Source organism: Alcanivorax sp. DSM 26293 (genome assembly GCF_900107995.1).
Lineage (GTDB): Bacteria > Pseudomonadota > Gammaproteobacteria > Pseudomonadales > Alcanivoracaceae > Alcanivorax.
On record NZ_FNUM01000005.1, the window covers coordinates 203,472 to 259,703 of the forward strand.

The 56,232-nt window shown below is 60.0% G+C and carries 54 protein-coding genes (1 of these 54 cut by a window edge); 16 read left to right on the forward strand and 38 right to left on the reverse strand.

Annotation, left to right across the window (positions count from 1 at the left end; genetic code table 11):
* Window positions 1–443: 443 nt before the first annotated feature.
* The 12 genes from C4S63_RS10880 to C4S63_RS10935 all read right to left on the reverse strand — a co-directional run bounded on the left by C4S63_RS10880 (window position 444) and on the right by C4S63_RS10935 (window position 11,417).
* Complete coding sequence (locus C4S63_RS10880; RefSeq protein WP_082810780.1) at window positions 444–746, reverse strand: hypothetical protein; 303 nt, start codon at window positions 744–746, stop codon at window positions 444–446.
* Between the two features lie 206 nt (window positions 747–952).
* Window positions 953–1,222, reverse strand: a complete 270-nt coding sequence (locus tag C4S63_RS10885) for a DUF493 domain-containing protein (protein WP_062815962.1) — start codon at window positions 1,220–1,222, stop codon at window positions 953–955.
* 3 nt (window positions 1,223–1,225) lie between these two features.
* The gene (locus tag C4S63_RS10890) at window positions 1,226–2,098 is read right to left on the reverse strand and encodes a D-amino acid aminotransferase (protein WP_103917566.1); all 873 of its coding nucleotides are present in this window, start codon (window positions 2,096–2,098) and stop codon (window positions 1,226–1,228) included.
* 69 nt (window positions 2,099–2,167) lie between these two features.
* Window positions 2,168–3,328, reverse strand: coding sequence for a D-alanyl-D-alanine carboxypeptidase family protein (locus C4S63_RS10895; RefSeq protein WP_062815964.1), 1,161 nt, complete (start codon window positions 3,326–3,328; stop codon window positions 2,168–2,170).
* A 188-nt stretch (window positions 3,329–3,516) separates the two neighbouring features.
* Entirely contained in the window at window positions 3,517–4,404 is an 888-nt protein-coding gene (locus C4S63_RS10900) for a septal ring lytic transglycosylase RlpA family protein (RefSeq protein ID WP_063509622.1), read from the reverse strand.
* Complete coding sequence (mltB, locus tag C4S63_RS10905; RefSeq protein ID WP_234999992.1) at window positions 4,404–5,447, reverse strand: lytic murein transglycosylase B; 1,044 nt, start codon at window positions 5,445–5,447, stop codon at window positions 4,404–4,406. Before mltB ends, C4S63_RS10900 begins: the two co-directional genes overlap by 1 nt.
* A gap of 158 nt (window positions 5,448–5,605) precedes the next feature.
* Window positions 5,606–6,751, reverse strand: a complete 1,146-nt coding sequence (gene rodA, locus C4S63_RS10910; protein ID WP_062815967.1) for a rod shape-determining protein RodA — start codon at window positions 6,749–6,751, stop codon at window positions 5,606–5,608.
* Window positions 6,748–8,634 (reverse strand): penicillin-binding protein 2, encoded by a 1,887-nt coding sequence (gene mrdA, locus C4S63_RS10915; protein WP_062815968.1) that lies wholly within the window; start codon window positions 8,632–8,634, stop codon window positions 6,748–6,750. The genes rodA and mrdA overlap by 4 nt, the downstream gene beginning before the upstream one ends.
* A 27-nt stretch (window positions 8,635–8,661) precedes the next feature.
* Complete coding sequence (rlmH, locus tag C4S63_RS10920; protein ID WP_103917568.1) at window positions 8,662–9,132, reverse strand: 23S rRNA (pseudouridine(1915)-N(3))-methyltransferase RlmH; 471 nt, start codon at window positions 9,130–9,132, stop codon at window positions 8,662–8,664.
* Window positions 9,132–9,488 (reverse strand): ribosome silencing factor, encoded by a 357-nt coding sequence (gene rsfS / locus C4S63_RS10925; RefSeq protein WP_062815970.1) that lies wholly within the window; start codon window positions 9,486–9,488, stop codon window positions 9,132–9,134. The genes rlmH and rsfS overlap by 1 nt, the downstream gene beginning before the upstream one ends.
* Window positions 9,478–10,161 carry a nicotinate-nucleotide adenylyltransferase gene (nadD, locus tag C4S63_RS10930; RefSeq protein ID WP_103917569.1) on the reverse strand — a complete coding sequence of 228 codons (684 nt, stop codon included), beginning with the start codon at window positions 10,159–10,161 and terminating at the stop codon, window positions 9,478–9,480. Before nadD ends, rsfS begins: the two co-directional genes overlap by 11 nt.
* Window positions 10,161–11,417 (reverse strand): glutamate-5-semialdehyde dehydrogenase, encoded by a 1,257-nt coding sequence (locus tag C4S63_RS10935; protein ID WP_062815972.1) that lies wholly within the window; start codon window positions 11,415–11,417, stop codon window positions 10,161–10,163. The genes nadD and C4S63_RS10935 overlap by 1 nt, the downstream gene beginning before the upstream one ends.
* A gap of 229 nt (window positions 11,418–11,646) precedes the next feature.
* Here C4S63_RS10935 and C4S63_RS10940 point away from each other — a divergent pair, with 229 nt between their 5' ends.
* Window positions 11,647–12,936 (forward strand): alpha/beta fold hydrolase, encoded by a 1,290-nt coding sequence (locus C4S63_RS10940; RefSeq protein WP_103917570.1) that lies wholly within the window; start codon window positions 11,647–11,649, stop codon window positions 12,934–12,936.
* A gap of 148 nt (window positions 12,937–13,084) precedes the next feature.
* On the opposite strand, the gene C4S63_RS10945 is transcribed toward C4S63_RS10940, so the two are convergent.
* From C4S63_RS10945 to leuS, 4 genes are all read right to left on the reverse strand, one after another.
* Window positions 13,085–13,939, reverse strand: coding sequence for a class I SAM-dependent methyltransferase (locus C4S63_RS10945; protein WP_103917571.1), 855 nt, complete (start codon window positions 13,937–13,939; stop codon window positions 13,085–13,087).
* Window positions 13,940–14,360: 421 nt separating this feature from the next.
* Window positions 14,361–15,362 carry a DNA polymerase III subunit delta gene (gene holA / locus C4S63_RS10950; RefSeq protein WP_103917572.1) on the reverse strand — a complete coding sequence of 334 codons (1,002 nt, stop codon included), beginning with the start codon at window positions 15,360–15,362 and terminating at the stop codon, window positions 14,361–14,363.
* Complete coding sequence (lptE, locus tag C4S63_RS10955; RefSeq protein WP_103917573.1) at window positions 15,362–15,871, reverse strand: LPS assembly lipoprotein LptE; 510 nt, start codon at window positions 15,869–15,871, stop codon at window positions 15,362–15,364. The genes holA and lptE overlap by 1 nt, the downstream gene beginning before the upstream one ends.
* A 9-nt stretch (window positions 15,872–15,880) precedes the next feature.
* On the reverse strand, window positions 15,881–18,316 hold the full coding sequence (leuS, locus tag C4S63_RS10960) for a leucine--tRNA ligase (protein ID WP_103917574.1): 2,436 nt from the start codon (window positions 18,314–18,316) through the stop codon (window positions 15,881–15,883).
* Between the two features lie 138 nt (window positions 18,317–18,454).
* Here leuS and C4S63_RS10965 point away from each other — a divergent pair, with 138 nt between their 5' ends.
* Window positions 18,455–19,069, forward strand: a complete 615-nt coding sequence (locus C4S63_RS10965; protein WP_062817473.1) for a YdcF family protein — start codon at window positions 18,455–18,457, stop codon at window positions 19,067–19,069.
* 133 nt (window positions 19,070–19,202) lie between these two features.
* Here C4S63_RS10965 and C4S63_RS10970 read toward each other — a convergent pair whose 3' ends face one another.
* The 6 genes from C4S63_RS10970 to lnt all read right to left on the reverse strand — a co-directional run bounded on the left by C4S63_RS10970 (window position 19,203) and on the right by lnt (window position 26,881).
* On the reverse strand, window positions 19,203–20,954 hold the full coding sequence (locus C4S63_RS10970; protein ID WP_103917575.1) for a SulP family inorganic anion transporter: 1,752 nt from the start codon (window positions 20,952–20,954) through the stop codon (window positions 19,203–19,205).
* Between the two features lie 2 nt (window positions 20,955–20,956).
* The gene (locus C4S63_RS10975; RefSeq protein WP_063508510.1) at window positions 20,957–21,385 is read right to left on the reverse strand and encodes a TIGR01244 family sulfur transferase; all 429 of its coding nucleotides are present in this window, start codon (window positions 21,383–21,385) and stop codon (window positions 20,957–20,959) included.
* A gap of 37 nt (window positions 21,386–21,422) precedes the next feature.
* On the reverse strand, window positions 21,423–23,171 hold the full coding sequence (locus C4S63_RS10980) for a SulP family inorganic anion transporter (RefSeq protein ID WP_103917576.1): 1,749 nt from the start codon (window positions 23,169–23,171) through the stop codon (window positions 21,423–21,425).
* A 26-nt stretch (window positions 23,172–23,197) separates the two neighbouring features.
* Entirely contained in the window at window positions 23,198–24,421 is a 1,224-nt protein-coding gene (locus C4S63_RS10985) for an FAD/NAD(P)-binding oxidoreductase (protein WP_234999993.1), read from the reverse strand.
* Window positions 24,422–24,433: 12 nt separating this feature from the next.
* Window positions 24,434–25,300: an MBL fold metallo-hydrolase gene (locus tag C4S63_RS10990; protein ID WP_103917578.1), complete on the reverse strand. Its 867-nt coding sequence runs from the start codon at window positions 25,298–25,300 to the stop codon at window positions 24,434–24,436.
* A 93-nt stretch (window positions 25,301–25,393) separates the two neighbouring features.
* Entirely contained in the window at window positions 25,394–26,881 is a 1,488-nt protein-coding gene (lnt, locus tag C4S63_RS10995; protein ID WP_103917579.1) for an apolipoprotein N-acyltransferase, read from the reverse strand.
* Between the two features lie 256 nt (window positions 26,882–27,137).
* Here lnt and C4S63_RS11000 point away from each other — a divergent pair, with 256 nt between their 5' ends.
* The gene (locus C4S63_RS11000; protein WP_234999994.1) at window positions 27,138–28,445 is read left to right on the forward strand and encodes a hypothetical protein; all 1,308 of its coding nucleotides are present in this window, start codon (window positions 27,138–27,140) and stop codon (window positions 28,443–28,445) included.
* Window positions 28,446–28,862: 417 nt separating this feature from the next.
* On the opposite strand, the gene C4S63_RS11005 is transcribed toward C4S63_RS11000, so the two are convergent.
* The 4 genes from C4S63_RS11005 to C4S63_RS11020 are packed head-to-tail and all read right to left on the reverse strand — an operon-like array spanning window position 28,863 to window position 32,574.
* Entirely contained in the window at window positions 28,863–30,242 is a 1,380-nt protein-coding gene (locus C4S63_RS11005; RefSeq protein ID WP_200819539.1) for a rhomboid family intramembrane serine protease, read from the reverse strand.
* On the reverse strand, window positions 30,214–31,095 hold the full coding sequence (locus tag C4S63_RS11010) for an HlyC/CorC family transporter (protein ID WP_062817465.1): 882 nt from the start codon (window positions 31,093–31,095) through the stop codon (window positions 30,214–30,216). Before C4S63_RS11010 ends, C4S63_RS11005 begins: the two co-directional genes overlap by 29 nt.
* Window positions 31,095–31,598, reverse strand: a complete 504-nt coding sequence (ybeY, locus tag C4S63_RS11015; RefSeq protein ID WP_062817464.1) for an rRNA maturation RNase YbeY — start codon at window positions 31,596–31,598, stop codon at window positions 31,095–31,097. Before ybeY ends, C4S63_RS11010 begins: the two co-directional genes overlap by 1 nt.
* Entirely contained in the window at window positions 31,570–32,574 is a 1,005-nt protein-coding gene (locus tag C4S63_RS11020; RefSeq protein WP_062817463.1) for a PhoH family protein, read from the reverse strand. The genes ybeY and C4S63_RS11020 overlap by 29 nt, the downstream gene beginning before the upstream one ends.
* A gap of 295 nt (window positions 32,575–32,869) precedes the next feature.
* On the opposite strand from C4S63_RS11020, the gene C4S63_RS11025 reads away from it, so the two are divergent.
* The 3 genes from C4S63_RS11025 (at window position 32,870) to C4S63_RS11035 (ending at window position 36,238) form a co-directional block, all read left to right on the forward strand.
* Window positions 32,870–34,870 (forward strand): hypothetical protein, encoded by a 2,001-nt coding sequence (locus C4S63_RS11025; protein ID WP_103917581.1) that lies wholly within the window; start codon window positions 32,870–32,872, stop codon window positions 34,868–34,870.
* A gap of 127 nt (window positions 34,871–34,997) precedes the next feature.
* Entirely contained in the window at window positions 34,998–35,552 is a 555-nt protein-coding gene (locus C4S63_RS11030; RefSeq protein ID WP_062817461.1) for an RNA polymerase sigma factor, read from the forward strand.
* Window positions 35,537–36,238 carry an anti-sigma factor domain-containing protein gene (locus C4S63_RS11035; RefSeq protein WP_200819540.1) on the forward strand — a complete coding sequence of 234 codons (702 nt, stop codon included), beginning with the start codon at window positions 35,537–35,539 and terminating at the stop codon, window positions 36,236–36,238. Before C4S63_RS11030 ends, C4S63_RS11035 begins: the two co-directional genes overlap by 16 nt.
* Window positions 36,239–36,262: 24 nt before the next feature.
* On the opposite strand, the gene miaB is transcribed toward C4S63_RS11035, so the two are convergent.
* Window positions 36,263–37,600, reverse strand: coding sequence for a tRNA (N6-isopentenyl adenosine(37)-C2)-methylthiotransferase MiaB (gene miaB / locus C4S63_RS11040; RefSeq protein WP_062817459.1), 1,338 nt, complete (start codon window positions 37,598–37,600; stop codon window positions 36,263–36,265).
* A 94-nt stretch (window positions 37,601–37,694) separates the two neighbouring features.
* On the opposite strand from miaB, the gene C4S63_RS11045 reads away from it, so the two are divergent.
* The 5 genes from C4S63_RS11045 (at window position 37,695) to C4S63_RS11065 (ending at window position 41,719) form a co-directional block, all read left to right on the forward strand.
* Entirely contained in the window at window positions 37,695–38,273 is a 579-nt protein-coding gene (locus tag C4S63_RS11045; protein ID WP_160052758.1) for an SCO family protein, read from the forward strand.
* Window positions 38,254–38,700: a copper chaperone PCu(A)C gene (locus tag C4S63_RS11050; protein WP_103917583.1), complete on the forward strand. Its 447-nt coding sequence runs from the start codon at window positions 38,254–38,256 to the stop codon at window positions 38,698–38,700. The genes C4S63_RS11045 and C4S63_RS11050 overlap by 20 nt, the downstream gene beginning before the upstream one ends.
* An 83-nt stretch (window positions 38,701–38,783) precedes the next feature.
* Window positions 38,784–40,016, forward strand: coding sequence for a hypothetical protein (locus C4S63_RS11055; RefSeq protein ID WP_103917584.1), 1,233 nt, complete (start codon window positions 38,784–38,786; stop codon window positions 40,014–40,016).
* Window positions 40,017–40,028: 12 nt separating this feature from the next.
* Window positions 40,029–40,436 carry a hypothetical protein gene (locus tag C4S63_RS11060; protein WP_234999995.1) on the forward strand — a complete coding sequence of 136 codons (408 nt, stop codon included), beginning with the start codon at window positions 40,029–40,031 and terminating at the stop codon, window positions 40,434–40,436.
* Window positions 40,437–40,780: 344 nt separating this feature from the next.
* On the forward strand, window positions 40,781–41,719 hold the full coding sequence (locus C4S63_RS11065; RefSeq protein ID WP_063509447.1) for an endonuclease/exonuclease/phosphatase family protein: 939 nt from the start codon (window positions 40,781–40,783) through the stop codon (window positions 41,717–41,719).
* Window positions 41,720–41,867: 148 nt separating this feature from the next.
* On the opposite strand, the gene C4S63_RS11070 is transcribed toward C4S63_RS11065, so the two are convergent.
* The 3 genes from C4S63_RS11070 to C4S63_RS11080 all read right to left on the reverse strand — a co-directional run bounded on the left by C4S63_RS11070 (window position 41,868) and on the right by C4S63_RS11080 (window position 44,434).
* Entirely contained in the window at window positions 41,868–42,569 is a 702-nt protein-coding gene (locus C4S63_RS11070) for a TorF family putative porin (protein WP_103917586.1), read from the reverse strand.
* Window positions 42,570–42,786: 217 nt separating this feature from the next.
* Window positions 42,787–43,257, reverse strand: coding sequence for a hypothetical protein (locus C4S63_RS11075; RefSeq protein ID WP_063509445.1), 471 nt, complete (start codon window positions 43,255–43,257; stop codon window positions 42,787–42,789).
* 130 nt (window positions 43,258–43,387) lie between these two features.
* On the reverse strand, window positions 43,388–44,434 hold the full coding sequence (locus C4S63_RS11080) for a M14 family zinc carboxypeptidase (RefSeq protein WP_082810903.1): 1,047 nt from the start codon (window positions 44,432–44,434) through the stop codon (window positions 43,388–43,390).
* A 467-nt stretch (window positions 44,435–44,901) separates the two neighbouring features.
* Here C4S63_RS11080 and C4S63_RS11085 point away from each other — a divergent pair, with 467 nt between their 5' ends.
* Window positions 44,902–45,618, forward strand: coding sequence for a YiiX/YebB-like N1pC/P60 family cysteine hydrolase (locus tag C4S63_RS11085; RefSeq protein WP_103917587.1), 717 nt, complete (start codon window positions 44,902–44,904; stop codon window positions 45,616–45,618).
* Here C4S63_RS11085 and C4S63_RS11090 read toward each other — a convergent pair.
* Window positions 45,518–45,979, reverse strand: coding sequence for an isoprenylcysteine carboxylmethyltransferase family protein (locus tag C4S63_RS11090; protein WP_234999996.1), 462 nt, complete (start codon window positions 45,977–45,979; stop codon window positions 45,518–45,520). The two genes, C4S63_RS11085 and C4S63_RS11090, sit on opposite strands and share 101 nt — an antisense overlap.
* Window positions 45,980–46,299: 320 nt before the next feature.
* On the opposite strand from C4S63_RS11090, the gene C4S63_RS11095 reads away from it, so the two are divergent.
* A complete protein-coding gene (locus C4S63_RS11095) occupies window positions 46,300–47,763 on the forward strand; it encodes a PhoH family protein (RefSeq protein ID WP_082810901.1) in 1,464 nt (487 codons plus the stop codon).
* 57 nt (window positions 47,764–47,820) lie between these two features.
* On the opposite strand, the gene C4S63_RS11100 is transcribed toward C4S63_RS11095, so the two are convergent.
* Window positions 47,821–48,831 (reverse strand): hypothetical protein, encoded by a 1,011-nt coding sequence (locus C4S63_RS11100; RefSeq protein ID WP_103917588.1) that lies wholly within the window; start codon window positions 48,829–48,831, stop codon window positions 47,821–47,823.
* A 142-nt stretch (window positions 48,832–48,973) separates the two neighbouring features.
* On the opposite strand from C4S63_RS11100, the gene C4S63_RS11105 reads away from it, so the two are divergent.
* A complete protein-coding gene (locus C4S63_RS11105) occupies window positions 48,974–49,657 on the forward strand; it encodes an OmpW family protein (protein WP_062817449.1) in 684 nt (227 codons plus the stop codon).
* Between the two features lie 117 nt (window positions 49,658–49,774).
* Here the strand turns inward: C4S63_RS11105 and glpE are convergent, their stop codons facing one another.
* Together glpE and rhlB are read right to left on the reverse strand one after the other, a co-directional pair.
* Window positions 49,775–50,095 carry a thiosulfate sulfurtransferase GlpE gene (glpE, locus tag C4S63_RS11110; protein WP_103917589.1) on the reverse strand — a complete coding sequence of 107 codons (321 nt, stop codon included), beginning with the start codon at window positions 50,093–50,095 and terminating at the stop codon, window positions 49,775–49,777.
* A complete protein-coding gene (gene rhlB / locus C4S63_RS11115; RefSeq protein ID WP_062817447.1) occupies window positions 50,070–51,326 on the reverse strand; it encodes an ATP-dependent RNA helicase RhlB in 1,257 nt (418 codons plus the stop codon). Before rhlB ends, glpE begins: the two co-directional genes overlap by 26 nt.
* A 144-nt stretch (window positions 51,327–51,470) precedes the next feature.
* Here rhlB and C4S63_RS11120 point away from each other — a divergent pair, with 144 nt between their 5' ends.
* On the forward strand, window positions 51,471–51,731 hold the full coding sequence (locus C4S63_RS11120; RefSeq protein ID WP_062817446.1) for a DUF1145 domain-containing protein: 261 nt from the start codon (window positions 51,471–51,473) through the stop codon (window positions 51,729–51,731).
* On the opposite strand, the gene C4S63_RS11125 is transcribed toward C4S63_RS11120, so the two are convergent.
* The 4 genes from C4S63_RS11125 to C4S63_RS11140 form a co-directional block, all read right to left on the reverse strand.
* Entirely contained in the window at window positions 51,728–52,312 is a 585-nt protein-coding gene (locus tag C4S63_RS11125; protein ID WP_103917590.1) for a DUF938 domain-containing protein, read from the reverse strand. The genes C4S63_RS11120 and C4S63_RS11125 overlap by 4 nt on opposite strands.
* On the reverse strand, window positions 52,312–53,151 hold the full coding sequence (locus C4S63_RS11130; protein WP_062817444.1) for an SDR family oxidoreductase: 840 nt from the start codon (window positions 53,149–53,151) through the stop codon (window positions 52,312–52,314). The genes C4S63_RS11125 and C4S63_RS11130 overlap by 1 nt, the downstream gene beginning before the upstream one ends.
* A 318-nt stretch (window positions 53,152–53,469) precedes the next feature.
* Entirely contained in the window at window positions 53,470–54,210 is a 741-nt protein-coding gene (locus tag C4S63_RS11135; protein ID WP_103917591.1) for a lysophospholipid acyltransferase family protein, read from the reverse strand.
* Window positions 54,211–54,285: 75 nt separating this feature from the next.
* The gene (locus tag C4S63_RS11140; protein WP_063508718.1) at window positions 54,286–55,011 is read right to left on the reverse strand and encodes an START domain-containing protein; all 726 of its coding nucleotides are present in this window, start codon (window positions 55,009–55,011) and stop codon (window positions 54,286–54,288) included.
* Between the two features lie 363 nt (window positions 55,012–55,374).
* Between C4S63_RS11140 and C4S63_RS11145 the strand changes: the two genes are divergently transcribed.
* Window positions 55,375–56,232 carry the 5' portion of an exo-alpha-sialidase gene (locus C4S63_RS11145; protein WP_234999997.1) on the forward strand. 342 nt of this gene lie beyond the right edge of the window, so 858 of the gene's 1,200 nt are visible here — the first part of the coding sequence; it begins with the start codon at window positions 55,375–55,377; the stop codon falls past the right edge of the window.

The following is a 56,232-nucleotide window of genomic DNA, read 5'->3' on the forward strand; positions in this document are numbered from 1 at the left end:
ACAAGCTACAAGCTACAAGCTACAAGCTACAAGCTACAAGCTACAAGCTACGCTCGGTTGGATAGGGAAAGGTTAGAAAGTTCCCGGTACCTTGGCGTTTCTACGAAGCCGCTGTAGGAGTACCTCTTGAGGTGCGAACCGCGCTTGCGCGGAAATCGACCGTAGGGCGATCAGGAATATCAAGGCTCGACAGGTCTCCGCAGAAACCATGGTGGATAGCCGTTGAGCTCTGCCGCCTCGCTACGCTCGGTTCGTCCCTCAAGAGGAACTCCTACAGACAGGCCCTCAGCCAGGCAGCGCGGAGTCCTGTGGGAATTCATGAGGTACAGGAGCTTCTTCGCGCTGCAGCTTGTCGCTTGCCGTCAACATAAAAAAAGCCCGGCAAAGCCGGGCTTAAGGCAGACCCCGTTTGGGGTAACAACAATCGAACCAGAATAACTAGCCTAGATCAGGCGATTCCCTGTCCTCTGGTTTACCAGATGCAGATTCAGTTCCTGAACGCTGATGCCGTACTCGATACCGTCCTGGTCGTCATCGCGAAGTTTGATGGTTTCAAAGGCGTCGAAATGTACGGGGGTGCCGTGGACGCTTTGCTGGATATGCGGGCTGCGCGGCATGGCGGGAACAATGTCCGCAGAATGGGGCATATTGACGGAATGAACCGTTTGGGACGTGGGGCTCGGCAGATCAACAGCGACCAAAATCAGCAAGCAACTGCACAGACACAATAAGGTCAGCGTTTTCATTTTTGTGATCCCGTTACATTCTTCTTATAGGAGGGACCATACGGGCACGCGGGTACCAAACCAATGGTGGCTTGGTGAGGCTTGCGTGTCGGGCTGTGACCAAGGGTTAAATTGTGTAATGGCGCCGGTGAAACACACAGGGAATGACAGCTTTCGCAACCCGGTCCGGGATTTTGCTGCCAACCCTGCGTTTGGGGAGAGTGATGTCAGAGCGACATCTTCACGTGCGGGCACTCATTGAGCGCTTTGTAGATGGCTTCCACCTGCTCGCGATTGCGCATGGTCACCTGGGCAGTGAAGGAAACAAAATTGCCTTTGCTACTGGGCTTGCGCGCCAGGTGGTTGTCAGCATCGAAGTCCTCAAGGTGTGTTTCAAGGATCTCGATTAATACGGTTTCCAGGGGTGAGTCCGCCAGGCCCATGACCTTCAGTTGCATATCGTGGGGAAACTCCCAGAGGTGTTCCTGAATCGCCATGGCTTACTCCTGGTCCAGGCCGCACAGGCGGCGTTTGAAATCGATATAGTGCCGGGCCAGTGTTTTCCACATGGCGCCGGGTTTGCCGTTGCCTACCACAGCCTCATTCAATTGCGTGATCGGCACCACTTCCCGGGTGGAGCTGGTAATCCAGATCTCTTCTGCCTGTCGCAACTGGGCTTCGGTGATTTCTGTTTCCGCAAAGGGCAGGCTGTGTCGGGCGCATAATTCTACTACCAGATCGCGGGTGATGCCGCCCAGAATGGCATGATTTTTTGGCGGAGTGAGGATGGTGCCGTCGAGCACGATGAAGACGTTGCTGGCGGAGCCCTCGGTCACGAAGCCATCCCGCAGCAGAATGGTTTCCATGGCTCCGCTGGTGGCTGCCTGTTGCCGCAACAGACTGTTGGGCAGCAGGGAAATGGATTTGATGTCGCAGCGGGACCAGCGGATATCGTCCCGGGTGATGGCCTTGCCTCCCGTGGCGGTGTCCGGGCTATCGGCGGCGGGAACGGCGATGGGACTGGTCATCATGAACACGGTGGGAGACACCGGTGGCGTGGGGAAGGCGTGGTCGCGCCGGGGAGCGGCGCCACGGGTAACCTGAAGGTAGACGGAAAGGTTGCCGCCGCCATTGCGTGCGATCAGTTCTTCGCACAGCGCCTGCCACTGTGTGGGCGAGAAGGGGTTGCGGATTTCCACTTCACGCAGGGACCGTTCCAGCCGTTGCAGATGCTCCTCGAAGCGGAACAATAAGCTGTTAAAGGCCGGAATCACTTCATAGATGCCGTCCGCAAACAGAAAACCCCGATCCATTGGAGAGATCCGAGCCTCTTCTGGCGCCATGAAGGCGCCATTGAGATAGACCTGGGACATGTCGTTTCCTCTGACAGTCTGACGCCTGGCGCCGCCAGCGGGGTGTCAGGCGTCGAGCATCAGGCGTGCTTAAAACAGCCCCTTGAAGAACAGCAGAACATGATGCCAGAGCTTGGTAAAGATGCCGGCCTCTTCAATGTTTTCCAGGGCAACCAGGGGCTTTTCCATCAGCACGTCGTTGTTCTGACGAACGGTCACGGTGCCGTATTGCTGACCCTGCACGATAGGGGCTTTCAATTGCGGGTTCACCGTCATTTCCGCTTTCAGGCTTTCATGGCTGTCACGGGGAATGGTCAACACCAGATCTTCAGCCAGGCCCAGGCGCAGCTGTTTGCTCTCGCCCATCCAGACATCCACGGTATCGAGAATATCCCCGGCGCTGTAGGCCTTGTAGGTCTCGAAGAAACGGAACCCGTAAGTGAGTAGTTTCTGGGACTCGCGCGCGCGGGCAGATTCCGAGTCGGTGCCCATGACCACGGTAATCAAGCGCATGCCGTCTTTCTCTGCGGAGGATACCAGACAGTAACCGGCTTCTTCGGTATGGCCGGTTTTCAGACCGTCCACGCTGGGATCGCGCCACAACAGCAGGTTACGGTTCTGCTGGGTGATGCCGTTGTAGGTGTATTCCTTCTCCGCGTAAATGTCGTAGTGTTCGGGAAAGTCGCGGGTAATAGCGCGGGCCAGAATGGCCATGTCACGGGCGGTGGTGTAATGGTTTTCAGCCGGCCAGCCGGTGGAATTGACGAAGTGGCTGTCTTTCATGCCCAGGCGACGAGCGTGTTGATTCATCAGGTCGGCAAAGGCGTCTTCCGAGCCGGCAATGAATTCCGCCATTGCCACGCTGGCATCGTTGCCGGACTGGATGATGATGCCACGCAGCAGGTCGCCAACGGGTACCCGGGTGCCTTCGCGGACAAACATCCGTGAGCCGCCCATTTTCCAGGCCTGTACGCTGATCGGGGCCATATCCTGTTCGGAGATATTGCCTTTCTGCAATTCTGCCTCGGCGATGTATGCCGTCATCATCTTGGTCAGGCTGGCGGGAGGGAGCCGCTGATCCGCATTGTGCTCGACGATTATGTTGCCGCTGGCCGCATCCATCAGCAGGTAGCCACGGGCATCAACCTGCGGAGCCCGAGGGACCGTGCTGGCCTGGGCCTGCAGGGACATCAGGGTGCCGAGAAGGGCAACGATGATAAAAAAGGTAGAGCGAAACGACTGGGGGCGCATGGATTTCCTGCCTGTTGTGTCCTTGTCAGCCTGAAAATTCAGGGGTCTGTGAGTCGAAGGGGGAAGCCCTGAGCGTCTTTGACAGAGAAAAGGGCAAAAATTCCCCGACATCACGGGATGGCTGCATTCTAGATGAGCGCAACCGAGCTGTTAACCGGAGGAACGGCTTAGTTTGCCCAAACTGCCTGTCAGGGCGTAATGGGCACCGGCCGTTCGAACCCGGCGTCGGCCATGGTTTGACGCACCTGTTGGCGTTGTTGGTCGTCCGTATAGGGGCCGATCCAGACGCGATGCAGCGCCTTGCCCGAGCGGATTTCGCTGCTCAGGCCCAGCTGTTCCCGCAGGCTCTGTTGCATGCGTTCTGCGGCAGCACGGTCCTGAAAGGCCCCGGCCTGAAGAAACAGTCTTGGTTCGCTGCCGGTGTTCGGGGGCGGGCTGTCCACGGCGGCACGCACCGCCGTGGGTATTTTGCTTGCGGGCAGGGAGGGATCCGGGGTTGCACTGATGGTTTCCACTCTGACCCGGCCGGTGCCGGCCTGTTCAATCCCCAGCCGCACGGCGGCGGCCCAGGACAGATCAATGATGCGGTCCTCATGGAAGGGGCCGCGATCGTTGATTCGAACTACCAGGCTCTTGCCATTATCCAGATTGGTGACGCGGGCATAAGTGGGCAGGGGCAGGCTGCGATGGGCGGCGGTGAAGCGGTACATATCGAAGGATTCGCCGCTGGAGGTACGGTGGCCATGGAATTTCTGACCGTACCAGGACGCCAGCCCCTCGGCTTGGTAGCCTTCGGCGCTGGGGAGCACCCGGTAGGTCTTGCCCCAGACACTGTAGGTATCCGGGTTGCCATAGCGGCTGCGGGGCTCGCTCTTGGGCACCGGTTCAGGCAGTTGTGAGACGTCCCGCCGTTCCTTCGGTGGCGTATCCTGGTCCATGCTGTAGCGGTCTGACCCCGGTGCTCCGTTTTTGACAGTATCGTCGGGGACGCTATTGCCGGAGGAAGAAGGGCCCGGGGTGGTGGCGCAGGCGCCCAGCAGCGTGCAGGTGGCCAGCGCCCATGCCAGTCGCATCATTAGTGGGTCTCCAGGGCTGCAGCGATCTCTCGAGACAGTTGTAGCACGGCCATGGCGTAGAGGCGACTGTGGTTGTAGCGGGTAATGACGTAGAAATTATCGGTGGCCAGCCAGAACTCGGTGCCTTGCAGGCCTTCCAGGTCCAGCAGGGCGACACGGGTGTCTCCCGGCAGATCAAAGCAGTATTCGCTCTTTACGCCGCCGCCTTCGCAGCTGATTGGCGACACCTGCGCCTGGCGGGCCTGATCCAGGGTGAAAGATGGCTTGTAGCCTTTTTTCGCCAGCGGTTGATAGCCACTGCCTTCCACACGAGCGCGGGCCGCCACCGGCAGGCCCGGCTGCCAGCGATGCTCATGGAAGTAGTTGGCCACGGAACCGATGGCATCCACCGGGTTGTTCACCAGGTCGGTGACGCCATCGTTGTCAAAGTCGACGGCATAGGCCTGGTAGCTGGTGGGGATAAACTGGCCATAACCCATGGCGCCGGCGTAGGAGCCGGTGATGACGTTGGCATCGATATGGGCCTTTTGCTCCAGCTCAAACAGGGCTTTGAGCTGCTTGCGGAAGAAGCTGGCCCGCGGCGGGTAGTCAAATCCCAGGGTGGCCAGGGCGTCCACCACCCGGTAGGAGCCCATATACTGCCCGTAACGGGTTTCCACGCCGATGATGGCCAGGATGATTTCCTGGGGAACCCCATAGGTCTGTTCGGCCCGGGCCAGGGTATCGGCGTGTTCGCGGTAAAATTCCACCGCTTTCTGCACCCGGCTCTCCTGCAGGAAGATTTTCTGGTAAGTCGCCCAGGTGTGGGTTTTTTCCGCCGGACGGGCAATGGACTCCAGAATTTTCGGCTGGCATTCGGCACTGCCGAGCACTTGGCGAATACGGGCCTCATCACCGCCTTCGGCCACCAGCTCACGAATCATGGTTTTGGCCAGATCCCGCTGCAGGTAATCATTGTTTTGCGGGCAGGTATGCTCAGCCAGGCTCGGCAGGGATGTACAGAGCAGTGCTGTGGCCAGAATGGCTTGATAGGAACGACGCAAAGGGTGATCTCCTGTTTTCGTTATATCCATTGACCGCGTTGTGGCGGTTTTGTGCCCGGCTGGATGAAAAAGGCGAGTTACGAGTTGCGAGTTGGGAAGAGCGAAGAGCAACACCGTTTTTTTCAGGGTTTTCGCTTCTCGCAACTCGCTCCTCGCTTCTAATAACTCATCAGTCGCCGATGGGTGTGAATCGACATGAGCATGCCAAAGCTGGCCAGCAAGGTAACGATAGAGGTGCCGCCGTAGCTGATCAGGGGTAACGGTACCCCCACCACGGGTAAGAGTCCGGACACCATGCCGATGTTCACAAAAATATAAATAAAAAATGTCATCGTCAGGCTGGAAGCAAACAGGCGGGAAAAGGTGTCCTGTGCCTGCCAACTGATAAAGAAACCCCGTCCCACAATCACCAGATAAACCATCAGCAACAGGGTGACGCCCACCAGACCGAACTCTTCGCTCAGGACGGCCAGGATGAAGTCGGTGGAGGATTCCGGCAGAAAATCCAGACGGGACTGGGTGCCGTCCAGCCAGCCCTTGCCATCTACGCCGCCGGAACCGATGGCGGTTTTCGACTGGATAATGTTCCAGCCGGTACCCCGCGGGTCGGCTTCCGGGTTCAGGAAGGTATCCACCCGGTTGCGCTGGTAATCGTGCATGACAAAGAAGTACATCAGCGGCGCGGCGGTGACCACCAGCAGTACGGCCACGGCGATCAATCGCCAGGACAGCCCGGCCATGAACAGCACCACCAGCCCGCTGGCGGCAATCAGGATGGCGGTACCCAGATCCGGCTGCATGCCGATCAGGGCGGCGGGGATTCCCAGCAATGCCAGGGCAACCAGTACATCCATGAGCTTGGGTGGCAGGGTGCGTTCACTGAAGTACCAGGCGACCATGGCGGGCACCGCCAGTTTCATGGCTTCAGCGGGCTGGAAGCGGCCGATGCCGGGAATGCTGAGCCAACGCTGGGCGCCTTTGGCTTCCGTGCCGGCCACCAGTACCAACACCAGCAGAAACAGGCCGGCGGTATAAAGAAACGGGGCCCAGAACCGGTAACTGCGCGGAGGAATCTGGGCCAGCAGGAACAGTGCGGTGAGTCCGGCGCCAAAACGGATGCACTGGCGCACGACCATCTCCATGCTTTCGTCGCCGGCACTGTAAAGGACAGCCAGGCCACCAAGCATCAATACCATCAAGCCCGCCAGCAAGGGGGCATCCAGGTGCAGTCGCATGGCCAGCCCCGGAGACAGTGTGGCTCCGGTCTGGCCCGGCATCTGACGGATATATTCGCGCTGGCTCATGGCGTAACCTCGGTGGGAACGGGCAGGAATTCCTGGAATACCGGCGGTACGTCCAGTTGGCCATTGTCATCCAGTAACCAGGCATCCATAACCTGGCGGGCCACCGGGCCTGCCACGGAACCGCCATGGCGGCCGTTTTCGATCAACACCGCCACGGCGATGGCGGGTGTTTCTGCCGGCGCAAAAGAGACCATCAGTGCATGGTCGAGCATTCGCTCTGCCAGCTCTTCTTCGTTGTAGGTCTCATCCTGGCCCACCGAAAAGACCTGGGCGGTACCGGACTTGGCAGCGATGGGATACTGGGCATCCACCGCCATCACCCGAGCGGTTCCTTTGGGGCCGGTCACGGCCACCATGGCCTCGGTCATTTTCTCCCAGTCGCTTTCATTCTTGAGGACGATATCGTCACGCTCCACCGGGTGTGTTTCTCCACCCAGGGTGGGGACTATCTGCTTCCCGTGGGAGGCCGTAATCGCTGTGGCAGTGGCCAGTTGCAGTGGGGTGGCCAGCACAAAGCCCTGGCCAATGCTGGCGTTGATGGTGTCGCCATGGAACCAGGCGCTGTTGCGGTAGGCGCGCTTCCACTCCTTGGAGGGCATGACGCCGCGGGATTCGTTGTAAAGGTCGATGCCTGTGGGCTGGCCCAGCGAGAACTTGGTCATGTACTCATGCATGCGGGCGATGCCCAGCTTGAAACCCATATCGTAGAAATAGGTATCGCAGGATTGTACGACGGCCTTGTGCATATCCACTCGGCCATGGCCCCAACGTTTCCAGTCCCGGTAGCGATGGGGGTTGTTTTCCAGTTGATAGTAGCCCGGGTCGGAGATGGTGCGCTGCCAGTTGGTGACGCCGGCGTCGAGCCCGGCCAGACCCAGCATGGGTTTGATGGTTGAACCGGGGGGATAGCGGCCCTGCAGGGCCCGGTTGAACAACGGGTTGTCCGGGTCGCTCTGATAGGCCGAGTAATCCTTGTGGGAAATACCGGTGACGAACAGATTGGGGTCAAAGCCGGGCTTGCTGACAAAGGCCAGGACACTGCCATCGCGGGGATCAATTGCCACCACGGCCCCACGGCGGTCGCCCAGGGCTTTGTTGGCGGCTTCCTGAACACGCATGGAAATTCGCAGGCGCATGTCTTCGCCGGGAATCGGGGGCTGTTCCTCAAGCACGCGCAGAATCCGTCCCCGGGCGTTGGTTTCTACCTGACGATAGCCCACCTGACCATGCAGACGATCTTCGTAAAAACGCTCAACCCCGCTGCGGCCATAGAAATGGGTGCCGGCATAATCGCGCTGCTCGTTCAGCGTCATGGCTTCCAGGTCCTGGCTGTTGATGCGGTTCACGTAGCCAATCACGTGGGACAGGGCATCGCCGTGGGGATAATGGCGAATCGGGTTGGCGGAGATACGAATGCCGGGCAACCGATGTTGGTTGACTGCCAACCGGGCGATTTCCTCTTCCGTGAGTCGAGCGCGCATGGGAATGGGTTCCCAGGGGCGTCTGGCGGTCTGCCTGCGTTTGTGGAACCGCTCCAGATCACTGTCGTCAAGCGCCACCATGGTGCCCAGATCTTCGATCAGCGCATCCAGATCCGTGGCCTGCTCGATGACAATTTCCAGGGAAAAATCCGGTCTGTTTTCCGCCAGGATGACGCCGTCACGGTCGGTGATCAGACCGCGAGGCGGTGAAACAGCAATCACCTGCACCCGGTTTTTATCGCTGAGAGTGGTATAGCGGCTGTGCTGGATGACCTGCAGCCAGATCATCCGGCTGATCAGGATCAGCGTCAGCAACAACACCAGAAAGACAGCCACGACCAGACGCACGCTGAAGATGCGCTGTTCATGGTGGTGGTCTTTCAGTGTTAATGGTCGGCGCATGGTGGCGTCTGCGTCAGGGGGCAAAGGTCAGCGATGATAGGGGTGCCCGGTAAGCAGCGTCCAGCCCCGGTAAAGCTGCTCGGCCAGCAGAACCCGCACCAGCGGGTGGGGCAGGGTCAGGGTCGACAGGCTCCAGCGCTCGTGGGCACTGGCGGACAGTTGTGGGCAGAGTCCATCCGGCCCCCCTACCAAAAGGACCAGATCCTGGCCCAGATCTTTCAGTTCACCCAGTTTACGGCTGAGTGCAGGGGTGTCCAGCGCTCGCCCGTTAACCTCCAGCGCCACGATCTTGGCACCCGGATATTTTTCCAGGCGTTTGCGGATGGCGTCGGCTTCGTTGCGTATCTGGTTGGCGGTGTCTCCCTTGGTCCGTTTGGGCAGGGGGATTTCCTCCAGTTCCAGACGCATGTCCGGAGGCATGCGTTTCTGGTACTCGGCAAAGCCCTCGGTGACCCAGGCGGGCATGCGGGTACCCACCGCCAGCAGGAACAGTCGCATTATTCTTTGGTTTCGCGGTCCGGGTGATGCTGGGGATTACGCCACAGACGTTCCAGGTCGTAGAACTCGCGGGTGGCGGGCAGCATCAGATGCACGATCACGTCGCCCAGATCCACCAGTATCCACTCGCCGGTGTCCTGGCCTTCGCTGCCCAGGGGCTCGTGGCCGGCGTTCTTGGCCGCTTCCACCACGTTGTCGGCCAGAGCCTTCACATGGCGGTTGGAGGTACCGCTGGCAATGACCATGTTATCGGCCACACTGGTGATTTCACGCACGTCCAGCTGGGTAATGTTCTGGGCTTTGACTTCTTCCAGTGCGTCAATAACCAGTTGCAATAGCGGGGTGTCAGCGCTCATGAGGCCTCGTGTCTGATTCGGGGGAGGAGGATTTGGCCACATTATACAGATGGTGGCGATGAATATGGTCAACAACTGCCGGGTCCAGGGCCGGGCAGTCGCCTTTTTCCGTCAGCGCCTGACGAATGGCGGTGGCGGACACGTCCAGAAACGGCCTCTGTAGCATCAATCTCAGGCCAAAGGCTTGTCCTGCCAGACTGTCCGCGTCGGCTTCCGGGAAAGCGGCCTGGACCCGGTCGTCCGCCAGCGGGCTGTCCGGGCGGGGCACCACGGCCAGGTGACAGAGGGCGGCGTAGTCCTGCCAGTGATGCCAGTGGTGCAGATTGGCGAAACTGTCGGCGCCGATCATGAATACCAGCGGTCGCTCACCGATCTGTTTGCGATAGTGTTGCAGGGTCAGGAGGCTGTAGCTGGGACCGGATTGCTTTAATTCCCAGTCGTCCGGAATCAGCTGTGGGTGGCCTTGGCAGGCCAGTTTCAGCATGGCCAGACGCTGCTCACCATTGGCCAGGGGCTGGGGCCGGTGGGGCGGCACTGAGTTGGGAAGCAGATGCACAGGGGCTTCGCCAAGCACCCGGGACACCGACCGGGCCGCACTGATGTGGGCCCGGTGGACGGGGTCGAAGGTGCCGCCGAACAGCACCAGTGGTGTGGTGTCGTGAGCGGGGCGCACTACTGGCGGATGTGTCCGTCGCCCAGCACCACCCACTTCTGGCTGGTCAGGCCTTCCAGTCCCACCGGTCCACGGGCATGAATCTTGTCCGTGGAGATACCGATTTCCGCACCCAGACCGTATTCAAAGCCATCGGCGAACCGGGTGGAGGCGTTCACCATCACCGAGCTGGAATCCACCTCGGTGAGGAATTGCCGGGCCCGCGTGTAGTTTTCCGTCACGATGGCTTCGGTGTGACCGGAGCTGTAGCGGTTGATATGGGCGATCGCCTCGTCCAGGTCCCGGACCAGCTTCACCGCCAGGATCGGCGCCAGGTACTCTTCACCCCAATCGGTCTCGGTCGCTTCCAGCATGCCGTCCACCAGGCTGCGAGCCTGCTCGCACCCCCGCAACTCGACACCGGCATCGCGGTATTTGGCCGCCAGCTCGGGCAGGACCTGCTGGGCGATGGCATTGGCCACCAGCAGGGTCTCGGTGGTGTTGCAGGTGCCGTAGCGCTGGGTTTTGGCGTTGTAGGCCACCTTGATGGCCTTGGCGATGTCCGCCTGGTCATCAATGTAGGTATGGCAGTTGCCGTCCAGGTGCTTGATCACCGGTACCCGCGCGTCGTTGCTGATACGCTCGATCAGGCCCTTGCCGCCACGGGGGACGATGACATCCACGTACTCGGGGTGGCTAATCAGTTCTCCCACCGCCGCCCGGTCGGTGGTTTCCACCACCTGCACGGCGGTGTCCGGCAGGCCCGCTTCGCGCAGACCCACGCGGATGCACTCGGCGATGGCCTGATTGGCATGGATGGCTTCGGAGCCGCCACGCAGGATGGCCGCATTGCCGGATTTCAGGCACAGGGCCGCCGCATCAATGGTCACGTTGGGGCGTGACTCGTAAATAATGCCGATGACCCCCAGCGGAACGCGCATCTTGCCCACCTGGATACCCGACGGGCGATAGGCCAGATCGGTGATCACGCCGACCGGATCGGCCAGACCGATAATCTGTTCCAGGCCCTCCACCATGGCGTCGAAACGGGCCGGGGTGAGTTCCAGACGGTCGAGCAGGGCGGCATCCAGGCCGTTATTGCGGCCGTTGTCCAGATCCTGCTGGTTGGCGTGCAGCACGGCATTGCGGTGGCTGCGCAAGGCGCTGGCGATGGCGGCCAGGGCCTTGTCCTTGTCTCCGGAGCTGGCGCGGGCCATGGCCCGTGAAGCCGCGCGGGCCTGCTCGCCAAGGCGTTGCATATATTGCTGGATATCCATAGTTCTCAAAGCTGAAAAAAGTGGTCAAGAGCGGCATTATAACGACAACCGGTCCTTTACGCTTGCACACAAATGGTGAAGAATTGAAAACCTTTGCTACACAAGTAGGCCTAAATTATTGATTTTGTGGTACGAATGTACCGTTTGTGTGGCGTAACACGGACTGCCTCATCCTGCCGGGTAAGGGTAGCCGATACAACAAGAAAAACTTGAACGGAGCCAGAGACTTATGGCCATTCGCTACCAGGAATACACCCGCTCCGCCATTAAAGCTGCCCCGTTTCAACTCTGGGTGGGCCAGTGGCGTATTGATTACCTGGCGTTCTCGCATCCGGATAATGCCCACAAACCGCCGTTGCTGGTGGTGGGCGGCGCCTTCCAGAACTTCACTTCCTACAAGTACTGTGTTGAGCGTATCTACCAGGATTTCCCGGTGGTGCTGGTGGATCTGCCCTCTCTGGGCAATAACACCCAGATTGCCCCGGATTTGAGCATGGAGGATCTGGCGGACCTGCTGTACGAATTCACCTGCCAGTCCCGCCTCGAGAAAGTCCACCTGATGGGCCTGTCGTTGGGGTCCGCCGTTGCCAGCACCTTTGCCTACAAGTACCCCCGGGCCACCGAGAAGCTGATTGTGGCGGGTATTGTTACCCGTCCGCGCAAGAGCTGGCGCATGCTGGTGGAAGAATCCGTGCGTGTCCTGGAACAGGGACGCATGGATGAATTCAGCCAGGCGGTGGTGCTCTACCTGGTCAACTACGACAAGATGAAGGAAACCGGCATTACGCCCACGGCCCGCAAGCTGTTCTACCGGCAGATGAAGCAGCTATCCGACAATGAGCGGGAGCGCTACAAGATCAACGGGCGGCGTCTGTTGTCTGTGGAAGGGCTGTTGGGGTATCCGGAATGCGACACCCTGGTGACTACCGGCGAGTTCGACAGCTTTACCCTGCCCTGGGAAAACGCCTCTTTTGCCGAAAAGTGTCCCAATGCCCAGTTCACGCTGATCAAGGGGGCGGATCACCTGCCGCAGCTGGAAAAGCGGGAAGTGTCTCTGGACCTGTTTTCTACTTTCTTGCGGGGCGAGTCACTGGAACGGGTCCAAGGCATCCGCCGTTTCGGCAAGGGGGAATACCAGCGTATCGAGCGCCGTCGTGCCGAGCGGCTGGTGCCGTGCAACAACCACGGCTATGTGACCAGCGAATCCCGGGTGGGCGACCGCTTCCGCTTCAACAAGCCGGTACAGGTGGTGGACATCAATTTCTTTGGTTGTCTGATCAAACTGAGCGAGCCCGGTTTTTCCATCGCCGATCACGCCCGTGACTGCACGCTCTACATGGAAAGCCCGGAGCTGAAACTGGAGCTGCTGGTGTTTGATTACGACGACGCCGGTTACCTGCGCTGCCTGTTCAAGCACGGCAATATCCAGGCCGCAGAGCGATTCACCGAGCTGCTGAAAAACAGCGAGTATTTCCTGCACCAGGACAGCGAAGGGAATGTGCATCGCATTTATGGATGAAAGAAGCAATTAAACGTTAATAATGAATAATTAATAACGCGCGCCTAATTCTTTCTTGGCTGAAACAGAGAAGCCGCGCCCAGAGACTGGGTGCGGCTTCTTTTTTAGGTCCTGATTTTTTTAGTTATTAATTATTCATTATTAACTATTAATTCTTCCCCACGGTTGCTTCCATGATTCTGACCATGGGATTCCCCCGCGTTTTCGGAATCGGTAGCTTGCCGTAGTAGTCCGCCGGGTTGTGGATGGTGAGGTTGTGAAAGCCAAGGGAATGAAAGTGATCCACGGCTTCCATGTCGGAGTGGAAGTGGAACCCTACCTGGCTGCGGGACACAGTGCCCAGCATGCCACCCAGCACCTTGAGTGTGCGGTAGAAGGGCATGCCCTTGTAGAGCGGGTAATTGTCGGTGAGATAAGTGCCCCGAGGAAAAACGGTGAGGGCGCTGGCCAGCTTGCGCCAGAAGTCGGAAATCACCTCCAGCGGGAAGTAGTTGACCAACCCTTCGGTAATCACCACCACAGGTTTGCTCTGGTCCAGTTGGCCCAGCACATGATCCAGACTCAGTTCTCCGTCTTCCGCGAAGATATTGATCGGCTGCACGCGATGACGCTCGCTCAGAACACCGTGCTCTTTCAGTAGTTGCTGCTTGCGCCGGGCCATATCCGGCAGATCCGTTTCGATATAGGTGAGCTGCGGGTATTGCTGGCAGAAACGGTGGCCACGGGGTGACAGGCCACAGGCGATCTCCACCACCTGCGTTACCCCGTCGTTGATCAATTGATGAAGCCGATGATCAATCAGATGGTGACGCTGCAGCAGAAAGGTGCGGATGTTGCCGCCGACCACATGGCGACCCACGTACTCGAAGGGGGCCAGGGCGCCATAAAGAAAGGCGCCGCCGCGGGTGCGAAAGAAGGGGGCGGAGATGCCGTCACGGGTCCATACATGGCCGGTGTACAGGGCGGTAAAGCTGATGGATGAAGTATCCCGGGGTTCACTCATTGTTGTTCTGGCTGGTTGTGGCTGAGGCCTGACAGGCTAGCAGAATTCCGCCATTGAGTGATGGCAATTTGTGCCAAATTGGTGGCAAGCTACAAGCTACGCTGGTGGGATAAGGAAAGACTGGAAAGTTCCTCGTAGTCCGCAATTTCTACGAAGCCGCTGTAGGAGTACCTCTTGAGGTGCGAACCGCGCTTGCGCGGAAATCGCCCGCAGGGCGATCAGAAATCTCAGAGCTCGACAGCTTCCAGAAAGAACGGCGGATAGATTTTGGCCTCTCTTGCTTCGCTACGCTCGGTTCGTCCCTCAAGAGGAACTCCTACAGATAGAGGCCCTCAGCCTGGCAGCGCGGAGTCCTGTGGGAATTCATGAGGCACAGGGCCTTCTTCGCGTTGCAGCTTGAAGCTTGTCGCTTGCAGCTACCTTACCGTTCCATGCTACGCGGTAGCGGATGCCCTGCAAGTCGCAGCGCCAGGGAGGTGATGTACTGCCAGGGATCGCCTTTGGCCATGCCTTTCACGCACTGGTCGGCGCGAATGGCGCTGGCCTGGGCGGCCTTCAGGTGTTGCGGGTTCAGGCGCTGGGCCTGGGCCTGCATGGCCCTGACTCTCTGGGGGGGCAGTCGGGGGGGCGGGCCGCCGCTGAGCATGCCGTCGAGAATGCGAATGTCGCGGCTCAGGGCCCATAGCAATACCGGGGGTTCAACGCCCTCCGCACGCAGGGTCTGGATGATATGCAGCACGCGCTGGGCGTTCCCCTGGGCAGTGGCTTCCGTGAGATCGAAGGGCGAGTAGCGACTGGAGTCGCCCACCGCCTGTTGCACGTCTTCCGGACCTACCCGGCCGTCTTCCACCAGCAGGGTAAGCTTGTCCACTTCCTGGGCGGCGGCCAGCAGGTTGCCTTCGCTGCGTTCGATCAACAGGGCCAGGGCATCCTCCGTTGCGCTGAGTCCGCGGCTGGCCAGACGGTCCTGCAGCCAGTTGCGCAGGCCAGCGCCTTCCACCGGCCAGACTTCAATCACTGCGCCCACTTCGTCCAGGGCTTTCACCCAGGCGCTGTTCCAGTCCTTGCGGCGATCCAGTTTTGAGCAGCGGATCAGCAGCAGGGTGTCATCGCCGGGGCTGGCCAGAACATCGCGGAGAATCTGGCTGCCGGCCTTGTCCGGTCGCTTGTCGTTGAGCACCAGTTCCAGAATCCGGCGGCCACCGAACAGGCTCATGCTCTGGGATTCGTTGAGCAGGGCATTCCAGTCGATGCCGGTGTCGGAAGAGAAACGGTGACGCTCGTCAAAACCCTGATCCCGGGCGGCGCGGCGCAGGTCGTCAAGCAGCTCGCCCTGTTGCAGCGGCTCATCGCCGGCCACCAGGTAAGCGGGCAGTAACCGGTCGGCCAGATGTTTGCCAAGCTGCTCCGGGCGCAGGCGCATCAGTAGGTCTCCCAGCCCTCGGAGGCGGCGGCAATCTGGTTGATCAGCCGATAAGCCATATCCAGAAACAGGTCGTCACGGACCAGTTGCTCCTCGTCGGAGGAGGCAGTGGCGTTTTCCGGATACCAGGGCAGGTTGCGCAGGGTCATCATGCGCGTGGGGGTGGTCAGCAGGGCACCACTCTTGCGGTCCTTGATATGCCAGCGCAGGGTGTAGCGAAGTTCGATTTCCGCCTGACGGCCCTGGGCATCCACCGCGGAAGTACGACGCATCCAGTCCTCATCATCAATGACCAGGATGTAAGGGGCTTCGCTATGTACCAGCACGCCCTGGTCTTCCAGTTCATCTTCCAGGGTGTAGCGCAGTTCGGTGGAGGCACCGCTTACCGTCAGGGTTTCCATGGAGGGTGTGCTGGTGGTGCCGCGCAGTTGCCAGCCGCAGGCACTGAGGGCAAGCCCCAGCACCAGCAGCAGGATCACACGTGTTGTGGCGCGCACGGTGGATGTCATAACCGCCTCTCAGTTGGCAACGATGTTGACCAGTTTACCCGGTACCACGATCACCTTGCGGATGGTTTTGCCGTCGGTGAATTTCTGCACGTTGGGCTCGGCCTTGGCCAGGCTTTCCACGGTGTCCTTGTCGGCGCTGGCGGGCACCTCGAGCTTGGCGCGGACCTTGCCGTTCACCTGTACCACCAGTTCGATGCTGTCTTTCACCAGCGCGCTTTCGTCCACGTCCGGCCAGGCGGCATTGAGTACCGCTTCATCATGGCCCAGGGCCTGCCACAATGCATGACTGGCGTGGGGGGTGATGGGCGCCAGCACCAGTACGGCGGCTTCCAGGGCCTCGTGCTTCACGGCGGCGTCGCCATCGAATTTGCTGACGTCGTTGATCAGCTCCATCACTGCCGCAATGGCGGTGTTGAAGGTGTGACGCCGGCCAAAGTCGTCGCTGACTTTCTGGATGGTTTCGTGGGTCTTGCGACGCAGTGCCTTGGCATTGTCGTCCAGGCTGTCCACGTTCAGTGCACCCGGCAGGCCGGCTTCCACGTGTTCTGCCACCAGACGCCACAGGCGTTTGAGAAAGCGGAAAGCGCCTTCCACGCCAGAGTCGTTCCACTCCAGGGACTGCTCCGGGGGTGCCGCGAACATCATGAACAGGCGCACGGTGTCGGCACCGTATTCCTCGATCATTTCCTGCGGGTCCACGGTGTTGCCCTTGGACTTGGACATCTTGGCGCCGTCTTTGAGCACCATGCCCTGACAGAGCAGTTGCTTGAAGGGCTCGTCGGATTCCACCAGGCCGGTGTCGCGCAGCAGTTTGTGGAAGAAGCGCGAATAGAGCAGGTGCAGGATGGCGTGTTCAATGCCGCCCACATATTGGTCCACGGGGAGCCAGTAGTTGGCGGCTGCCGGGTCCAGCATGGCCTGGTCGTTCTGCGGGCAGCAGTAACGGGCGTAGTACCAGCTGGACTCCATGAAGGTGTCGAAGGTGTCGGTTTCGCGCAGGGCGGGTTGACCGCCAAACGTGGTCTTGGCCCACTCCGGGTCAGCCTTGATGGGGCTCTTCACGCCGTCCATCTCCACCTCGGTGGGCAGCACCACCGGCAACTGATCTTCCGGGGTGGGGTGCAGTTCGCCGTCTTCGGTTTCCACCATGGGGATGGGGGCACCCCAGTAGCGCTGACGGGAGACACCCCAGTCGCGCAGGCGATAATTCACTTTTTTCTCGCCCAGGTTGCGCTCGCTCAGCCAGGTGGCGATGGCGTCGAAGGCCTCGGCGGAGGTCTTGCCGGTGAATTCCCCGGAGTTCACCAGTTTGCCTTTTTCGGTGAAGGCTTCGCTGTCCAGATCGATGGACTCACCCTTGGCCGGTTCAATCACCTGCTTGATGGGCAGTCCGTATTTTTTGGCAAATTCGTAATCCCGCTGGTCGTGGGCGGGCACGGCCATGACCGCACCGGTGCCGTAGCTCATCAGCACGAAGTTGGCTACCCAGACCGGGACCTGTTCGCCGCTGATCGGGTGAGTCGCGGTGAGGCCGGTGTAGATGCCTTTCTTTTCCATGGTGGCCATATCGGCTTCGGCCACCTTGTTGTGCAGGCACTCTTCCACAAAGTCTGCCACTTCATGGTTGGCAGCCGCGGCTTTTTTCGCCAGCGGGTGCGCCGCCGCCACGGCCACGTAGCTAACGCCCATGAGGGTGTCCGGGCGGGTGGTGTAGACGCGCAGGGGGTCTTCGCCCTGAATGGCGAACGCCATCTCCACCCCTTCGGAGCGGCCGATCCAGTTGCGCTGCATGGTCTTGACCTGTTCCGGCCAGCCATCCAGCTGGTCCAGGTCTTTCAGCAATTCATCGGCGTAGTCGGTGATCTTGATGAACCACTGGGGAATCTCTTTCTGTTCCACCAGGGCGCCGGAGCGCCAGCCGCGGCCGTCGATCACCTGCTCGTTGGCCAGTACGGTCTGATCGATCGGGTCCCAGTTCACCGTGGACATCTTGCGATACACCAGCCCCTTCTCGTAGAGCTTGGTGAAGAACCACTGTTCCCAGCGATAGTATTCCGGCGTGCAGGTGGCCAGCTCACGATCCCAGTCGTAACCGAAGCCCAGGCGCTGCAGCTGGCCGCGCATGTAGTCGATGTTCTCGAAGGTCCACTTGGCCGGCGCCACCTTGTTCTTGATGGCGGCGTTCTCGGCGGGCAGGCCGAAGGCGTCCCAGCCCATGGGCTGCAGCACATTCTTGCCCAGCATGCGCTGGTAACGGCTGATCACATCGCCGATGCTGTAATTGCGCACGTGGCCCATGTGCAGTCGCCCGGACGGGTAGGGGAACATGCTCAGGCAATAGAACTTTTCCTTGCCGGCCTCTTCGGTGACCTTGAAGCTTTGGTTATCCTCCCAGTACTGCTGGGCTTGGGCTTCGACTTGATCGGGGCGATACTGTGCGTCCATCGGCTCTCTACTGATCAAAAAAATACGGGAACATCGCGGTTGCGAAGGGGACATAGGATACATGAGCTTAGCCCGGATTTCTCACCGGTCTGCACCCGAAACGTGTCGGCTGGGTAATCATCGCGAGCGGGAGTGCCCATGGCGCTGACCTACCTGGTACTGCTGGTGCTGGTGGGGGGTACCTTGCCGGCCGTGGTCCGCAGTCTGCTGCCCCCGCTGCCACGGCGCATTACGGGTATTACTCCCCAGGCGGTGGTGGTGCTGGGTGCCGGGCGGCGCCAGCGCAATGGCCAGTTTTCCCTGACCACCCGTGGTCTGAGACGGTTACAGTTGGCGGCGGAACTGGCCCACGAGCATGGCTTGCCGCTGCTGGTCAGCGGTGGCATCAGCGGCACGCCCCATGCGGATGATGAACCCACTGAGGCCCAGCTGATGGCCGAGCTGGTGCGCCGGCGCTGGCCAACCATGACAGTGCTGGAGGAAGGGGAAAGCCGTAATACCTGGGAAAATGCCGTGCACTGCGGCGAGTTACTGGGGCAGCGCGGCATCGACGAGATCATCCTGGTCAGTGACCGCTCCCATCTGCCCAGGGCATTACTGTGTTTTCAGAGCCAGGGGGTGATGGCTCAGGCCGCCTGGCGCAAGCGGCTGCCAAAACAGGAATGGGTGCCTTCCGCCGGGGCCTTATCCATGGTGCCGGAGATCTGGTACGAGTGGCTGGCGCTGGTGTGGTATCACCTGCGGTATCTTTAGGGTGACGCAGGCGATTGGCGGCAAGCTGCAGAGGTAGTTGCGAGGTAGGAGTTGCGAGGAGCGAAAGGCGATACGGGTTTGCATTTCGCAACTCGCAACTCGTAACTCGCTGAATGTCTGTTGTCAGTGTGTCCTAGGGTGAGGCGTCAGGCTCTTCCTCCCGCAAACTCTCCGGCGCCAGCACTTCCATGGCCTGATAGTGACTCAGATATACCCTGCCGGTAAGCACCTTCTGAAAGTCAGTTTTTATCAGCACGTCCATCACTGGACCCTTTACGTTGGAGAGGTTCAGGGTCACGCCGGCGTCCTTCAATCGTTCGTTCAGGCTTTCCAGACTTTCCACGGCGCTGGCATCCAGATGGTTGATGCCGGAGCAATGCAGCACCACATGCTGAATCTGCGGGTGGGCCTGGGCCTCGTCGTAGATACGGTCTTCCAGGGTGCGGGCATTGCCAAAATAGAGGGATTCATCCACCCGGATGGAGAGCACGGCCTCGGTGAGCTGGACGCTGTGCCGATCCATGTTGCGAAAATGATGGGTGCCGGGAATCCGGCCCAGTTCGGCCACGTGGGGCTGACTGGTACGCCACATGAACAGCGCCACGGACAGCACCACCCCCAGCAATAATCCGCTTTGCACATTGATCAGCAGCACCCCGACCAGGGTGGCGGCCATGGCCAGGGCATCCGGTCGGCTGAAGGCCCACAGGTGTCTCAGCTCAGACAGATTGATCAGTGGCAGGATGCCAACCACGATGATGGCCGCCAGGGAGGCCAGTGGCAGCAGCTGGAACCATCCGGTAAAGAACAGCGCCACCAGGGCAATGCCGATACCGGTGAGCAGGCCGGCCATGGGTGTGCGGGCGCCGGCCTGGTAATTCACCGTGGTGCGAGAAAAACTGCCGGTCACAGCAAAGGCACCGGAGAGGCCACTGCCAATGTTGGCCAGTCCCAGCCCCATCAATTCCCGGTTGGCATCGACCCGTTCGCGACGTTTGGCGGCCAGGGCCTGGGCCAGGGAAATGGATTCCACAAAGCCGATCAACGCCAGCAATGCGGCCGGGGTTATCAGGTCCTGCCAGTGCATGGGGTCCAGCCCGGGCAGGGAAAAATGGGGGAGCCCTGCAGGGATGGAGCCGACCACGGCAAGACCATGGCTATCCAGCGACAGGGATGCGGTGAGCAGCGTGGTGACCAGCACGGCCACAATCGGTCCGCACTTGCTGATAAAGGCCACCAGCCAGCCGGGCAGCCGGGTGGCCTCAAGGGGGGCGGCCAGATATTTCGGGATCAGCAGGCAGGCAATGGCGACAAGGCTGATGCCCAGTGTCAGCCAGTGAGTCTGGGACAGGTTCTGGCCCAGGGTCTGCGCCAGGGTCACCAGCTCTTCGCCGGAGGCGTCGATGCGCAATAGGTGCTTGAGCTGGCTGGCGGCAATGAGAATGGCGCAGCCGCTGATGAAGCCGGTGATCACCGGGTGGCTGAGCAGGTTGGTGAGCCAGCCCAGCCGCAGGATGGCCATGGCTATCAGAAACAGCCCGGATAGCAGGCCCATGCCGATGGCCGCCTGGATAAACAACTGCGGATCGCCCTGGGCCAGGGTGCCCGCCGCAGAGGCAGTGATCAGTGAGGTGAGGGCGGCGGGGCCCACGGACAGGGTGCGACTGGTGCCGAACAGGGCGTAGAGAATCAGCGGCAGGATGCTGGCATAGAGCCCGGTTTGTGGCGGCATGCCGGCAAGCATGGCATAGGCCAGCCCCTGGGGGACCAGCAGAATAGTGACAATGATGGCGGCCAGGGCATCCCCGGCCGCCTGCTCCCGGTTGTAGGTGGCGAGCCAGTCACTGGCCGGCAGCCAGCGAAAACGGCGGCCGGCCTCGGCCATGGTTACTGGCCCCGACGCTGGTCCAGTCGACCGGCAAGCTGGCTCAGGTCATAGCCGGCCTGTTCGGCGGTGCTGAGGATGCTGGCGTTGTCCAGCTCATCCGCCTGGGTCAGCGCCCACAGGGTGGTGCAGCGGGTACCGGTCCGGCAGAAGGCCAGCACCGGCTGCTCCGCCAGAGAAACGATGGCGTCAAAGCCGTCGATGTCCACGTCGGTGATGTTGTTGCCGACAACCGGTTGGTGGGCATACTCAAGACCGGCGGCCTCGGCGGCGGCGGCCAGCTCTGCGCTGGATGGCTGGTCTTCGCTTTCGCCATCGGGACGATTGTTGATGACGGTCTTGAATCCGGCTCTGGCCAGTTCGGCCATGTCTTCAGGCTGTAGTTGTGGGGCCACAGACAGACTTTCGGTAAGGCGATTGATGGTAGCCATGAAAACTCCTTGCGAATGAAGGCTCAGCTTAACCTTGTCAGACAGGGCTGCAAGGGGGAGCGGGATTTTCCTCAATGCTTTCCGGGGCCAGAGTACGCATGGCCTGATATTGGGTGAGAAAGATCTGACCGGTCAGTAACGCCGGCAGGGTGGTGTGCTGCAACTGGTCCATGACCGGCCCCTTGATTTCGGAAAGGTGCAGACGGATACCGGCATCATCCAGCCGCTGATTGAGACTCAACAGGCTATCCACGGCACTGGCATCCAGATGATTGATGGCGGTGCCCATCAGTATCACATGCTCTGTCTGTGGTCGCAGCAGGGCGGCATCGTAGAGGCGGTCTTCCAGTCCCCGGGCATTGGCAAAATACAGGGATTCGTCGATACGTACGCTCATCACACGGGGAGAAACGCGCACCTGGTGGCGCTGCACATTACGGAAATGCTCGGTGCCTGGCACCAGGCCCACTTCGGCCACATGGGGCTGATTGGTTCGCCACAAATACAGGGCCAGAGAGGTGATCACCCCGGCCAGCACGCCAGCTTCCACGCCCCAACCCAGGACCCCGACCATGGTGATGGCCATGGCGGTGAAATCCAGTCGGGAGAAATGCCAGGTGTGTTTCAGCGCTGGCAGGTCCACCAGCGATAGCACAGCGACCACAATGGTGGCGGCCAACGTTGCCTTGGGCAGGTAGGTGAAAGCGCCGGTCAGAAACAGCGCGGTGAGAGCAATGCCGATGGCAGTGAATACGCCGGCCATGGGCGTGCGGGCGCCGGCATCGAAATTCACCACGGAACGGGAAAAGCCCCCGGTCACCGGAAAGCCGCCACTGAAGGCGCTGGCCAGGTTGGCGCCGCCCAGCCCCATCAGTTCCTGGTTGGCGTTGATGCGCTGGCGACGTTTGGCCGCCAGGGTCTGGGCAACAGAAATAGATTCCACAAAGCCGATCAGGCTGATCAGCAGAGCGGGCAGCAATAATGCCTGCCAGAGGCCGGCGTCAAATACGGGTAATGACAATGCGGGCAGGCCTTCGGGAATATGACCGACAATGGCCATGCCGCCGCTATCCAGTTCCAGCATGGCCACGGCCAGGGTGGAGCCGAGTACGGCGATGACAGGTCCTGCTTTACTCACCAGGTCGGACCAGAAGGCATTGAAGCCGAGTTTTTGCAGTAACGGCTTGAGTGCCTTGCGCACCCAGAACAGAAAGGCCGTCACCAGCGCACCGAGTACCACGGCAGGCCAATGGGTTTGGGGAAAATGCTGTGTTAGCGATCGGCCAAGCTCCACCAGGTTATGGCCCGACAAGGGAATGCCCAGCAGATGCTTGAGCTGACTGGCGGCAATCAGCAGGCCGGACGCGCTGATAAAGCCACTGACCACAGGATGCGATAACAGATTGGCAATCCAGCCCAGTCGAAGCAGGGCCATCACCATAAGAATGGTGCCGGACAGAAAAGCCAGAATGACAGTGGCTGCCAGGTATTGTTGACTGCCGGCCGTGGCTACCTGACTGGCTGCAGCAACGGTCATCAGCGAGGCTACCGCCACCGGGCCCACCGCCAGGGTACGGCTGGAACCGAGCAGGGCATAGACAACCAGTGGCAGGATGCTGGCGTAGAGACCGACTTCCGGCGGCAGCCCGGCGAGCATGGCGTAGGCCAGGCTCTGGGGAATCAGCATGATGGTGACGATCACCGCTGCCACGCTATCCCGGGCAGCGGTCTCGCGGTTGTAGTGGGGCAGCCACTGGGCGGCGCCCAACCAGGTGGGCAGTTTCAACTTGCCATCCCTTGTTGTGTCACGTCTCAGAGCTTCCCTGGCCTGGCCAGCCACTCATGGCCCTTTAGCATCAGCTCGAAGTAGATTTTTGGCATGGCATGACGTTTCAGCCACCACATACTGCTGCGCGGTACTGTGGGGTCGAGCGGGAAGCTGGGTTGCAGTTTGCCCTGATAGCCAAATTCGGCCAGCACGACCTTGCCTTTTTCCACGGTCAGCGGGCAGGCGCCATAGCCTTCATAGCGGGCGGTCGGCGCTCGATTCTCCAACGCAGCGCAAAGATTTTCCGCGACAACCGGCGCCTGCTTGCGCACGGCGGCGGCGGTTTTGGCATTGCTGGCGCCGCAGGCATCGCCCAGGCTGAATACATTGGCAAAACGGGGGTGCTGCAGGGTGGCTTCGTCCACGGCGACCCAGCCGGTCTCGTTGGCCAGCTCACTGTCGCGCACAAACCGTGGGGCCCGTTGTGGTGGGACCACATGCAGCATGTCGAAGGGCTCGGTGTGTTCGGTGCTGATGCCATCGCCATTGGTGCGCCGGAAGGTGGCTTCGCGGGCCGGGCCATCCACCGCGATCAAGGTGCTGCTGAAATTCAGGTTGGCCTTGTAGCGCTTCACATATTCCATCAGTGGCGGCACAAAATCCGCCACGCCGAACAGTACGGCGCCGGCATTGTGGAACTGCACATCAATGTTGCCCAGGGTGCCGGTGTTTTCCCAGTGATGACAGGACAGGTACATGGCCTTCTGTGGCGCCCCGGCGCACTTTATGGGCATGGGCGGCTGGGTGAAAAGCGCCCGGCCACGTTTCAGTTGTTGCACGCATTGCCAGGTGTAGGGCGCCAGTTCAAACAGATAGTTGCTGGTCACACCATGCTTGCCAAGGCTGTTTTCCAGACCCGCTATGGCGCCAAGATTCAGCTCCAGACCCGGTGCCACTACCAGAAACTGGTAGCTCAGGGACTGGCCATCTTCCAGGGTTACCTGATTGTGTTCCGGCTGCAGGCTGGTAACACGGGTGCGCAACCACTTGGCTCCGTTGGGAATCAATTTGCCGGTGGCTTTGCAGGTATTGGCCGGGTTGAAACAACCGCCACCCACCAGGGTCCAGGCGGGCTGGTAAAAGTGCCGGTCATTGGGCTCCACGATGGCCACGGACAGGTGCGGCTTGCGCTTGAGGAGGCTGGCCGCCGCCGCAATCCCGGCGGCGCCACCGCCGATCACCACTACGTCCCACAGGGTCGGTGTCATGGGCATCGCCTCTTACAGTGCGTTCAGCGGGATTTTCAGGTAGCTCACGCCATTGTCTTCCTCGGGAGGAAGGTGGCCGGCGCGCATATTGATCTGCACCGAAGGCAGAATCAGTCGCGGCATATCCAGGGTGGCATCGCGTTTTTCGCGCATGCTGACGAACTCCTCCTCGGAAACGCCTTCGTGCACGTGGATATTGTCGCGACGCTGGTCGCCCACGGTGGTTTCCCACTGATATTCGCTACGGCTTTCCGGCAGATAGTCGTGGCAGAGAAACATGCGGGTGTCGTCCGGCAGGGCCAGCAGCTTCTGCACGGACTGGTACAGGGTGCGGGCATCACCGCCGGGGAAGTCGCAGCGGGCGGTGCCATAATCCGGCATGAACAGGGTGTCGCCCACAAACACTGCATCGCCGATCACATGGCTCATGCAGGCCGGGGTATGCCCCGGGGTGTGAATGGCCCGCGCCTCAATATTGCCGACCTGGTAGGTGTCCCCATCGGCAAACAGGTGATCGAACTGGCGGCCGTCTCGGGAGAACTCGGTGCCGGCGTTGAAGACCTTGCCGAAGGTCTCCTGCACGGTACGGATATGTTCACCGATCGCCAGCTTGCCGCCGACCTGTTCCTGAATCCAGGGTGCCGCGGAAAGATGATCCGCATGGACATGGGTTTCCAGCAGCCATTCCACGGTGAGCGCTTCCTGTTTGACGTAGGCCACGATCTGGCTGGCACTGTCATGGCGGGTACGCCCGGCTTTGGGGTCGTAGTCCAGCACGGAATCCACAATGGCGCAGCGCCGGGTCTGCGGGTCCGTGACAACGTAGCTGACGGTGTTGGTGTCGTTATCGAAAAAGGCTTTGACGGTTGGGCGAGACATGCCAGTTCCCTCCTGTGGCTGGGTAGCATTCAGGCACAGTTATAGGAGGGAAGCAGGCAAAAGTCAAACTTGGAATAAGCTTATACTTAAAAATTATATAGTGGTCTTTTTTTCCTTCCTTTCCAGAATGGCAGGCAATAACAACAGCACCGAGAGCACCAGCCAGGGCCAGACACCCAGCGCCATAAAGGGGGTAATGCCGGTGCGTGGCTGGTAGTGGCTGTACAGCACGTCACGCTCGAATTGGGGCAGGGCATCCACAATCCGGCCCTGATGGTCGATGACGGCAGTGACGCCATTGTTGGTGCCACGAAGCAGCCAGCGGCCGGTTTCCAGGGCCCGCAGACGGGCCATCTGGAAATGCTGGAGCGGCCCGGCGGAGGTGCCGAACCAGGCGTCGTTGCTGATGGTCACCAGCACATCCGCATCATGGCTGCGGCTGGCCACCAGTTGCGGATAGAGAATCTCGTAGCAGATAAACGGCGCCACGGTATGGCCCAGCACCTGCAGGTTGGGCTGGGCCGGATCGCCCGGCGTAAAGCCGGACATGGGCAGATCAAAGAAGGGGATCAGGCCGCGTATCAACGATTGCAGGGGAACGTATTCGCCAAAGGGCACCAGCTTCTGTTTGTGGTAGACCCGTTCACTGCCGTTGTTGCCATCACGCAAGGGGATGGCGGCAATACTGTTGCGGTAGGTAATGCCGGTATCGCTGACGGTGCGCCAGGGAATGCCGGTAATCAGGGCGCCATTGCGGTCTGCCAGTTGTGCGCCCTCGTCTTCGATAAAGTCGGTGATGTTCTGGTAGAACTCGGTCATGGCCGATTCCGGCCATAACACCAGGGTGTCCCCGGGAATCTCCCGGGTCAGTTCATGGTAGATACGTCGCGTCTCGCCGCGCATGGAAATCTGCCACTTCAGATCCTGGGGGATATTGCCCTGCACCAGCGCCACTTTCTGGTCCGGGCCGGCGGCATGGGTAAAGGTCAGAAAGTGCGCGGCCGTGGCGGTGATCAGAACCAGCACGGACAGACCGGCGGCCACCCAGCGGAGTGCGCCCGGCTGGCGGAGCTGGATCAGGGTGGCACTGATCAGCACCGTGGCCAGGGTCAGCAGCCAGACCCCGCCCAGCGGCGCCAGGCTGGCCAGCGGAGTATCGATAAGTGCGTAGCCGGCATACAGCCAGGGGAAGCCCGTCAGCAGCCAGCCACGCAGCCAGTCCAGCAGTAGCCAGACGCCGCTGAATACCAGTGCCGAGCGTCCCAGGCGCCAGCTCAGGGAAAATGTCAGGCCGTAGAAGAGGGCCAGAAAGGCGGCGAAAATTGCCGTAAAGGGAATCGCCATCCATAGCGGCATGTAGCCATAGTCGTTCATGGACACATGCACCCAGGAGACACCGAAGCCGAACATGCCCAGGCCGTAGAGCCAGCCGCGCAGGAAGGCCTCCTTGCCGGTAGCCGCCTGTTGCTGGCACCAGAAGCCGGCGGCCACGCTGACGAACAGCAGTGGCCACAGGTCATAGGGGGCGAAGGCAAGCGGGAATAGCAGGCCGGCAATCAGGGCCAGCAGACGGTGACGCATGGAATTCCTCGTTTCAGGGTGGCGAGCAGGCCGTCTGGCCAATACGGCTAGAGTCCCTACAAAAATACGAATAAAGTATCAATCACAACCTATAATCAATCTTGCCCTGCCTGCGGATCAAGGCGGGGCGCCAGTGGTGGGCAACCATGGTTGCTGTGCCACCTTGTGAATGCTTGGGGGCATCATAGTGAAACACTATTGCAAGTACCATCCGGGGACGGAGGCGCTATGGTATTGCAGCCATGATGGACTGCACTTGTGTCAGCAATGTGTGGAGAGCCGGGAAGGTAGCCTGACAGAGGCCCGTTGTCTGCTCTGCAACCAGGAGCTGCAAAGCACCGCGCAGGGTCAGGGTGGGCCGTTGTGGCGACAACTGGACCGGTACCTGCGTTACCCGTTCGCCCCATTGCTGTTGCCGGTGCTGCTGGTATGGGCGTTGCTGGCCGCGTTGGTGCCACCCTTGCCGGTGATGGTCCCGGTGGCTCTGTTGGGGGGCTTGCCGGCCTGGGGATTTGGCCGGGCGGTGATGGCATTGCGCAGTCACCCCGGCAAAGCACGCAAAATCGCTGTGCCGGGGTGGGACTGCCTGTCTGATATGGCAGGCTGGAGGGCGGCAATGCTGCAGGCATTGCCGGCGTTGATGGTGATGGTGCCCGCCGGCTTCATGCTGGTGTGGGTATCGGTGTCTGCAGGCTTGCTGATCGGTGCGCTGGGCTTGTTTCTGGTGCCGGCCTTCTGGCTGGCGATCCAGGTCCAGGGGGCGCAGCCCGGATCCTTTGCGGCAGCGTTGACCTACATCTTCTCGGCGCCCCGGGATTATCTGGTCGCCGGGTTGTTGGCCTCTGTGGGTTGGTTGCTGGGGGTGGCGTTGGTGGCAGTGGCCGTGGATGTGATGCCGCTGTCGTTGGCCCAGGGGGTAGCGGGTGCGCTGGCTGCCCTCTGGTGGCTGGCGCTGGCTTGCCTGTGCGGCGATATCCTGGCCCGTCATGGTCGCCTCTGGGGGCTGGATCAAGGTGTAAGGAAAGCCAGTGCACCGCTGGAAGAGCGGCGTCAATGGGTGCAGCTTTGTGCCGGCCGCTTCGACAAAGTGCTATTGAGTACGGGCAAAAGCCTGACGCATAAAGGCGCCACGGTGGCAGACTGGCAACGCTATGATCGCCTGCTGGAAATCACCGGCCGGGAGGATGAACGCCGCAGCCAGGCACCGGCCTATCTGGAAAAAATGGTGCTTGCTTCTGCCTGGTCCGAGGCGCTGGTGTTGCTGTCTCGTGAGCGGGAAATTACCCCCGGCTGGCTGCCCGCATCACCGTCCCTGCGTCTGGCTCTGGCCCGGGGTATTCACGAGCAGGCGCCGAAAATGGCGGTGGCGTTACTCAAGGATCTTCACGACCGACACCCGGACTTCAGCGAGTTGGGCGACGCCTATCTGTTACTGGCGAAGATCCTGGCCGAGCAATTCGGGCTTGCCGGCAAGGCGGAACAGTATCTGCGTTTTGTGGAAAGCCAGTGCCGGGATGCGAAGCTGCGCAAGCAGGTGGCGGACTACCGCGCGGCGTGGGTGTAGGGCTACGAGCGACGCTCGTTGGATAGAGAAAGGGCCGAGAGTTGCTCAAACTCCGAGCCTTCTTCGAAGCCGCTGTAGGAACGGAGCGCAGCGGAGTAACGCACGTTGTGCAGTGCGGCCCGAAGGGTGAGCGAAGCGAATAATACCTCTTGAGGTGCGAACCGCGCGTGCGCGGAAATCGACCGCAGGGCGATCAGGAATCTCAGGGTTCGACAGGTTTCAGAAGGAATGCAGGATCGATTTCAATCTTTGCCGACTCGCTACGCGCGGTTCGCATGTCGCAGATCCCCCTTGGGGGCAAGCATAGCTCCTACATAAAGGAGAAAACCTCGCCAAGGCTCGAGTCGCGCCGCAAGCGACGCTGCTACAGCCTTTGGTCGCGGGTATGGCGCTGTTGCGGTCCTTCCCGTGTTCCCGCTATGGCTCAAGCGCCTTGGCCCGGTGCCCCAATCCTTCCCGAAGTAACGCCTCGCGCAATGCCTGCAGGGCCGGTTTGCGAGTGTCGTGGTGATCCAGGCTGGCGGCCAGGGCTTCTGCCTGGGCAAATTCTCCAGCCCGGGTCAGGGTGGTCACCAGGGGCCAGCCGATGGCGGCGGGCAATGTCGGTCCCTGTTGCTGGCGGAACTGTTGCCAGTGGCCGGCGACCTGTTGAGGTTGGCCCTTTTCGGTGGCCGGGTGGGCAAACAGGCGATGGGCCGTGTGGAGCCAGTCGTTGCTGTGCTGGCCCATGCGGTGGGCAGTGAACAGACCGGTGAGGGCGTCAAAGTGATCCGGGTGTCGCTCAATCACCTGCTGAAAGGCGTCAATGGCGGCCGCCGGCTGGAGGCTGCCGAGGGCCTCCCAGCCGCGTTGCAAGGTTTGCTGATCCTGCGGGTCTGGCATGACGATCTCGATGTCTTGAGCCGGTTCTGCCGGGCGCATGATCTGCACCAGCAGGGTGCCGCCGCCAAGAGCCAGCATGCCGGCGGCCAGGTAGGCTGTGGCGGGCTCGCTTTGCCAGGCCTGCAGGACGAGTAAGGCCAGTGGAATGATCGCCAGGGCGGCGGTGGGCAGGGCGATTGAGGGCCATGCCCTGCCGGGTACCGGAAAGGATAATCGGGTGCGCCAGCCCTGCAGTCCGAGGAAGGCTCCATACCAAACCATCAGGGCAGGGGTGGCGCCATGAAACGGCGTTTGCCCGGCCCGGGCCAGCATCAGGTAGCCGGCTCCAGCCAGCAGGCAGCCCAGCAACCACAGTGTCAGCACCCGGCCATGACCCAGGGTCCGTTCCAGAGAGGATGCCAGTGGCATCAGCGCGAGGAGGGTCAGAGCGGTCAGCCATAGGGGGCCGCCGGTGAAGGGGGCAGTGAAGAAGCGGGCCGGACGGGGGCTGCTGTCTGCCAGTCCCCAGCGATACAGGTTGCTGGCGGCGAGCTGACCGGGTACCTGCTGGCGCAGGGCCGACCAGGTGTCTCTCTGGGCTGGGGACCAGAAATCCCGGGCACGCTGTTCACTGTCGGTGACGAAGGCGGGGGAGAGCATCGCGGCGCTGAATGCATGGACATCACCCGCGGCCAGCTGCTGTTCCAGTTGACCGGCGAGTTTGCCCTGGCCATTGAAGCGCAGCCAGGACAGGTAGTTATTCCATTCCAGGGTCTGCAGGCCACTGTGTTGATACCAGCCGAGGGCAGGCTGGGGCGTTTTCGCCGGGTTCAGCAGCGCGCCCAGCAGAAGGGCAACCACAATGGCAGCCACCACCCAGGGCGCATTTGCCAGCATGGCGATGGAGTCAGCTTTCGACCTCGGTGGTAGTGGCATCGTGGTTTTCCCCCGGCGGTGTCACCCGCAGCAATCTTATTGTTCTGCCGTCGGCGCTGAGCACGGTGAAGAGGTAACCATCCAGTTCGACGCTTTCATCGCGGCCCGGTAGTCGACCGAATTTCTGCATCACCAACCCGCCGATGGTATCGAATTCCTCATCGCTGAACTGACAGCGGAAGTGCTCGTTGAAATCATCGATGGGGGTCAGTGCCTTGACGGTGTATTCGTGGTTGTCGAGATCCTTGATCAGGTAATCTTCTTCTTCCACGTCGTGCTCGTCTTCAATCTCTCCGACGATCTGTTCCAGGACATCTTCAATGGTCACCAGCCCGGCCACGCCACCATATTCATTGACCACTATCGCCATGTGATTGCGGCTGATACGGAATTCACGAAGCAGCGAATCGAGCCGTTTGGATTCCGGTACTACCATAGCAGAGCGGATGTGGTCCTTGATGGAGAAACGGTCCATACGGGCCGGTTCCAGGATCAGCGGTAGCAAATCCTTGGCCAGCAGGATGCCGATCACTTCGTCCGGGTCGTCGCCCAGTACCGGGAAACGGGAGTGGGCACAGTCGATAATGGTGGGCAGGAAATCCCGTGGGTCGGAGCTGGCCTTGATGCTGACCATCTGGGAGCGGGGAATCATGATTTCGCGCACCTGCATGTCCGCCACACAGACTGCGCCTTCGATAATCCCCAGGGTGTCCCCGTCGATAATGTGGGAATCGCGCATGGAGCGCATCAGGTCCAGCAGTTCGTTCCGGTCTCCGGGTGTGGAGGAGAAAAACTGGCCGACACGCTCCAACCAACTTCGGCTGGTACCGTTATCCGAATAGTCGTCCGACATCAGGGGTGAAGCTCCGTATTGTTCTCAAGGTGGTAAGGGTCGGCAAAACCCTGTTCATTCAGGGCGCGGATTTCCATGGCTTCCATGATCTGCGCGTCGTCGTCGTCAATATGATCGTAGCCCAGCAGATGCAGTACACCGTGGGTCACCATGTGGGCCCAGTGGGCTTCCAGTGTCTTGTTCTGTTCCATGGCCTCCCGCCGCACTACCGGGGCACAGAGAATGATGTCGCCGAGCAGGGGCTCCATGGCATCTTCCGGCAGCCCTTCGGGCATTTCAAACGGGAAGGACAGCACATTGGTGGGTTTGTCCTTGTCGCGGTATTCCCGGTTGAGGGTGCGAATTTCGTCCTCATCGACGATGCGCAGGGTGATGTCGCCCACCACGCCGCCGGCTGTCTGGGCAGCATGGCGCACCCAGTCGCATAACCGGGATTCGTCGGGGGCGTCCGGGGCGTCGCTGGCCCACTGGATATCAACGCTGGGTGTCGGTATCCCGTTCATGGCGGTCGTAGGCCTCTACAATACGTTGTACCAGCGGGTGGCGAACCACATCGCGGCTGTCGAAACGGGTCACGCCGATCCCTTTCACCCCGTCCAGGACTTCCAGGGTATTGACCAGGCCGGAGCGCTGGTGGCGGGGCAGGTCCACCTGGGTCACATCCCCGGTGATGACGGCGCGGGTGCCAAAGCCGATTCGGGTGAGGAACATCTTCATTTGTTCCGGGGTGGTGTTCTGCGCTTCATCAAGAATCACGAAACTGTTGTTCAGGGTGCGCCCGCGCATGTAGGCCAGCGGAGCCACCTCAATCACCATCCGGTCCATCAACTTGGCCACGGTTTCAAAGCCAAGCATTTCATAAAGGGCGTCATACAGTGGACGCAGATAGGGGTCGATCTTTTCCGCCAGGTCCCCGGGCAGAAAACCCAGTTTCTCACCGGCTTCCACCGCCGGGCGTACCAGGAGAATGCGCTGGACTTCCGCTTTTTCCAGCGCGTCCACCGCGCAGGCCACCGCCAGCCAGGTCTTGCCGGTACCGGCCGGGCCGATGCCGAAATTGATGTCGTATTTGCGGACCTGTTTGACGTATTCGCGCTGGTGGGCACCGCGGGGCTTGATGCGCACTCGCTTGGTGCGGATCACCACCTCGTCACTGGGAAACGCCACGGTGTTGCCGGTGTGTTTTCCGGAAGCATGGTCGGCCACATTGGACTGCTGCAGATGCAGGTGCACCATCTCCGGAGTCAGCTCGGTGCCATCCCCGGTCTGCGCATACAGCTCACTGAGAATCGCCCCGGCAGCTTCCACGGAGGTGGCCGGTCCGGCCAGATGAAACTGGTTGCCACGATTGTGGATATCCACATGCAGGCGTTGGGCAATCTGCTTGATGTGCTCGTCCAGGTGGCCGCAGAGACTGGCCAGGCGACGGGAATCGTTGGGTTCGAGGCTGATATGCTGGGAAGCGAGTGGTGTGTCCAAGATGGAAAACGTGGCCCCTTGGGCTGTTGCAGAGAGTTTCAGAATACCCCGAAGCGCGTTGTCGGGGAAGAAAAATCACCCGCGCAGCCTAGCCTTGTAGGGTAGCGGGTCGCAAGGGTTGATGGCGGCATGTCGGACAACCGGTCGCGCCGTGTTTTCTGAACGGGATACACTTTAATCGAGAATCATTACCTGCTGTTACATCCATCTCTCTGCGTTGGCGGTATCCGAAACAGGACCCGATTGTCCTGACTGGCCGGCGGCACGCCGGTATCGCTATCCAAGGAGAGATGACATGAATGTGAAAGGCAAAGGTTTGCTGTGGCTGTCGCCACTGGCCGTTGCAGTGACGCTGGCAGCCTGTGGGGGCAATGGCAGTGATCGCTCCCTGATCAATTCCCCCGATGTGGCCCAGGGGCCTGCATTGCTGGTGATGCACAATGGTGCTGCCAACGCCGGTCAAATCGACCGCCTGAATGCGGATCTGGAAGTGCAGACCACTTTCAATGCGGACGCCAATGAGGGTATTGCGCTGGATCTGTTGGGCAACCTCTATGCCGCCAACGACAGTAGCGGGGCGCCCAGTACTCTGCAGGTTCTTCATCAACTGGCAGAACGGACCGACGGCTCGGCCCCGGTTGCCACTCTGGATCGCAGTGTCCCGGCACCGGGTTCCATGACACTGAAAGGGATCGCCATTGCCCATCAGGCCGGCCTGGTCATGGCTGCCAATATCGGCGGTAACAGTGTTGAAGTCTACGGCACCGCTGCCGGTGGCAATGCCGCGCCGCTTGCCTCCACGGCCCTGTCGGGCAATACCTGGGATCTCGCCTATGATGAGGCGGCGGATCGTCTCTTCCTGGCCATGACCAATGGCACTGTCATCGTGGTGGATGATTATGTGGCAGGGGGCTTTATGGCGACGCCGGCCCGTGTGATCACGCCGGATTCGGCCGGTACGGTTTCCAATCTGCACGGGATCGCCTACCAGGCTGACTCGGACACCCTGGTGGTCAGCGATGTGGGTGATGCGGCGGTAGCGGATGATGGCCGCCTGTACGTGATTGAAGAGGCCTCCACGGCCGAGGGCACGGTGACGCCTGCACGGACCCTGGCCGGCCCGGCAACCAAGCTGGGCAATCCGGTGGATCTGGTTCTGGATGACAGCACGGTGTACATCGCGGAAAAATCCAACGACGCCATTCTGGTTTACCGGAATGTGTTTTCCGGTGATTCCGGCGATATCGCGCCGACCAGGGTGGTCGACAGCATCAAGCCCGAATCCCTGGCCATTATTGTTGAACCGGCCTTGCAACCGGACCTGTCCGATATCGATAGCACCGGCACGACCTTCACCGGGGTTGCGGTGACCAGCAATCCTCCGGCCGCCCCGGGTGACACGGATGTGGTGGTACTGGATCTGGACCTTGGCGCCATGCAGCGTGGCTTCTCCACCACGCAGGATCGTGAAAGCCTGGCATTCAACCAGATGGGCGACGCCTACATTACCTATGATTCCGGACTTGCCGTGATCAATCGTCTGGCCACGGGTCGTGATGGCGAGACCTTCACGCTCAGCCGTGACCGGCTGATTGAGGGGGCCGGCACCGGGCTGATGGCGCCGAAAGGGTTTGATGTGGCCGATGCCCTGGGCTGGGTGCTGGTGACTGACAATGGCAACCCGTCCGTCAGAGTGTTCGGTGCCCAGGCAGGCGGCGATGTGGCGCCCCTGTTTACCACCACGCTCAGCGTGGCGCCCTGGGATCTGGATTATGACCCGGAGGCTGACCGGCTGTACGTGGCGCTCACCGACGGTACGGTGGCGGTATTCGACAGTTACAGCACGGCCCGTGGCAGTGCCGGCCCGGATCGGCTGATTACGCCTGCAGAAGGGGGCGTGGCATTTGCTGCTCCGACCAACCTGCATGGCATCGTCCATGTGGCAGAGACCGACCAGCTGATCCTGTCGGATGTGGGCAGCGGTGCCAATCCCACCGATGGCAAGTTGTATGTGCTGGATAACGGTTCAACCGCTGACGGTATCACCGATGTCACCGTGAATATCGATAACGGCGACAACAATTCGGTGGGTAGTACCCTGCTGGGTAACCCGGTGGATATCGCCTTTGATGGCCAGCACCTGTACGTGGCGGAGAAATCCCAGAGTGTGGTGCTGCGCTTCGATAATATCCTCAGTGCTGCCAGTGGCGATGTGGCACCGTCGCAAACCTGGAATCAGTCGTCACCGGAATCGGTGTCCCTGATTACGGATTCTCTTGGTCGCGCTCCGGAGTAACGTCTGGGGACCGTATTCCGGTCCCCCTGTCCCGGGCCGCTTCGGCGGCCCGGTCTTCTTCTTGACACATTTTTCTCGCACTCTGGTGAATGATCTTCACCTAGTCTTTCATCAGGGATGTTGCTTCATGGACGATTCGCGCGCTGAGTTGGAGCAGGGAGATGCCCTGGTGCAGGCCTGTGCCCGGGGCGATCGTCGAGCTTTCCATCAGCTTTACGTCAACGAGGCACCGCGCATGCTGGCGCTGGCCCGTCGATTTACCGGGGATGCGTCCCTGGCAGAAGATGCGCTTCAGGATACCTTTGTCCAAGTCTGGAAAAATGCCGGACGTTTCCGTAGTCAACGTGGCAGCGCGCGGACCTGGCTGTTCGGGCTGTTGCGTTATCGTTTGATCAATCAGCATCACCGGTCCCGCCGGGAAGCCTTCGAGCCCCTGCCGGGTGACCAGTGGCCGGACCCGGGCCCGTCTCCGGAGCAATGCTCCCTGGAGAATGACCAACGCCGTGCCATCATCGATTGTTTGCAGACCCTGCAAATGGATCGCCGGCGCCCCATTCTGATGGCGTTTTATCAGGGGTTCACCTACGAGCAGATTGCCGACACCCTGGCCGTCCCCCTGGGCACGATCAAGAGCCGTGTTCGCTCCGGGCTGAAAGGATTGCAGGAGTGCCTGCGATTATGATTCCCCGCGATTCCCAGGAGCGGCAATTGTTGATTGCCGAGCATGTTCTCGGGCTGCTTTCTCCCGAGCAGGCCGCCGAGGTGGAGCGCTGGCTGGAGCAGGATGACGATGCCGCCCAGCTGGCAAGCCACTGGCAGGCCCACTGGCTGGGCGCAGCCGAGTTGCTGGAGCCGGAACCGCTGCCCCCTGGATTATGGCAGCGTATCGAACGGCAAACCGCTGAAGCGGGCACACGCCGTCGTCCGGTCTGGCAGACGCTCTGGCAAAGCCCGTCGCTGTGGCGAACGGTCAGTGCCGGCCTGTTGGTGGCAGTGGTTCTGTTGCTGGGGCCGCTGCGGGTTCCGGCACCGGTGTATACCGTGGTGTTACAGGCACCGGGGGAGGCGGCAAGCCCGGGTTGGCGAATCACCGTTTCTGACCGGGGTGACCTGCAGCTGACGCCGCTGGCAGACAGCGAGTACCCGGTGGATCGCAGTGTTCAGTTCTGGACCCTGGCGGATCCCGCGCAAGGGCCTCGCTCTCTGGGTCTGGTCAATCCTGGCCAGCCTCTGGTCCTGCCTGCCAGCCGGGTGGGGGACGTGGAAAGCGGTCAGCTGTTCGAACTGACGCTGGAACCGCCGGGTGGCTCCCCTGCTGATCGACCCACCGGCCCGGTTCTGTTTATCGGCCGAGCGGTGGCGCTTTAGCGCGGCGTGAGGGGCAACCCGGGCTCAGCCCGGGTTGCGCGGGTCGCTGCCCAGCAGGGAGTTGCTGTAGGCCTGGGCGATGGTGATGTCCACGAATTTGCCGATCAGATCGGTGTCATCGCTGCGGAAGTTCACCACTCGATTGTTTTCGGTACGCCCTTTCAACTGGCCCGGGTCTTTCTTGGAAAAACCGTCAACCAGAATGCGCTGGGTACTGCCCACCATCTTGCGGGAAATGTCCTGCACGTTCTGGTTGATACGCTGCTGCAGGATGGCCAGGCGCTGTTTTTTCACGTCCAGGGGCACGTCATCAGGCAGGTCTGCCGCCGGGGTACCCGGACGGGCGCTGTAGATGAAGCTGAAAGACATATCGAAGCCGATGTCGTGGATCAGATTCATGGTGTCCTCGAAGTCCCGGTCGGTTTCTCCCGGGAAGCCGATGATGAAATCGGAGCTGAACGAGATGTCCGGGCGGATACGCTTGAGCTTGCGCAGCTTGCTCTTGTATTCCAGCACCATGTGGTTGCGTTTCATCATGGCCAGGATGCGGTCGGAGCCGGACTGCACCGGCAGGTGCAGGTGGCTGACCAGTTCCGGCACGTCCTCATAGACCTGGATCAGCGAATCGGAAAACTCCACCGGGTGGCTGGTGGTGTAGCGGATGCGATCGATGCCGTCGATGTCGCGGATCAGCCGGATCAGGTCAGCCAGGTCCAGGGTGTCACCATCAGCGCCGACCCCCCGGTAGGCATTCACATTCTGGCCCAGCAGGTTGACCTCGCGGACCCCCATTTCCGCCAGATGCTCGATCTCCTGGAGCACCGGCTGCACCGGGCGGCTCACTTCCTCGCCACGGGTATAGGGCACCACGCAGAAGGTACAGTACTTGGAGCAGCCTTCCATGATGGATACAAAGGCGCTGGGGCCATCCACGCTGGGTTCTGGCAGGTTGTCGAACTTTTCCACTTCCGGAAAGGTCACATCGATGGCCAGTTTTCGGGTGGTGGCGGCCTGGGTAATGAGGCCGGGCAGACGATGCAGGGTCTGTGGACCGAATACCACGTCCACGTAGGGGGCCCGGTCACGGATGGCATCGCCTTCCTGACTGGCGACGCAGCCACCGACCGCGATCACCATGTCCGGCTTGGCATCCTTGAGCTTTTTCCAGCGACCCAGCTGGTGAAACACCTTTTCCTGGGCTTTTTCCCGGATCGAACAGGTGTTGAGCAGCAATACGTCCGCTTCTTCCGGATTGTCGGTGGGCTCCAGGCCGTGGCTGGATTCGAGCAGGTCCACCATGCGGGTGGAGTCGTACTCGTTCATCTGGCAGCCGTGGGTCTGAATAAAAAGCTTGCGTGCCAAGGGGCACCTCCATCATTGGGTTGTCAGCCGCTTTGGCTTGCCTAACCCTCGAATAGCGTCAAAATGGGCGCGGATTATACCAACCGGAGAGATCATGCGAAAACTGCCGTACCTTCTACCGTATCTCCTGCCTCTGCTACTGGCCTTTCTGCTGGCCGGCTGTGGCAAGCAGGAAAGTGACTTGCCTGTGAATACCCGGCTGGGGGGTGAGTTTACACTGACTGACCAGAACGGCGAGCCTTTCAGTCAGGCAGCGCTCAACGGTAAGGTGACGATCCTGTTTTTTGGCTACACCCACTGTCCGGATATCTGCCCGGCGGTATTGGCCCGGGTCGCCCAGGTGTACCGGCAGCTGCAAGAAGCCGGGGAGGCGGATCAGGTCCAGCCGGTCTTCATCACTTTTGATCCAGAGCGTGATACGGCGGCGTATCTTAAGGAATACCTGCCCTGGTTCAAGGCGAACATCATCGGCCTCACCGGCAGTCTGGAGGAGATCCGCCAGGTGGCCAAACAGTACGGCGTGGTGTTCATCAAGGATCAGCAAGAACAGGATTATCTGTTCACCCACAGTGACTATATTTACCTGCTGGATGACCAGGGTCGGGTGCGCAAACTGTACCCGGCGGATTTCACGATTGATGAGGTGGTAAACGATGCCAAGAGCCTGCTTTAAATTCGCCCTGGTGGCAGCGGTGGTTGCCCTTGCGGTGCCTGCTCACGCGGAGCTGACCTTCAGCGACCCATGGCTGCGTGCAGTGCCCCCGGTTTCGCCGGCCATGGCGGGGTATGTGACCCTGAACAATGACGGGGAGGAGCCCGTGACCATCACCGGCGTGAGTACCCCGGCCGCCGGTCACACCATGCTGCATGACATGGAAAGTACCGGTGATGGCAGTCGCCGGATGGTGCATCTACACCACCTGGAAATCCCGGCGGGAGAGAGTGTCAGCCTGGCGCCGGGAGGCAAGCACCTGATGCTGATGAAGCTCACCGAGGTGCCGGCCCCCGGAGAAACGGTGGAGATCTGTTTTCACCTGAAAGGCGGGAAAGATGCCTGCACTGGCTTCCCGGTTATACGCCAGTCCCAAACTGACGGTTGAACCGGGTTCCGTTTTGCGGATAATCCCATGCTTTATTCGTAGTCTTTGCATAACCGGAACGACTATAAAAGCATGGGGAACCTATGAAAAAGGCATTATCCGCGATGCTGGGTGCCACCCTGAGTGCAAGCCCACTCTGGGCCCAGACTCCGGAAAGTGATCTCCAGCAGCGGCTGCTGGATTATGAGCAGCGCCTGGAACAGCTCGAAAAACAACAATTCGACAATACCCTGGACGATGCCGCAGACCGGATCCGCATCAACGGCTTCCTGTCCGCCGGCGTGTCCCGGGCGGAGCTGGAGACGACCTCGGGCTCTGCCAGCTATATCGATGGCGCCGATGACACCTGGAGCCATGATTCCCTGACCCGCGCCGGGGTCCAGTTCAACGCCAGGCTCAGCGACCGGGCAGAGGCCGTGGTTCAGCTGTTTGCGTCCGGCGCTGACGAATTCAATGCGGAATTGCAGTGGGCCTATCTGGATTACCAGTTCAGTGACGCTGTCAGCGTGAAAGCCGGGCGCATCGTGGCGCCGTTCTACATGCACTCCCAATACATCGATGTGGGCTATGCCTACCCGTGGGCCAGCCTGCCCGCGGAGGTGTATCAGCTGGCACCGGTAAAAACCATGGAGGCGGTGGAGGCTTCCTGGCGTTTTACCACCGGGCCGGTTTCGCATCGCCTTTCCGGGTTCTGGGGATCCAGTACCGTGGACGGGGGAGACCGTGTGGCCAACGCCCAGTTTCAGGCCGACGATCTGAGCGGCCTGAACTTCACCAGCTACTGGCGTAACTGGACGCTGAGAGCGGCCTACAGTGCCGCGGATGTGTCAGTCAGCCAGGATGATCTGGCAGCCGCCGGTGTCCCCCCGATCCTGGGCCTGTCCTTTGATGAGGTGTACACCTATTTTGCCGGCCTGGGCCTGCAATACGATGATGGCAGCTGGTTCTTTTCCGCAGAAAAAGCGCGACTGGATTTTGGCAACTGGTATCCCAGCAGCGAGAGCGGCTACGTCACCGTCGGCAAATATCTCGGCAAATGGATGCCCATGGTGACCTGGGCCGAAGTGAATCCCCGTGACCTGGATCGCAGCCTTCCCGCTGCCCTGAATAACGGTCTGGCAGAGCAGCAGAAAAGCTGGACTGGCGGTTTGCGCTACTCCCTCAGTGAGGCCATCGCCCTGAAAGGGGAAGTCAGCTACTACTACGATTTTTCCGATAGTGAGGTAAGCACTTCCGGTTTCTTTGTTACCGAGGGTGCACCGCTTGAGGATGACCACGCCACAGTGATTCGTCTCAGTGCCGATCTGGTTTTTTAAGGAGGAATGATCATGAAAAGAATAATGTTCTCATTGCTCCTGATGCTGGCAACCACCGTTCAGGCGGACCCGGTGGTGGTGGTGTCTGCGAACAGCAGTCTTGGGGCGCTGACACAGGATGAAGTTCGGCAGATCTTCAATGGCCAGGCCCGCCGGGTTTCCGGTGTCTCGGTGAAGCCGCTGGATTTGCCATCGCGAGGCGACGCCCGGGAGGCGTTTTACCAGCAGGTGCTCGGCAAGAGTGCGGAGCAGATGAAAAGCTACTGGGCGCGGATGATTTTTACCGGCCGGGGCATGCCGCCCAGGGAAGTCTCCAGTGAACAGGAGATGGTTATGCTGGTAGGCAGTAACCGGAATTTTGTTGGCTACCTGGATGCCTCACAGGTAACCCCGGACCTGAAGGTGGTGTATCGGCCCTGACGTTTTCTGTTGTTGTTCACAGACCCCTTGCCCGCCTCATCGGCGGGCTTTTTTTATGGTCGTATCAGCCCACGGCAGTGTTGCAAAACGTAGGGTGTCACTGAGCCTGGGGCGAACTGCACCGATTCGGCGTTTGATGGTGCAGTTCGCCCCAGGCTCAGTGGCACCCTACGCTATTGGCGGCGGTCAGGGGTTTACGGTCGGGGCCCTGTTATCCGGAAGAAACTCCGGGGCAAGCCAGTGCCAAAATGGCAGAGATCGCCTGCAGCGGTCGGTCCTCTTTCCTACCCATGTTTGAGACTTCGCCTCTGCTGTGCTTTGCCGACACCTCATAAACTGCGTCAATGCGCTATTTACTGATCGTCTACCTGCTTCTTGTTCCTGTGAGCCTGTGGGCGGATTGTCGAGGCCTGGCTCCCGCCCGTGGTGTACCCGCCCCGGCAGAAAATGAATGGAACCTGGCGACGCTGAACCTGTGGCGGCTTCGTGATATCCGCAAAGACAGCCATCTGGATAAACCGCTTTCTTCTGCTGTGCTGGAGAGGCGATTAGAGGCGCTGGCAGATTTCATCGCCGGCCCTTTGCGGGCGCCCCATATGCTGGCTGTTCAGGAAGTGGAAAACCGTCAATTACTGGCGGCGCTGGTAGAGCGACTTGCCGGGTACGGTTGGCGATACCGCGTCGTTCTGAAAGAGGGCAATGATCCCTCCGGCATGGATGTGGGCCTGCTCTATCGTCAGCCGGTGCAGATTGCCTCGGCGGAAAGCCTGTTTGTGGAGCAGGACTTTTACGGCCACGCACTGTTTTCCCGTCCGCCCTTGCACGTGACGGTGCATGCACCTCGGCAGTTGCAGCTGGTTGTGGTGCACCTGCGCAGTGCGCGAGGTCTGCAAAAAGCGCAGGTCCAGGAAAAAAGGCAGAGCCAGGCGGCGTTGCTGGCCAACTGGGTCACTAAGCAGGATGGACCGCTCATTGTCGCCGGTGACTTCAACAGCACCTGGGATGCCGGGCGGCTCTCTGCCAGCTATGCGCGTTTTGCGGAATCCGGTCTGTTTAATCTGTGGCAGCTTATGCCGGAACCGGAGCGCTACAGCTTTCGTTATCGTTGCCGGCCACAGGCGCTGGACCATATCTGGGTGTCACGGGCGGCGAAAAAGGCAGTCTCCAGAACGGCGGTAACCCGGGGTAATGCGGGTCGCTATCACAGCTTGTATGGCAGTCAGGGCGTGACGCCAGTGTCTGATCATGATGCGGTGGTCGTGTACTTTACTGGAGGGAGATAAAAGCAGGTCTGGCGTGTTGCCTGGAGCGTGGCGGATGTTCCGTGGAAACGAAAAAGACGCCGCGGGGTTGCTTGCGTGTTTGCGAGGACCAGGGAGAGCCCCGCGGCGTTAAACAGTGGGCGGCATGCGCCGCCCGTGTTCTTGGTGCTTACAGTGCGAACTCGTAGGAAACGCTCAGTACTACGTCGTCATCCCAAGTATCTTCGCCAGCAACATCTTCCTGATCGACGATCTTGGAGGCCGTGAATGTGAACTGATCGGTAACGGCATAGCTCAGATCCACATGGGTATAATCGGCGAGAGTGGCATCTACTTCAGGGTCACCATCGAAGTCATAGTAACCTGCGGTAATGCCGTACTTGTCGTAGCCGTAGCTCAGAGCGAAGTAATCATTTTTGTAATCTTCATCGCCACCCTTGCCGGAATTGCCCACACCGATAAAGGCATCAGCGCTCAGGCCGGCAAAGCCAACACCCAGGTGGACTTCCTGGAAGTCAGCAACGGATGCAGGATCTGCGGCTAAGGTGCCGCCAGCGGTGTAATTGTAGTCGATGTAGCTGATGTCGTAGCTCAGACCTTCGAACTCACCACCGAAACCGGCGTACAGGTCGTACTCGGTGTCGTCGGTTTCAGAAGATGCCCAGGCACCAGCGTACAGACCGGACGTGTGGGAGTAGTCAACGCTACCGTATACCGCTGCACCGTCAGTCAGCTGCTGACCACGCCACAAGTACTGGCTGGACGCACCCAGGGTACCACTGACTTCAGCAGCAGCGATGGCCGGAGCCAGGCTGGCAGCGACGATGGAAGCGGCCAAAACGGTTTTCTTCAGACCAAATACGTTTTTCATGTGCAACCCTCTTAACAAGTCTAATTCGTTCAATGTGCGCTGGTGACGCACCGCCTTTTCGGCTCGCATTAGATATTGCAGAGAGCGTGCCAACTATTTTTTGTTGATAAAAAACAGTGGCTTGATGATTGTTGGGGGGAAAAAAGCGGGTTTCACAAAGGGGAAACAGAGAATGCGGTGAGCGAAATTGGTGCCGCGCACCGCATTGGTGCGCCCGTTATGGGCACTGCCAGTCAGTTTGCACCGCATCGACGCTGTTGCCCGCGGCATCCTTCAATGACAGACCGCACTGACCCTTGTCGTAGACAAAGTGCGCCTGGTACTCGCCACCGGCCTGGGGAGAAAACTGCAGGGCGACACGACAGCGGTCCCGGCTGTTGTCCGCCTGGCGTCGATTGTAGATCACGCCAATACGGGTGGCGGGGGCCGCGTCGACCGTTGTTGTGACCTCCGGGCTTTTCTTCATGGTTTCCAGCAGTTCGTCCAGTGCACCACCGCTGATCGGGCTTTGCGACAGGGCATAGTCGGTGGATTGGAAGCCCTTGCCGGGCACACAGACGACGGGCTGGGCGGCGGTATCGTTGCTGGTGAAGGTAACCTGGGCGGTCTCGCCAGTGGTGGGTTCCTGGTAATTAAGATGCTGACAGCCGGCCAGCAGGGCCAGAGGGGCGAAAATCAGGGCTTTCATGATGTGTCCTTATCAGGGCGTTTGGCAAAGTGTATGTCAGCCGGACGGCAGACCCAATGGGGTTTCTGTTGCAAGGTCGGGGCCATGAATTGCCAGCGAGCCCGGCGAGGGGGCAACAGTAACGATGGGATCAGTGTGTGTCACCGAACCAGTGGCTGATCGCCTCCCGGGTCAGTGCAGGTTTTTCCCGGTTGGAGGGTAACCAGTTGCCGGCGTTGGCGGTCATGGCGGTGAGAAACTCGAACAGGGGCAGGTGCTGGCGCAATACCCGGTGGTGCCGGTGGCCGATTACCGGGTTGAAATAGCCAAAGAAATCCAGCATCTGCCGGGGATTCTTGCGCACCCAGAGCCAGGAGCCCATTTCCAGGGTAAAGGGCAGGAAGGTGTGTTGCGGTGCCCGATCCTGGGCATCGTCGTAGAGATAATCCCAGAGATCGCCATGGGTGGTGTAGTTCACCGACTGGGGCTCGATCAGGTAGGGGTGATGATGGGGATAGGTGTCTTCGAAGTGTTGTTTGAGCCGGTACACCTCACCGATGTGGGGAATAGGGCGATGACTGCGGGCGTAGCAGCACCAGATACGGTCCCGACGACCAAAGCCGCTGTGGCAATCCACGCTCATGGCAAAGGGAGCTGGCATCAGTTTTTCCCGAACCACGCGCACCAACGCCTGGGCTTCCGCTTCCATGGGGGCACCACTTTTTCCCCGATACCAGGGCAGGTGTCGACTGATGCGGTGGCCGCCCACCAGAAAAGGCACCCGGCCCATGGCATCGATGGGCGCGTTGCGCATCAGGTCCACGCCATTGGGGTTGCTGCGGGTGCGCTTCCAGATGCCACCCGGGTTGATCATGGGCATGAATACCAGACGCACCTGCTCCAGCCGGCGATGGAGCTGGTCGTCCCACTGCAAACGATGAATCAGGCTGTGCAGCCAGGACATCAGCACCTGGCTGCCGATCCGCTCCACCCCATGCACGCCGCCAAAAAAACCGATCACCGGCACGCCGGGAGAGGTGCTGCCCATTTCGATCACCCGCACCGGCAAGGACAGCTCACCCATGGGCACCTCATGAACCGTGGACACCCGCAGGTGGCGTTCACCATGACGAATCAGGGCATCCAGATGCAGAAGCTCGGGCAGATGGCGTTGCAGCAGGTAGAGGGTGTCTTCCATAGGCGGGGCGGGGACAGGCAAAGAGAATTACACAGGGTAACGACGGCAGATAACAGGAATGTGACGATGCCTTGCCTGCATGTTATCACCTGGGTATCTACGCTACGGAGCCGCTGTAGGAGCGGATCTTGAGCCGCGAACCTCGCGAAGCGAGGAAATCGACCGAAGGGCGATCAGGGATTTCCGGGCTCGACAGGTGTCTTTAGAAGGAGCCGGTGGTTACCTGGTACATTTCCTTCGCTGTCGCTCGGATTCGCACCTCAAGAGGTGTTATTCGCTGCGCTCACCCCTACGGGGCCGCCCTGCGGGCGTTACTCCCCTGCGCTCCGTTCCTACCGCGGCGCTGTAGCGAGATGGGCAGTTTTTCTTCACCAAACCGTGATGCCACTGTCAGCGAACTGTCACGCCGAATTTCTAGTGTGGCCACAGGATAGTCCTGCAACGGATAAGAGCCTGTGGCCGTGCCCATGACAATGCCTCTTGATTCTGCTTGCTCACTGCGAACCGGGGATCTGCTGTTGTTTTCCGGCCGCGGTTTTACCAGTGAGGTGATCCGGGTCTTTACCCGTAGTCCCTGGAGTCATATCGGCATGGTCGTGCACCTGCCCGGTAATCCCGATCCGCTGGTTCTGGAATCCACCACCTTGAGTGAATCATCGGATGTGACCCTGGGCTGTCCGGTGGCCGGTGTGGCGCTGGTTCCACTGGCAGACAAGCTACGTGATTACCCGGGCACGGTGGCGTTGCGTCGACGGCATGGGCCGCCATTGAGTGATCGCCAACAGCAACTGCTGACGCGCCTGGTCAAACGGTTGCTCCATCGTCCCTACAAGAATTACGTGCTGTGCAATGCCCTGGATGTGCTGACCGGTTTTACCCGCAAGCCGGACCAGCGCGGCTGGTTCTGTTCGGAACTGGTGGCGGAACTGTACCGGCGGTTGGGCTGGTTACCCCGCCAGACCCGCGCCAGCACGCTGGTGCCGGGGCATTTCGGTTCCCGTCACATGCGTTTGCAACACGGCAAGCTGGGGGCCGTGGAGTTTCTCAAGAGTGGCCCGCAAGCCACCGCCATCCGGGCCCGGGTTACAGCCAGCGCCGAACACGTTGCTGATAGGCCTGCCATTGCTCCCCGAACTGTTGGGCGTGAAACGCTTCTTCCGCAACAATCACATGCTGCTGGATAACCCAGACCACCGGGACCAGCATGATCAGCATGCCCGGGCTGTGCTGATTCAGGGCCATGGCCAGGTAGAGCGCGGTAAAGCCCAGGTAGATGGGATTGCGGCTAAAGCGGAATACGCCTGTGGTAAGCAGCTGACTGGCGGGGCGATGGGGAACCAGGGTCGTGCGTGCCAGGCGCAGCTGGATCGCCGCAGCCAGCACCAGGGTGGTGCCAATCACGGCCAGCGCCAGAATCACCCAGTGATCACCCGGGAATGCCGGGGCGGGGAGCGGCAGGGCCTGATCGATGCCATAACCCATCAGCAGCCCCCCCAGATACAGGGCCGGTGGCGGCATCATCACTTGCGGGTGCTCGAGGGACATGGCAATCACCTGGTGACAGAAAACGAAGAGGAAAAATACGCGGGTATTCTAAACACTATGACAGCCAGCTGCCTGTCCGCTGGCAAACTTTGCGAGGTTTTCTATTGATCATTTCGAAAAAGCTGGGTTATGGTAATTCCAATCCCGCCCTTGCGGGAGTGATCGCGATCATAAGCTGTTACAGCTGCTGCAACTGAACCGCCAAAAGGCTTAAACCAACGGCGGCAGGCGCAGGCGTCACTCTCGCTTTGTCACAGCATGAGCCAGAACTGACTCCCGAGCCGTAGCCGCCCACGACGCAACCGTCACAGGGGATACGCATGGAAGAGCGCGCGGCCAGACTTCACACCCTCTCCGTCAACCACGCAAGCGCCAACCAGAACGATTCAACCCTCGAACAAGAACAGCAAAAAACCTACGTCATCGATACCAACGTACTGATCCACGACCCGAATTCGTTACTCAATTTTGAGGAACACCGGGTGGTGATTCCCATGACGGTGCTGGAGGAGCTGGACAAGCTGAAGAGCGGCAAATCCCATACGGCGGCAGACTGCCGTGCGGCCATTCGCCAGATCGACCGGGTGCTGGGCAGTGCCACCCCGGCAGAGGTGGAAGCGGGTATCCCCATCCCCCGGGGGCCGGAGACAGTCACCCAGGGCACGCTGACGGTGCTGATGTCCAAGCCGGACAACGACAGGGCGCCACTGCCTGATAACCTGAACGATAACCGCATCATCAACGATGTGGTGGCCATGCAGGCCAGTCAGCCGGAGCGACGTTTTATTCTGGTGACCAAGGACATCAACATGCGCCTCAAGGCGCGGGCCTGTGGCATCGAGTCGGAGGATTACCACAACGATCAGCTGGTATCGGACATCAAGCAACTGACCCGGGGCTACTTCGAAGTGCCCGGTTCTTTCTGGGATCAGGTCACCCAGGTGGAAACCGAGCAGGTGGGCGCCGATACCCTGCATCATCTGTCCCACGGTCTGCTGGTGAGTGAGATCCTGGGCGAAGAGGTTTATCCCAATCAGTACGTGATTGATGAACAGGGGTTTGTCGGGCGGGTCATGGATGTGAACAACGGCGTCGTGACCCTGCGGCATTACAAGGCCGACAGTCTGCTGGATCAGGAGGTTTGGGGGTTACGCCCGAAAAACCTGCAGCAGGCCATGGCGCTGCAACTGTTAATGGATCCGGATGTGCACCTGGTCACCCTCACCGGGGCCGCGGGGTCCGGGAAAACCATTCTGGCGCTGGCGGCCGCCATCGAAATGACGGTGGAACAGAAGCGTTTCAACAAGATCATCGCCACCCGGTCTACGCCGCCATTGGCGGAAGAGCATGGTTTCCTTCCCGGTACCGAAGAGGAAAAAATGGACCCCTGGCTGGGGGCTATCAACGACAATATCGAGGCGTTGCACCTGAACGATGAAAATCCTTCCGGGAGCATTCAGTACGTGAAGGAAAAGGCCAACATCCAGTTCAAGGCCATGAACTATATCCGCGGCCGCAGCTTCCAGAAATCCCTGATCCTGATTGACGAAAGCCAGAACCTGACTCCCCATCAGATGAAGGCGATCATCACGCGGGCCGGGGAAGGCTCCAAGGTGGTGTGTCTGGGCAACCTGGCCCAGATCGACACCCCCTATCTGTCACCCACCAGCTCCGGCCTGACCTACATGACCGAACGCTTCAAGCGGTTCGTTCATGGTGGTTCGGTGCAGCTGAACGGGGTGCCGAGGTCGTTGCTGGCGGAATACGCAGAGCAGTTTCTTTAACGCGTAGCGGTTAACCTGTAGGAGCGCCTCTCGAGGCGCTCCTACAGCGGTTTCCTATCAGCCGTTAATCTTCTCTATGGCTGCCTTGCACGCTTCCGACTGATAAAAATCATCCAGCACCCACTGAATAAACGGTTCCAGTACGCCCTGCTCAATCAGGACTGTGGCACCGCGTGCCAGGGCGGGAGCGGTGATCTGGCGGACCTGATCTTCGCTGATCTTCATGCCGTCCAGCAGGGTTTGCAGGGGCATGTCGCTGAGGGACTGAACGGCGGCGTGGATGCCCACGCTGACCAGACGGCGGGTGTAGTCCAGGCGGGCAGTTTCATCGCCGATGGCACAGCCCTGGCTGACCACTTCATCGATAGTGCCGGCGGGTACCAGCTTCAGATAGTTGGCGGGTTTGAGCGGCGCCACACGCTGATAACCGTCTCTGGCCAGTTGCTCGATGCGCTCATTGGTGAGCTGCTTGTTTAACCATTGCTCGCCGGTTCTCAGGGTGACACGGATATTCTTTCTCAGATAATCACGGATGGACTCTTCCATGCCACCCATGGCCTTGCCCACCATGCTCTTGCGACCCATTTTCATCACGCTGCTGACGCCGGGAAGTTTGGCCAGGGCATTTTCTTCCAGCAGAAAATTCTTGATTCCGGTATAGAGCATCTCACTGACCATTTCGCTGACCAGCGGATGGCTCATGGCCGCGTGGATGGCTTTCTCGCGGAGGGTTTGCAGCTTCAGCACCTGCTCCAGGATCGCCTCGAAATGGTCTTCACTGAGCAGCTCGCCCACGGTAGCCGGATCCTTTTCAGCGGCTTCCCAGACCGCCTTGCTCACATCGCTGACCACCGTCTGCAGTCCCTGGGCGCTGAGCGCCTGTTGCAGCCATTGATCCACTACCGTGGTCAGGGAATCGCTGTCTACCAGTTTGCCCAGGGGAACGGCGCCCAGGCTGTCACTGGCCTGAGCCATCAGGGCCTGCCAGTGGTCCTCGTTCTGCAGTTGTGCACAAAGGTGTGCCTGGTGCGCATCGCGCAGGGCGGAAATCAATTCGGCGGATGACATGGTCGTAAAACCTCTTTTTATTGATTCAGAACAATACCCCCGTTCTCCAACGGCCTTTCAATAGTACCGGTGGGGTGGCCATTACAGCCTGTGCCGGGTATCGGGTCACTGTCTCTATCTTGCTGGAACAAAGGGGAACTGTATGCAACTGCGAGGACAAGGAAAAGCGGCGCTGCTGCTAACCGGAGTGTTGATGGCCGGGCCGGCCCTGGCCCACAAGGCGGGGGATGTGATTGTGCGCCTGGGGGGGATCAAGGTGGATCCGGACGCCAGCAGCGAGGTCTTCAATCCGGCGCTGCCTGCGGTGGGTGGCCTGGGCGTCGATGTGGATGACGATACTCAGTTGGGGTTGACCCTGGCGTATATGGTCACTGACTCGATCGGTGTTGAACTGGTCGGTGCGACCCCTTTTACCCATGACATCCTTCTGGATACCGGTGGCGGCGGGGTGGTCATCGGCGAAACCGGGCACCTGCCGCCCACGCTGCTGGCACAATACTATGCCCCTCAGGTCGGGCCCATGCGGGCTTATCTGGGCGCAGGGTTGAACTACACCCTGTTTTTCGAGGACAGCATCGACGATGCAGTGGTCAGTCCGCTGCTGGGGGGTGCTGATGCGGATGTGAAGCTCAGTAATTCCATGGGCTTTGCCTGGGAAGTGGGTGCTGACTTTTCCCTGAACGAGAACTGGTTGTTCAACGTCAGCGTCTGGAACATTGATATCGATACCGAGGCGCGCCTGTATGTCAATGACGCCCGCGTGGACAAGATCGATGTGGAAATCGATCCCTGGGTGTACATGGTAGGGCTGGGTTACCGGTTCTGAGGCACTATGCGTCAGGGGCACGCCTGCTCCCGGTAGCGGCGCAGGCATGGCCTATGACGTTGGGGGGAAAGCCCGGTGACCATGAGCAGGCTCCGCTGTGCTGCTCATGGTCACGGGTCAGGCCATTTCTTCCAGCAGTTCCGGGAAGCGCTGGCGGAGAACTTCATAGCCACCATCCAGGCTGACCACATCACTGAATCCCTGCTCGCTCAGCCAGTCGGCGGCGCCCTGGCTGCTGTTGCCGTGGTAGCAGTAGATCACCAGGGATTTTTCCGGGGCGGTATCAGCCAGAAACGGCTCCACATTGGCCTGGGTCAGGTGGACGGCGCCGCGTAAATGGCCAGCGGCAAAACTGGCCGGGTCACGGATATCCACGAACAGGGCGTCGCCCTGGTCGAAACGGGTTTTGCCCTCATCCGGGCTGATGCGTTTTGCCATTTTCTGAGTCCTTCTCGGCGAGCAGATCCGATGGCGGATACTCGCATTCCAGTTTCATGCCGATGGCATTTTCCAGTTCCGGCAGCAGGAAGGCATCGTCTTCACAGGCAAAGCTGATGGACATGCCGCTGGCGCCAGCCCGACCGGTGCGGCCGATACGGTGAACGTAGTCCTCCGGGTCTTCCGGCAGGTTGTAGTTCACCACATGGGAGACGCCGTCGATATGGATGCCCCGGCCGGCCACGTCGGTGGCGATCAGCACTTGCAGATCGCCGGCGCGGAAGCGTTCCAGGGTCTTCATGCGTTGGGTCTGGGGCACGTCACCGGAGATCAGCGACACTTTCAGACCTTTCTTCTGCAGGCGGTCGCTGACCCGGCGGGTAATATCCCGGCGGTTGGCAAAGACGATCACCTTGTCCATGTTCATGCCGGTGATCAGGTTATAGAGCAGGGTGAATTTGTCATCGGCATTGGTGATGTAGACCTTCTGCTCCACGGTGTCGGTGGTGACCTGGGCGGGCTCGATTTCCACCACCTCGGCATCCTCGGTCCAGCGGCGGGCCAGATTCATTACATCATCGCTGAACGTGGCAGAGAACAGCTGGGTCTGCCGGTATCGGGTTTTCGGGGTCATGCCGACGATACGTTTCACATCGGGAATAAAGCCCATATCCAGCATGCGGTCCGCTTCATCCAGCACCAGGAATTCCACCCGGTCCAGCCACAGATCACGGCGTTTGGCGAAATCCAGCAGGCGACCGGGGGTTGCCACAAGAATGTCGATCAACTCGTTCTGCAGGCGCTCCTGCTGGCGGTTGAAGTTCATTCCGCCAACCACGCTCATCACCTGCAAGTCGGTGTACTTGGCCAGCGCCCTGGCGTCCTTTTCGATCTGCATGGCCAGTTCCCGGGTCGGGGCAACGATCAGGGCCCGGGGCTCGCCGGCGTAGCGCTTTACCTGAATGGGGTGGCGCAGCAGGTCGTTGATCACGGTGATCAGGAAGGCGGCGGTCTTGCCGGTGCCGGTCTGGGCCCGGCCAATGGCGTCGGCGCCGGCCAGGGTATGACCCAGGACTTCCGCCTGGATGGGCGTGCAATACTGGAAGCCCTGGTCGGCGATGCCACGCATCAGGTTCAGGTCCAGATCAAAGTCATGGAAGCGGGTTTCACCGTCTTTTTCCGGCACCGGGAACTGATCCAGGGTCCAGGTGCTTGTCTTGTCTTTTTGCATGTATTCGCTCAGTCTGAATGCAAGAGTCTGTGCCGATATTGGCACTGGCGGCACACAGCCGCGGGGCGGTAATCAGTCCACCCGTTCCTGCTGAAAACGGGGTATTGTAGAAAAAATAGCCAGCGCTGTCAGAGGATGTTTCTTATGGGGTTGCTTCGCGGGGTTATTGTAGTGTTTTGGGTGGCAGTAGGGTTAGCCATTTTCCTGGATCTGCCGTCGCCCTTCGACCGTTTGCTGTTGGGGGCCGGGCTGGTTGTTGCGGTCCTGCATGCCCTGGAATGTATCGGCTTTATGGTATGGATTCGGCGGCGTGGGCTGTTTCACTGGCGCGACGCCTTGATGATCATGATCTTCGGGGTGGCCTATCTCAAGCCGAGAATGCGGACCCTGCGGCACACGGTTTAGCCAAATACCAGTAGCCGGTTGTTGGCGGGCATTTCATGGTCGGCCAGCAGGTGGCGTTGCTGGCGGGCGAACTGTTCTACCACCCACTCCTGATCGCGAATGCCGCGGTCACCGTCACCCTCTCGCAGCCTCTGGTCGAACTGGCGGTTGGAATCGCTGGTGAATTGGCCCTGGTAGTTGAACGGGCCGTAGACCAGGAATTTGCCGTCCTCGGTCAAATGCTCACAGCCCTTGCGGATACAGGCTTCCACCAGTGGCTTGGCCATGATGTGGAAGGTGTTGGCAGTAAACAGGTAATCGAAGTGGCCGGCTGGCCATTCGCCGGCAACGTCCAGCGCCAGCGGTGGCAGGGCCCGGTTGCCCGGATCACTCTGCCACTGCCGGATATAGGGCAGGTTGGCGGCCACATCGGAAGGCTGCCATTGCAGATGAGGCAGTTGCCCGGACAACCAGGCCGCATGCTGGCCGGTACCGGCACCAATTTCCAACAAGGTACCCGGCGCCTGGCAGTGCTGCTTCAGCACGGCCAGGATCGGCGTCTTGTTGTTTTCGCAGGCCTGGGAGTAGGGGCGTTCTGTCATTACTTCTTGTTCATGAACTTCTGGCCCATCACCATCAGACGCTGGTAGCTGGTAGGCAACAGCCGCTGCATGGTGTCGATCGCCAGGGCGTCAGAACCAATCAGTACCCGACGCTTGTTCTGGCGAACCCCCTTGAGGATGGTGCTGGCGGCTTCTTCCGGTGTGGTGCGGAACATCTTCTCGAAATCCGCTTTGGATTGCGCGGGATCGGATCCGGTGATGGCGGCCACATCATCGCTAATGCGAGCGGCCTTGGCGATGTTGGTCTTGATGCCGCCGGGATGAATGGACGTGGCGGAGACACCGCATTGTTCCATTTCCAGCTCCAGGCGCAGGGATTCGGTAAAACCGCGCACGGCGAATTTTGCCGCATTGTAGGCAGACTGAGTGGGAATGCCGATCAGTCCAAACACGGAAGACACGTTGATGATGTGGCCTTCGCCTGCTTCCTTCAGGTAAGGCAGGAAGGCTTTGGTGCCGTAAACCACGCCCCAGAAGTTGATGTTCATCAACCACTCGAAGTCATCGTAGTTCATCTTCTCAACGGTGGCACCCAGGGCAACACCGGCATTGTTGAAGATCATGTTGGCATAGCCGAAATGGTTGACCACGTCATCGGCAAAATCATAAAACGCCTGACGGTCTGCCACGTCCAGTTTGCGGGTCATCAGGCGGTCTTCAGCCAGACCCAGCAGATCGGCGGTTTCTTTCAGGCCGGCTTCATTGATGTCAGACAGGGCCAGCTTGGCACCAGCGGACGCCAGTTCCTGAGCCAGAGCACGGCCAATGCCGGAGCCGGCACCGGTGATAACGGCAACTTTGTCTTTGAAATTCTTCATGATGACTCCTGTATCCGCTTAATTCAGTCGCAAGTTGCAAGTTCAAAGTTGAAATACGCAGGCGCTGACAGTGCCAACGGAAAATCCCTGATCTGCGCCGTTACACGGTTGCTGCGCGGGCAGGGCATGTCAGTTTCAAACAAGCTGGCTCGCGCCTTGAAACTTTCAACTTTGAACTCTCAACTCAATTCGGCGATCGAGTGTAGACACTTTGTCACTGCAGAATGGGCCAATCTTGTCTAACAAGGAAGTATTACCGTGACGGTGGCGCCGCTGGCCAGCGGCGCTGAGGATAATCTGTGGCCGGGGAAGGCGGAGCTAGCCCGGTTGCGGGCAGGCTTCGCCAAGGGGGGCGGCAATGGCGGTATGGCTCTGGTGCATGAGCCGCACCAGCTCCGCCTCGCTGTGGCCCAACGGGGAAATGGCAGGGTGCAGCGTGATCTGGGCATGCTGACCGGGGCGCAACCGTGCGGTGCCCGGTGGCAGTATCTCGAAGGTCCCGGTGAGGGTGACCGGCAGCACCGGCAGTTGCAGGTCCTGGGCCATCTTGAAGGCGCCTTTCTTGAAGGGTTTGAGCTGGCCACTGCGGCTGCGGGTGCCTTCCGGAAAGAACAGCACGCTGGCACCGTTGGCCAGTCGGGTGCGGGCCTGGTTGAGGCTGGCAATGGCGGCCTGGGTATCGGACCGGTTGATAAAAATATGGCCGAGTTTGTCGCAGCAGATGCCAATCACTGGCATCTGCCGCAACTCATGTTTCATGACCCAGCGAAAATCCACTCCCAGATAACCGTACAGCACGAAAATGTCGAACTGACTGAGATGGTTGGCAACGATCACATAGCTCTGCCCCGGGCGCAGATTCTCGCGACCATGCACATCCACGCGCACACCGCTATAGAGCAGACAGAGTTTTGCCCATGGCACAGCGGTAAGACGGGCTACCCGATCCGCGGGCAGGAAGGGCACCAGTAACAGGCACAGTGCCCCCAGTACCAGAGTCGTGGCTGCCATTAGCGGAACAAAGACAAGCCAGCTATAGAGGAAGAAAAACAGCCGCATGGATCGAGCTCTCCGTACCTGTTCAGGTTTTTCCTTATGGTAATGGAGAGCTGGCCGAATATGACAGATGGATAATTACTTTGTTACGTTTTCATTATTTGCGCTACCCATTGCTGCCGAGGGGCGGCCAGGGCCACGAAGATCCAGATAATCATAATAATGATTCTGGTATTCCGGCTTGCTAACGATGCGGCGCAATCGTTCCAGGGTGAAGTAGGGTGCGTCACGGAGCAGGATATTGGCGATCCAGGCGGGAATGTAGCCGCCGGGATCCAGAATCAGCTCGTAGGTCATTTCCACTCTTTGATTGCCCAGGCGCACAAAGCCCAGCTTGCCGGTCATTTCCGGGAAGCGGATATATTCATTATTGGGCGGCAGGGCGTCCGGCCGGTTGATCAGGTCCACCATCACCGATTCTTCGTCTTCGGTCAGGGTCTGCGTGACCTTGGCACGCAAAACGGCTTCCCGGTCGGCCAGTGGCCAGGGAAGCTGGGTGGTAAAACGCAGCGAGCGATCAAGCGGGCTGACCCGGTTGAATTCTTCCGCACTGTCCACAAAGTGCAGCCACTTGGGGTAGGACGGGTAATCATTGAGCAAGGCGACCAGTGAGTATTCGTCGGACAGCGTAAAACGGGTGACGCCGCGGAATGTCTTGAGACGGGATTCGTCCCGGTGCTTCATGTAGACCTGGATATCATTCCGGTCGCTAACCAGCTTCCAGTCCTCCAGATCATTACTGAGGGCAGTCTGGCTGAAAGAGGCAACAATGAGTGCCACAAAGAGAGCGATGAGTCTGTCCATGGAAAAACCGGATCCTTGCGTGCCTGTTATTGGAATTTAGGAGCCTCTGAATAACTCCTTGAACGCGGCGGCATTATGCCATTATTGCGATCCCGCTGAACATATTTTGACCGTTGGCGGATTGCTCTGCTGTCCGCTTCGGATGATCGGTTGTCATTCGATGCTTCGATGGCAGGCAATTTTATGCGGTTTTGCTAGACTTGCCTGCCGCAGGTCGGCGGTCTCTGGCCGACGACACGATAATTCGGTTTTTCTGGCCAACTACCTATGCGTAAACGTGCATTTCACCTTTTTGTTGGGGCCATGTTGGTGGCGGGATACTTTGCCGCTTCCCCCTCCCACCTTTGGGAACCGGTTCCCGCCATGATTGAAGAGCCACAGGCCAAGGTGCCGGATAACGGTGAATGGCGAAGTGCTTTCGTCTCCGATGGCGACACTCCGTTGGTGCATGCCGCATCCATGGTGGAGTTGCCGAATGGCTCGGTGAGGACATTCTGGTTTGCTGGCAGCCGTGAGGGCGCGGCGGATGTGGCCATTCATTCTTCGGTGTTCGATCCGCAGTCCGGTACCTGGTCCAATGAAGAGCCGGTGATTACCCGGCAACAGATTGCAGAAGGCTGGGGCCGCCATGTGCGAAAGCTCGGTAATGTGGTGCCTGTGCTGGATGATGATGGTCGGATGCGCCTGTTTGTGGTGGCGGTCAGTTTTGGTGGCTGGGCAGGCAGTCGTGTGGTGGTGATGGAGTCCTTTGACCAGGGTAAAAACTGGCGCTTCGACGGTGTCCTGGTCACCACGCCCTTCCTGAATATCAGTACTCTGGTTAAAACCGCCCCTATTCGTTACAGCGATGGCACTATCGGCCTGCCGGTCTATCATGAAATGGCCGGTAAATTCGGTGAAATACTGCGGCTGGACAAGGACAACCAGATTCTCGGCAAGGCCCGTATTGGTCATGGACGCAAGGCGATCCAGCCCTTGGTGCTGGTAGACAGCCCCTCCCATGCGGTGGCTTTCCTGCGTAATGAAAACGAGCCCAACAACGGCTTTCTCTATCAATCAGAAAGCCACGACGGGGGCTGGCAGTGGGACGAGCTGGCGTACTCTTCCCTGGAAAACCCCAGTGCGGCCTTGAGTGGTCTCGCCATGGCAGAAGGTCACTGGCTGATCGCTGCCAACTGTAACCGCATTGAACGGGATGATCTGTGCATCCGCGAAACCCGT

Bases quoted from the DNA above. Each gene is read 5' to 3' on its own strand.
- C4S63_RS10880 (WP_082810780.1), bottom strand. From the start codon at position 746: ATGAAAACGCTGACCTTATTGTGTCTGTGCAGTTGCTTGCTGATTTTG.
- C4S63_RS10885 (WP_062815962.1), bottom strand. From the start codon at position 1,222: ATGGCGATTCAGGAACACCTCTGGGAGTTTCCCCACGATATGCAACTG.
- C4S63_RS10890 (WP_103917566.1), bottom strand. From the start codon at position 2,098: ATGTCCCAGGTCTATCTCAATGGCGCCTTCATGGCGCCAGAAGAGGCT.
- C4S63_RS10895 (WP_062815964.1), bottom strand. From the start codon at position 3,328: ATGCGCCCCCAGTCGTTTCGCTCTACCTTTTTTATCATCGTTGCCCTT.
- C4S63_RS10900 (WP_063509622.1), bottom strand. From the start codon at position 4,404: ATGATGCGACTGGCATGGGCGCTGGCCACCTGCACGCTGCTGGGCGCC.
- rodA (WP_062815967.1), bottom strand. From the start codon at position 6,751: ATGAGCCAGCGCGAATATATCCGTCAGATGCCGGGCCAGACCGGAGCC.
- mrdA (WP_062815968.1), bottom strand. From the start codon at position 8,634: ATGCGCCGACCATTAACACTGAAAGACCACCACCATGAACAGCGCATC.
- rlmH (WP_103917568.1), bottom strand. From the start codon at position 9,132: ATGCGACTGTTCCTGCTGGCGGTGGGTACCCGCATGCCCGCCTGGGTC.
- rsfS (WP_062815970.1), bottom strand. From the start codon at position 9,488: ATGAGCGCTGACACCCCGCTATTGCAACTGGTTATTGACGCACTGGAA.
- C4S63_RS10935 (WP_062815972.1), bottom strand. From the start codon at position 11,417: ATGGATATCCAGCAATATATGCAACGCCTTGGCGAGCAGGCCCGCGCG.
- C4S63_RS10940 (WP_103917570.1), top strand. From the start codon at position 11,647: ATGGCCATTCGCTACCAGGAATACACCCGCTCCGCCATTAAAGCTGCC.
- C4S63_RS10945 (WP_103917571.1), bottom strand. From the start codon at position 13,939: ATGAGTGAACCCCGGGATACTTCATCCATCAGCTTTACCGCCCTGTAC.
- holA (WP_103917572.1), bottom strand. From the start codon at position 15,362: ATGCGCCTGCGCCCGGAGCAGCTTGGCAAACATCTGGCCGACCGGTTA.
- lptE (WP_103917573.1), bottom strand. From the start codon at position 15,871: ATGACATCCACCGTGCGCGCCACAACACGTGTGATCCTGCTGCTGGTG.
- leuS (WP_103917574.1), bottom strand. From the start codon at position 18,316: ATGGACGCACAGTATCGCCCCGATCAAGTCGAAGCCCAAGCCCAGCAG.
- C4S63_RS10965 (WP_062817473.1), top strand. From the start codon at position 18,455: ATGGCGCTGACCTACCTGGTACTGCTGGTGCTGGTGGGGGGTACCTTG.
- C4S63_RS10970 (WP_103917575.1), bottom strand. From the start codon at position 20,954: ATGGCCGAGGCCGGCCGCCGTTTTCGCTGGCTGCCGGCCAGTGACTGG.
- C4S63_RS10975 (WP_063508510.1), bottom strand. From the start codon at position 21,385: ATGGCTACCATCAATCGCCTTACCGAAAGTCTGTCTGTGGCCCCACAA.
- C4S63_RS10985 (WP_234999993.1), bottom strand. From the start codon at position 24,421: ATGACACCGACCCTGTGGGACGTAGTGGTGATCGGCGGTGGCGCCGCC.
- C4S63_RS10990 (WP_103917578.1), bottom strand. From the start codon at position 25,300: ATGTCTCGCCCAACCGTCAAAGCCTTTTTCGATAACGACACCAACACC.
- lnt (WP_103917579.1), bottom strand. From the start codon at position 26,881: ATGCGTCACCGTCTGCTGGCCCTGATTGCCGGCCTGCTATTCCCGCTT.
- C4S63_RS11005 (WP_200819539.1), bottom strand. From the start codon at position 30,242: ATGCCACTACCACCGAGGTCGAAAGCTGACTCCATCGCCATGCTGGCA.
- C4S63_RS11010 (WP_062817465.1), bottom strand. From the start codon at position 31,095: ATGTCGGACGACTATTCGGATAACGGTACCAGCCGAAGTTGGTTGGAG.
- ybeY (WP_062817464.1), bottom strand. From the start codon at position 31,598: ATGAACGGGATACCGACACCCAGCGTTGATATCCAGTGGGCCAGCGAC.
- C4S63_RS11025 (WP_103917581.1), top strand. From the start codon at position 32,870: ATGAATGTGAAAGGCAAAGGTTTGCTGTGGCTGTCGCCACTGGCCGTT.
- C4S63_RS11030 (WP_062817461.1), top strand. From the start codon at position 34,998: ATGGACGATTCGCGCGCTGAGTTGGAGCAGGGAGATGCCCTGGTGCAG.
- C4S63_RS11045 (WP_160052758.1), top strand. From the start codon at position 37,695: ATGCGAAAACTGCCGTACCTTCTACCGTATCTCCTGCCTCTGCTACTG.
- C4S63_RS11050 (WP_103917583.1), top strand. From the start codon at position 38,254: ATGCCAAGAGCCTGCTTTAAATTCGCCCTGGTGGCAGCGGTGGTTGCC.
- C4S63_RS11055 (WP_103917584.1), top strand. From the start codon at position 38,784: ATGAAAAAGGCATTATCCGCGATGCTGGGTGCCACCCTGAGTGCAAGC.
- C4S63_RS11060 (WP_234999995.1), top strand. From the start codon at position 40,029: ATGAAAAGAATAATGTTCTCATTGCTCCTGATGCTGGCAACCACCGTT.
- C4S63_RS11065 (WP_063509447.1), top strand. From the start codon at position 40,781: ATGCGCTATTTACTGATCGTCTACCTGCTTCTTGTTCCTGTGAGCCTG.
- C4S63_RS11070 (WP_103917586.1), bottom strand. From the start codon at position 42,569: ATGAAAAACGTATTTGGTCTGAAGAAAACCGTTTTGGCCGCTTCCATC.
- C4S63_RS11075 (WP_063509445.1), bottom strand. From the start codon at position 43,257: ATGAAAGCCCTGATTTTCGCCCCTCTGGCCCTGCTGGCCGGCTGTCAG.
- C4S63_RS11080 (WP_082810903.1), bottom strand. From the start codon at position 44,434: ATGGAAGACACCCTCTACCTGCTGCAACGCCATCTGCCCGAGCTTCTG.
- C4S63_RS11085 (WP_103917587.1), top strand. From the start codon at position 44,902: ATGACAATGCCTCTTGATTCTGCTTGCTCACTGCGAACCGGGGATCTG.
- C4S63_RS11090 (WP_234999996.1), bottom strand. From the start codon at position 45,979: ATGTCCCTCGAGCACCCGCAAGTGATGATGCCGCCACCGGCCCTGTAT.
- C4S63_RS11095 (WP_082810901.1), top strand. From the start codon at position 46,300: ATGGAAGAGCGCGCGGCCAGACTTCACACCCTCTCCGTCAACCACGCA.
- C4S63_RS11100 (WP_103917588.1), bottom strand. From the start codon at position 48,831: ATGTCATCCGCCGAATTGATTTCCGCCCTGCGCGATGCGCACCAGGCA.
- C4S63_RS11105 (WP_062817449.1), top strand. From the start codon at position 48,974: ATGCAACTGCGAGGACAAGGAAAAGCGGCGCTGCTGCTAACCGGAGTG.
- glpE (WP_103917589.1), bottom strand. From the start codon at position 50,095: ATGGCAAAACGCATCAGCCCGGATGAGGGCAAAACCCGTTTCGACCAG.
- rhlB (WP_062817447.1), bottom strand. From the start codon at position 51,326: ATGCAAAAAGACAAGACAAGCACCTGGACCCTGGATCAGTTCCCGGTG.
- C4S63_RS11120 (WP_062817446.1), top strand. From the start codon at position 51,471: ATGGGGTTGCTTCGCGGGGTTATTGTAGTGTTTTGGGTGGCAGTAGGG.
- C4S63_RS11125 (WP_103917590.1), bottom strand. From the start codon at position 52,312: ATGACAGAACGCCCCTACTCCCAGGCCTGCGAAAACAACAAGACGCCG.
- C4S63_RS11130 (WP_062817444.1), bottom strand. From the start codon at position 53,151: ATGAAGAATTTCAAAGACAAAGTTGCCGTTATCACCGGTGCCGGCTCC.
- C4S63_RS11135 (WP_103917591.1), bottom strand. From the start codon at position 54,210: ATGCGGCTGTTTTTCTTCCTCTATAGCTGGCTTGTCTTTGTTCCGCTA.
- C4S63_RS11140 (WP_063508718.1), bottom strand. From the start codon at position 55,011: ATGGACAGACTCATCGCTCTCTTTGTGGCACTCATTGTTGCCTCTTTC.